General features: G+C 38.4%; 51 protein-coding genes, 1 other RNA gene and 2 pseudogenes (2 of these 54 only partly in view). 34 read left to right on the top strand and 20 right to left on the bottom strand.

All coding sequences use genetic code 11. The features are described 5' to 3' along the window. The 5 genes from pstC to blp2 all read left to right on the top strand — a co-directional run. Positions 1-834, top strand: partial view of a phosphate ABC transporter permease subunit PstC gene (gene pstC / locus O1449_RS04375; RefSeq protein ID WP_269228425.1) — the 3' portion only. The gene continues 546 nt to the left of window position 1, outside the view; the window shows 834 of its 1,380 coding nt (coding positions 547-1,380); its start codon lies beyond the left edge, outside the window; it ends in the stop codon at positions 832-834. Next, positions 831-2,213: a phosphate ABC transporter permease PstA gene (gene pstA / locus O1449_RS04380; RefSeq protein ID WP_269228424.1), complete on the top strand. Its 1,383-nt coding sequence runs from the start codon at positions 831-833 to the stop codon at positions 2,211-2,213. The genes pstC and pstA overlap by 4 nt, the downstream gene beginning before the upstream one ends. Before the next feature lie 14 nt (positions 2,214-2,227). Further along, the gene (pstB, locus tag O1449_RS04385) at positions 2,228-3,142 is read left to right on the top strand and encodes a phosphate ABC transporter ATP-binding protein PstB (protein ID WP_269228423.1); all 915 of its coding nucleotides are present in this window, start codon (positions 2,228-2,230) and stop codon (positions 3,140-3,142) included. A 147-nt stretch (positions 3,143-3,289) separates the two neighbouring features. After that, positions 3,290-4,252, top strand: coding sequence for a protease SohB (sohB, locus tag O1449_RS04390; RefSeq protein WP_269239276.1), 963 nt, complete (start codon positions 3,290-3,292; stop codon positions 4,250-4,252). A gap of 245 nt (positions 4,253-4,497) precedes the next feature. Then, complete coding sequence (gene blp2 / locus O1449_RS04395; RefSeq protein ID WP_269239277.1) at positions 4,498-6,675, top strand: Ig-like repeat protein Blp2; 2,178 nt, start codon at positions 4,498-4,500, stop codon at positions 6,673-6,675. A gap of 23 nt (positions 6,676-6,698) precedes the next feature. Here blp2 and O1449_RS04400 read toward each other — a convergent pair whose 3' ends face one another. Both O1449_RS04400 and O1449_RS04405 read right to left on the bottom strand, forming a co-directional pair. Next, a complete protein-coding gene (locus O1449_RS04400) occupies positions 6,699-7,337 on the bottom strand; it encodes a DUF2238 domain-containing protein (RefSeq protein ID WP_269239278.1) in 639 nt (212 codons plus the stop codon). Between the two features lie 38 nt (positions 7,338-7,375). Then, positions 7,376-7,726: a hypothetical protein gene (locus tag O1449_RS04405; RefSeq protein WP_269228420.1), complete on the bottom strand. Its 351-nt coding sequence runs from the start codon at positions 7,724-7,726 to the stop codon at positions 7,376-7,378. A 145-nt stretch (positions 7,727-7,871) separates the two neighbouring features. Between O1449_RS04405 and O1449_RS04410 the strand changes: the two genes are divergently transcribed. Next, positions 7,872-8,477 (top strand): GNAT family N-acetyltransferase, encoded by a 606-nt coding sequence (locus O1449_RS04410; protein WP_331276185.1) that lies wholly within the window; start codon positions 7,872-7,874, stop codon positions 8,475-8,477. 79 nt (positions 8,478-8,556) lie between these two features. Next, positions 8,557-8,961, top strand: a complete 405-nt coding sequence (locus tag O1449_RS04415) for a hypothetical protein (protein WP_269228418.1) — start codon at positions 8,557-8,559, stop codon at positions 8,959-8,961. Here O1449_RS04415 and rsmD read toward each other — a convergent pair. Together rsmD and mrdA are read right to left on the bottom strand one after the other, a co-directional pair. Further along, positions 8,958-9,506 carry a 16S rRNA (guanine(966)-N(2))-methyltransferase RsmD gene (gene rsmD / locus O1449_RS04420; RefSeq protein ID WP_269239280.1) on the bottom strand — a complete coding sequence of 183 codons (549 nt, stop codon included), beginning with the start codon at positions 9,504-9,506 and terminating at the stop codon, positions 8,958-8,960. The genes O1449_RS04415 and rsmD overlap by 4 nt on opposite strands. Next, entirely contained in the window at positions 9,506-11,506 is a 2,001-nt protein-coding gene (mrdA, locus tag O1449_RS04425; protein WP_269239281.1) for a penicillin-binding protein 2, read from the bottom strand. The genes rsmD and mrdA overlap by 1 nt, the downstream gene beginning before the upstream one ends. A 241-nt stretch (positions 11,507-11,747) precedes the next feature. On the opposite strand from mrdA, the gene O1449_RS04430 reads away from it, so the two are divergent. The 9 genes from O1449_RS04430 to O1449_RS04470 all read left to right on the top strand — a co-directional run bounded on the left by O1449_RS04430 (position 11,748) and on the right by O1449_RS04470 (position 22,511). Further along, on the top strand, positions 11,748-12,269 hold the full coding sequence (locus O1449_RS04430) for a hypothetical protein (protein WP_269228415.1): 522 nt from the start codon (positions 11,748-11,750) through the stop codon (positions 12,267-12,269). 63 nt (positions 12,270-12,332) lie between these two features. After that, positions 12,333-13,646 (top strand): hypothetical protein, encoded by a 1,314-nt coding sequence (locus tag O1449_RS04435; RefSeq protein ID WP_269228414.1) that lies wholly within the window; start codon positions 12,333-12,335, stop codon positions 13,644-13,646. A gap of 83 nt (positions 13,647-13,729) precedes the next feature. Beyond that, positions 13,730-14,383 carry an adenylate kinase gene (gene adk / locus O1449_RS04440; RefSeq protein WP_004663203.1) on the top strand — a complete coding sequence of 218 codons (654 nt, stop codon included), beginning with the start codon at positions 13,730-13,732 and terminating at the stop codon, positions 14,381-14,383. Between the two features lie 184 nt (positions 14,384-14,567). Further along, complete coding sequence (locus tag O1449_RS04445; protein WP_269239282.1) at positions 14,568-15,899, top strand: SWIM zinc finger family protein; 1,332 nt, start codon at positions 14,568-14,570, stop codon at positions 15,897-15,899. Beyond that, the gene (locus O1449_RS04450) at positions 15,890-17,527 is read left to right on the top strand and encodes a hypothetical protein (protein ID WP_269239283.1); all 1,638 of its coding nucleotides are present in this window, start codon (positions 15,890-15,892) and stop codon (positions 17,525-17,527) included. Before O1449_RS04445 ends, O1449_RS04450 begins: the two co-directional genes overlap by 10 nt. A gap of 32 nt (positions 17,528-17,559) precedes the next feature. Continuing rightward, positions 17,560-18,642: an ATP-binding protein gene (locus O1449_RS04455; RefSeq protein WP_269239284.1), complete on the top strand. Its 1,083-nt coding sequence runs from the start codon at positions 17,560-17,562 to the stop codon at positions 18,640-18,642. Positions 18,643-18,718: 76 nt separating this feature from the next. Then, a complete protein-coding gene (locus O1449_RS04460) occupies positions 18,719-21,076 on the top strand; it encodes a DUF5682 family protein (protein ID WP_269239285.1) in 2,358 nt (785 codons plus the stop codon). Between the two features lie 3 nt (positions 21,077-21,079). After that, positions 21,080-22,264, top strand: coding sequence for a VWA domain-containing protein (locus tag O1449_RS04465; RefSeq protein ID WP_269239286.1), 1,185 nt, complete (start codon positions 21,080-21,082; stop codon positions 22,262-22,264). 64 nt (positions 22,265-22,328) lie between these two features. Further along, a complete protein-coding gene (locus tag O1449_RS04470) occupies positions 22,329-22,511 on the top strand; it encodes a hypothetical protein (RefSeq protein WP_026315697.1) in 183 nt (60 codons plus the stop codon). Here the strand turns inward: O1449_RS04470 and nth are convergent. Together nth and O1449_RS04480 are read right to left on the bottom strand one after the other, a co-directional pair. Next, complete coding sequence (nth, locus tag O1449_RS04475; RefSeq protein WP_269239287.1) at positions 22,508-23,194, bottom strand: endonuclease III; 687 nt, start codon at positions 23,192-23,194, stop codon at positions 22,508-22,510. The two genes, O1449_RS04470 and nth, sit on opposite strands and share 4 nt — an antisense overlap. Beyond that, positions 23,195-23,995 (bottom strand): RnfABCDGE type electron transport complex subunit B, encoded by an 801-nt coding sequence (locus O1449_RS04480; RefSeq protein ID WP_269239288.1) that lies wholly within the window; start codon positions 23,993-23,995, stop codon positions 23,195-23,197. 103 nt (positions 23,996-24,098) lie between these two features. Between O1449_RS04480 and O1449_RS04485 the strand changes: the two are divergent. Further along, positions 24,099-24,389: pseudogene (locus O1449_RS04485) on the top strand (NADP-specific glutamate dehydrogenase); the annotation flags it as partial. Between the two features lie 88 nt (positions 24,390-24,477). Here the strand turns inward: O1449_RS04485 and O1449_RS04490 are convergent. The 5 genes from O1449_RS04490 to O1449_RS04510 form a co-directional block, all read right to left on the bottom strand. Then, a complete protein-coding gene (locus O1449_RS04490; protein ID WP_269239289.1) occupies positions 24,478-25,584 on the bottom strand; it encodes an META and DUF4377 domain-containing protein in 1,107 nt (368 codons plus the stop codon). A gap of 181 nt (positions 25,585-25,765) precedes the next feature. Then, on the bottom strand, positions 25,766-26,539 hold the full coding sequence (locus O1449_RS04495; RefSeq protein ID WP_269239290.1) for a DODA-type extradiol aromatic ring-opening family dioxygenase: 774 nt from the start codon (positions 26,537-26,539) through the stop codon (positions 25,766-25,768). 100 nt (positions 26,540-26,639) lie between these two features. Next, the gene (gene rlmH, locus O1449_RS04500; protein WP_004663191.1) at positions 26,640-27,119 is read right to left on the bottom strand and encodes a 23S rRNA (pseudouridine(1915)-N(3))-methyltransferase RlmH; all 480 of its coding nucleotides are present in this window, start codon (positions 27,117-27,119) and stop codon (positions 26,640-26,642) included. A 323-nt stretch (positions 27,120-27,442) separates the two neighbouring features. After that, the gene (gene lon, locus O1449_RS04505; RefSeq protein ID WP_269239291.1) at positions 27,443-29,872 is read right to left on the bottom strand and encodes an endopeptidase La; all 2,430 of its coding nucleotides are present in this window, start codon (positions 29,870-29,872) and stop codon (positions 27,443-27,445) included. A 144-nt stretch (positions 29,873-30,016) separates the two neighbouring features. Continuing rightward, positions 30,017-30,604, bottom strand: a complete 588-nt coding sequence (locus tag O1449_RS04510; RefSeq protein WP_269239292.1) for a 5-formyltetrahydrofolate cyclo-ligase — start codon at positions 30,602-30,604, stop codon at positions 30,017-30,019. A gap of 406 nt (positions 30,605-31,010) precedes the next feature. On the opposite strand from O1449_RS04510, the gene O1449_RS04515 reads away from it, so the two are divergent. Next, the gene (locus O1449_RS04515) at positions 31,011-31,211 is read left to right on the top strand and encodes a hypothetical protein (RefSeq protein ID WP_005217587.1); all 201 of its coding nucleotides are present in this window, start codon (positions 31,011-31,013) and stop codon (positions 31,209-31,211) included. Positions 31,212-31,267: 56 nt separating this feature from the next. Here the strand turns inward: O1449_RS04515 and O1449_RS04520 are convergent, their stop codons facing one another. Next, positions 31,268-31,648, bottom strand: a complete 381-nt coding sequence (locus O1449_RS04520; protein ID WP_269228401.1) for a MerR family transcriptional regulator — start codon at positions 31,646-31,648, stop codon at positions 31,268-31,270. Positions 31,649-31,748: 100 nt separating this feature from the next. Between O1449_RS04520 and O1449_RS04525 the strand changes: the two genes are divergently transcribed. The 3 genes and pseudogenes from O1449_RS04525 to O1449_RS04535 form a co-directional block, all read left to right on the top strand. After that, positions 31,749-34,460, top strand: a complete 2,712-nt coding sequence (locus tag O1449_RS04525) for a heavy metal translocating P-type ATPase (protein ID WP_269239293.1) — start codon at positions 31,749-31,751, stop codon at positions 34,458-34,460. Between the two features lie 162 nt (positions 34,461-34,622). Continuing rightward, entirely contained in the window at positions 34,623-35,861 is a 1,239-nt protein-coding gene (locus tag O1449_RS04530) for a putative solute-binding protein (protein ID WP_269228399.1), read from the top strand. 174 nt (positions 35,862-36,035) lie between these two features. Continuing rightward, a pseudogene (locus O1449_RS04535) lies at positions 36,036-36,326 on the top strand (SMI1/KNR4 family protein); the annotation flags it as partial. Between the two features lie 10 nt (positions 36,327-36,336). Here O1449_RS04535 and ssrS read toward each other — a convergent pair. From ssrS to O1449_RS04550, 3 genes are all read right to left on the bottom strand, one after another. Then, positions 36,337-36,518: non-coding RNA, 6S RNA (gene ssrS / locus O1449_RS04540), on the bottom strand. A gap of 79 nt (positions 36,519-36,597) precedes the next feature. Next, a complete protein-coding gene (locus O1449_RS04545; protein ID WP_269228398.1) occupies positions 36,598-36,885 on the bottom strand; it encodes a cell division protein ZapA in 288 nt (95 codons plus the stop codon). 2 nt (positions 36,886-36,887) lie between these two features. Then, positions 36,888-37,442 (bottom strand): hypothetical protein, encoded by a 555-nt coding sequence (locus O1449_RS04550; RefSeq protein WP_269228397.1) that lies wholly within the window; start codon positions 37,440-37,442, stop codon positions 36,888-36,890. 66 nt (positions 37,443-37,508) lie between these two features. Here O1449_RS04550 and O1449_RS04555 point away from each other — a divergent pair, with 66 nt between their 5' ends. The 6 genes from O1449_RS04555 to O1449_RS04580 all read left to right on the top strand — a co-directional run bounded on the left by O1449_RS04555 (position 37,509) and on the right by O1449_RS04580 (position 43,413). After that, positions 37,509-38,141, top strand: coding sequence for a UPF0149 family protein (locus tag O1449_RS04555; protein WP_269239294.1), 633 nt, complete (start codon positions 37,509-37,511; stop codon positions 38,139-38,141). Positions 38,142-38,204: 63 nt separating this feature from the next. Beyond that, a complete protein-coding gene (pepP, locus tag O1449_RS04560) occupies positions 38,205-39,530 on the top strand; it encodes a Xaa-Pro aminopeptidase (RefSeq protein WP_269239295.1) in 1,326 nt (441 codons plus the stop codon). A gap of 57 nt (positions 39,531-39,587) precedes the next feature. Continuing rightward, positions 39,588-40,094: a hypothetical protein gene (locus O1449_RS04565; RefSeq protein WP_269239296.1), complete on the top strand. Its 507-nt coding sequence runs from the start codon at positions 39,588-39,590 to the stop codon at positions 40,092-40,094. Positions 40,095-40,549: 455 nt separating this feature from the next. Next, a complete protein-coding gene (ubiH, locus tag O1449_RS04570; RefSeq protein WP_269239297.1) occupies positions 40,550-41,761 on the top strand; it encodes a 2-octaprenyl-6-methoxyphenyl hydroxylase in 1,212 nt (403 codons plus the stop codon). Further along, positions 41,758-42,990: an FAD-dependent monooxygenase gene (locus O1449_RS04575; protein ID WP_269239298.1), complete on the top strand. Its 1,233-nt coding sequence runs from the start codon at positions 41,758-41,760 to the stop codon at positions 42,988-42,990. The genes ubiH and O1449_RS04575 overlap by 4 nt, the downstream gene beginning before the upstream one ends. 174 nt (positions 42,991-43,164) lie before the next feature. Continuing rightward, positions 43,165-43,413: a hypothetical protein gene (locus tag O1449_RS04580; protein ID WP_269228391.1), complete on the top strand. Its 249-nt coding sequence runs from the start codon at positions 43,165-43,167 to the stop codon at positions 43,411-43,413. A 62-nt stretch (positions 43,414-43,475) separates the two neighbouring features. On the opposite strand, the gene O1449_RS04585 is transcribed toward O1449_RS04580, so the two are convergent. Beyond that, positions 43,476-44,078, bottom strand: coding sequence for a LysE/ArgO family amino acid transporter (locus tag O1449_RS04585; protein ID WP_269228390.1), 603 nt, complete (start codon positions 44,076-44,078; stop codon positions 43,476-43,478). 103 nt (positions 44,079-44,181) lie between these two features. Here O1449_RS04585 and O1449_RS04590 point away from each other — a divergent pair, with 103 nt between their 5' ends. Further along, positions 44,182-45,072, top strand: a complete 891-nt coding sequence (locus O1449_RS04590; RefSeq protein WP_269239299.1) for a LysR family transcriptional regulator ArgP — start codon at positions 44,182-44,184, stop codon at positions 45,070-45,072. A gap of 122 nt (positions 45,073-45,194) precedes the next feature. Here O1449_RS04590 and rsmI read toward each other — a convergent pair whose 3' ends face one another. Continuing rightward, positions 45,195-46,034 (bottom strand): 16S rRNA (cytidine(1402)-2'-O)-methyltransferase, encoded by an 840-nt coding sequence (rsmI, locus tag O1449_RS04595; protein WP_269239300.1) that lies wholly within the window; start codon positions 46,032-46,034, stop codon positions 45,195-45,197. A 16-nt stretch (positions 46,035-46,050) separates the two neighbouring features. Between rsmI and O1449_RS04600 the strand changes: the two genes are divergently transcribed. From O1449_RS04600 to O1449_RS04615, 4 genes are all read left to right on the top strand, one after another. Next, a complete protein-coding gene (locus O1449_RS04600) occupies positions 46,051-46,983 on the top strand; it encodes a penicillin-binding protein activator (protein WP_269239301.1) in 933 nt (310 codons plus the stop codon). A 13-nt stretch (positions 46,984-46,996) separates the two neighbouring features. Next, positions 46,997-47,404: a YraN family protein gene (locus O1449_RS04605; RefSeq protein ID WP_269228386.1), complete on the top strand. Its 408-nt coding sequence runs from the start codon at positions 46,997-46,999 to the stop codon at positions 47,402-47,404. A gap of 70 nt (positions 47,405-47,474) precedes the next feature. Continuing rightward, positions 47,475-48,185, top strand: coding sequence for a BON domain-containing protein (locus O1449_RS04610; protein WP_269239302.1), 711 nt, complete (start codon positions 47,475-47,477; stop codon positions 48,183-48,185). A gap of 3 nt (positions 48,186-48,188) precedes the next feature. After that, positions 48,189-49,061, top strand: coding sequence for an alpha/beta hydrolase (locus O1449_RS04615; protein ID WP_269228384.1), 873 nt, complete (start codon positions 48,189-48,191; stop codon positions 49,059-49,061). A gap of 17 nt (positions 49,062-49,078) precedes the next feature. On the opposite strand, the gene nudC is transcribed toward O1449_RS04615, so the two are convergent. The 3 genes from nudC to dnaQ all read right to left on the bottom strand — a co-directional run bounded on the left by nudC (position 49,079) and on the right by dnaQ (position 52,965). Beyond that, positions 49,079-49,831, bottom strand: a complete 753-nt coding sequence (gene nudC / locus O1449_RS04620) for an NAD(+) diphosphatase (protein WP_005157794.1) — start codon at positions 49,829-49,831, stop codon at positions 49,079-49,081. Then, positions 49,831-51,477: a chemotaxis protein gene (locus tag O1449_RS04625; RefSeq protein ID WP_269228382.1), complete on the bottom strand. Its 1,647-nt coding sequence runs from the start codon at positions 51,475-51,477 to the stop codon at positions 49,831-49,833. Before O1449_RS04625 ends, nudC begins: the two co-directional genes overlap by 1 nt. Positions 51,478-51,603: 126 nt before the next feature. Then, the gene (gene dnaQ, locus O1449_RS04630; protein WP_269228381.1) at positions 51,604-52,965 is read right to left on the bottom strand and encodes a DNA polymerase III subunit epsilon; all 1,362 of its coding nucleotides are present in this window, start codon (positions 52,963-52,965) and stop codon (positions 51,604-51,606) included. 280 nt (positions 52,966-53,245) lie between these two features. Between dnaQ and O1449_RS04635 the strand changes: the two genes are divergently transcribed. After that, positions 53,246-56,530 (top strand): lytic transglycosylase, encoded by a 3,285-nt coding sequence (locus O1449_RS04635; protein ID WP_269239303.1) that lies wholly within the window; start codon positions 53,246-53,248, stop codon positions 56,528-56,530. Between the two features lie 6 nt (positions 56,531-56,536). Next, on the top strand, positions 56,537-57,671 hold the 5' portion of the coding sequence (locus O1449_RS04640; RefSeq protein ID WP_269228379.1) for an extracellular solute-binding protein. 716 nt of this gene lie beyond the right edge of the window; the window shows 1,135 of its 1,851 coding nt (coding positions 1-1,135); its start codon is at positions 56,537-56,539; its stop codon lies beyond the right edge, outside the window.

Raw genomic sequence — 57,671 nt, forward strand, 5'->3', positions numbered from 1 at the left:
ATCGGTATTGTACTTTCAATGCTGACTGAAGCTTTACACTTCTTTAAGTTTGTTAGCCCAGCGGATTTTTTCTTTGGTACAGAGTGGAATCCAGGTTTTAGCACTTCAGGAAATGCAGAAGGTAGCTACGGTATCTTGCCATTAATTTGGGGTACTTTAATGGTGAGTGGTATTGCATTATCTGTTGCAGTACCTGTTGGTTTAATGATTGCGATTTATCTTGCTGAATATGCATCACCTAACTTACGTTCGTGGGCAAAGCCAACGATTGAAGTGTTAGCAGGTATTCCAACCATTGTTTATGGTGTATTTGCACTTATGGTGATTGGCCCATTCTTCAAAATGATCGGTGAGACAGTTGGTATTGATATCAATGCAACAAGTGCTCTAACCGCTGGTTTTGTGATGGGGATTATGATCATTCCATTCGTCTCATCATTATCAGACGATATTATTACTCAAGTTCCTCGTGCGCTACGTGATGGTTCTCTGGGCTTAGGTGCAACCAAATCAGAAACGATTCGTCAGGTTGTTTTACCGGCAGCATTACCTGGTATCACTGGTGCATTTTTGCTTGCTGTTTCTCGTGCGGTTGGTGAGACCATGATTGTGGTACTTGCAGCAGGGAATAGCCCATTACTGCATGCGAATCCATTCGAAGCTGTTTCAACCGTCACAGTAACTATTGTTAAGCAATTAACAGGTGATACTGACTTTGCGAGTCCACAAGCATTAGTCGCATTTGCACTTGGTCTAACCTTGTTTGTGATCACTTTGGGTTTAAACATTATTGCACTATATATCGTGCGTAAATATCGTGAGCAATACGAATGAGTTTAAATACATCTCCTCTGGATCAGAATGTATTGGATCCGCAAGTGGCTGCTGAACAGCGTAAAAAAAGAATCCAAAACTCTTTAGCTAAACGCCATCGTAAAGAAAAAGCATTCCGTATCGCTGGTTTCTCAGCTGTCATGATTGGTCTCGCTTTTGTTGCCTTATTGTTTGGCAGCATTTTAGCGAAAGGGTTGCCGTCATTTTGGCAAAGTAGCATGACTGTTCCGGTTTATTTTGATCCTACAATTATTAATGTTGGGGCAAAACCAAAACCAATTGCAGGAGAAACACCTGCTCATTTTGAGGAGCGACTTGTTGCTTGGCAAACTGAGATGGGAATGGTGGATTGGGATGCACTTATTGTTAACGGTATGGTTGCAAAAGATCCCGCTTTAGAATCCCAACGTGATTACTTGAACAGTATATATACGAGTTCTGAAGCCTATCGTTTACGTGATATGGTGCTTGAAAATCCATCATTGATCGGTACTAAGGATGAGATTAAATTCTTAGCTGATGCCAATGTCGATGTATGGTTAGCAGGTAATATTGATCGTTCTTTACCAGATGACCAACAGCAGCTTGATTTGGAAGTTCGTCAAATTGCTGACCAATTAAAAGCAAAAGGGATTATTGAAAATACATTCAATACCAATTTATTTGTGAGCCCAGACTCTCGTAGTTCACCTGCAACAAGTGGTTTAGCTGGTGCATTTATGGGTTCTTTATTCATGATGCTTATTGTGATTATCATCTCGATTCCAATTGGTGTTGCGAGTGCGATTTATCTTGAAGAATTTGCACCAAAAAATATCATGACGGACATTATTGAGGTCAATATCAATAATTTGGCTGCTGTACCTTCGATTGTATTTGGTTTATTGGGTGCTGCGATTTTCATTGGTTGGATGCATTTACCACTTTCTGCACCGTTGGTCGGTGGTTTGGTTCTAAGCCTGATGACTTTACCAACTGTGATTATTACAACACGTGCATCTTTAAAAGCTGTGCCACCTTCGATTCGCCAAGCAGCTTTAGGCTTAGGTGCATCAAAAGTACAGACGGTGTTCCATCACGTATTACCATTGGCATTACCGGGTATCATGACAGGTTCGATTATTGGTGTAGCACATGCTTTAGGTGAAACAGCGCCATTACTTTTAATTGGTATGAGTGCTTTTGTTGCAAGTGTTCCAGCAACACCGTTAGATCAAGCAACTGCATTACCTGTACAAGTTTATTTATGGCAAGGCAACGAATTACGTAACTTCTTTGAAGGACGTACAGCTGCTGCGATTATTGTGTTACTTGCATTAATGATTGGTTTAAACAGCCTTGCAATTTGGCTTCGTAAGAAATTTGAAGTGCGTTGGTAATTGAGGAGAGTATAATGAATACGATTGACATTATGAACGCCGTAGAAAAGGATAAGTCAGTGAATCCACAGCAAACAGAATTTACCTCATCTGAAGAGCAAGTTCAGCAATCTAATACTGTGTTTGTCTCTCAGTTTGAAACAGCATCATCGAATAAAAAACCAAAAGTCAGTGATGTGAAAATCAGTACTAAGGATGTCCATGTTTATTATGGTCAAACAGAGGCAATTAAAGGTATTGATATTGATATTTATCAAAATGAAGTGATTGCGTTTATTGGGCCATCTGGTTGTGGTAAGTCGACTTTCTTGCGTACTTTAAACCGTATGAATGACACGATTGATAGCTGTCGCGTGACTGGTAAAGTAACACTTGATAACCAAGATATTTACGATCCAAATCTTGATGTAGTGTTGCTGCGTGCTCAAGTTGGTATGGTATTCCAAAAGCCAAACCCATTTCCAAAATCAATTTTTGATAACGTTGCTTATGGTCCGAAACTACATGGTTTGGCACGTGATAAATATGACTTAGAAGAAATTGTTGAAAACAGCTTACGTAAAGCGGGTTTATGGGATGAAGTCAAAGATCGTCTAAGCCAACCAGGTACTGGTTTATCAGGTGGTCAGCAACAACGTTTATGTATTGCACGTACTATTGCTGTTAGTCCAGAAGTGATCTTAATGGATGAGCCTTGTTCAGCGCTTGATCCGATTGCGACCGCAAAAATTGAAGAGTTGATTTCAGAACTTTCTGAACAATATACCATTGCAATCGTAACGCATTCGATGCAACAAGCTGCACGTGTATCTGATCGTACTGCATACTTCCACTTGGGTGATTTGATCGAAGTCAATTCAACTGAAAAAGTATTTACACAACCAGATCATCAATTGACTGAAGCTTATATTACGGGTCGTTTTGGTTGATTCTTGCTGAATAAATTAAAGAGCCTTCGGGCTCTTTTTTTTATGAGATAGATGAAAATGAATCTATTTTGCAAAATCACTATTGAATTTTTATTCAACAGACCACATCTTAGTCGAATAAAGCCGAACTTATAGAGCACTTACTTTATGTTATTCCATTTACCTAAATTTCCTGCTGAAATTCGTATTAGTCATTTAAATGCGCGTGTGAATGAACAAAGAAAAAGAATTGCACAAACAACAGCATCTCGTTTGGAATTACTACAAATCGTTCAACAACTCGCTAAAGAAGCAAAAGTTCGTAAAAAGAATGATCAAAAAATTTATGTGCTCGACTTTAAAGGCGATGTACAAGCATCTGCTGTCGATACCATTCGTGAAGAAATTACCCTAATCTTGGCAACTGCAAAAGCAGGGCACGATCGTGTGGTTGTACGCTTAGAAAGTCCAGGTGGCATGGTTCATGGTTATGGTCTAGCTGCTGCCCAATTGGTTCGTTTACGTGATGCCGGTTTTAACGTCACGATTTGTGTAGATAAAGTCGCTGCAAGTGGCGGTTATATGATGGCATGTATTGCCAATGAAATTATTTCTGCTCCTTTTGCTGTTGTAGGTTCAATAGGAGTGGTTGCTCAAGTTCCAAACTTCAATCGTTTATTGAAGCAACACAATGTTGATTTCGAGCTGTATACTGCGGGCGAATACAAGCGTACCGTGACGATGTTTGGTGAGAATACACCAGAAGGTAAGGCTAAGTTTGAAGAAGAGTTACAACAAACCCATGCTTTATTTAAGCACTTTGTTGAGAAATATCGTCCACAATTAGATGTTGCTAAAGTTGCAACGGGTGAACATTGGTATGGTGAAGATGCACGTGAATTGAACTTGGTCGATAAATTACAGACCTCTGATGAATATTTGTTAAGTCTATTACCAAAACATGATGTGTATGTGATTAATACGCGTAAACGTCCAACTTTTGGTGAAAAATTAGGTTTACAAGCTGCGCAAATGGCTGAGAGTTTAATCCCAACAGTAATCGGAAAACTTGCTGATAGTTTAGTGAAGGCAAATAGTTCACTTGTGCAAATGCGTGATCCAAAATTTTAATTAGATTTTATGTTGCGTATTTTGATAAACCAGTCTATTTAGGCTGGTTTATTTTATTTAGAGATTGATCATGAAATTCAATCCTAAGAATATATAAATAATCAGCTATATAAAAACCACAAAAGTTGTTTTAGGAAAGATTGTTGTTATCTCGATCATTTGTTATTTTAACCATTAGGTTAATTCTTTAACTAATTAGTATTCAATAAATACATAAAAAATAATTGATAAGAGAGTATAAAAAAATGACACGAGTTGTTGTCTCATCTAAGAAGAATTTGCATGTTTTACAAGATGCACAAATGAAAAGTATTATTTTGGATCAGCCCTCAATTGTACAAATTGGTGTAAATCAGGCGGATATTAAATCAATTATCAAGCAAGGTAATGATCTGGTTATTACATTAAAAAATGGTGAGAAAATCATTATTAGTGACTTTTACAAGGATACCAATCAGACTGAACATACACTTGCAACTCCAAATGAAGATGGCAGTTATGCAATTGCTCAATTTGATGATTCAGGACGATTTATGCGTTATATGCCTGCAACTCAATTGTCTCAATTTATCGATACTGAAATGCCGACTCAAACTATTAAAACAGAGAGCGGGGTAGATGATTTAGGTATTAGTAAGTCACAATTATTGAAAGTCGGTTTAGTTGCTTTAGCAGCAGAAGGCGTGTACTTATGGGCCGTTAAAGATGATGAGGATCAGTCTAATCAGAATCATTCTATTGATATCACTCCGCCAATTGATCCAACCGCAACATTAGCTACTGATACGCAAACTATTACAGGGAAAACGGAAGCGGGTGCAAAAATTGAAATTAAAGATACGACAGGAAAAGTAATCGCAACCTCACACGCCGATCAGCAAGGTAATTATACAATTAAGCTTGATCAACCTTTAGTGAATAATAGCAAAGTAACGGTGATTGCAATTGATGCTGCTGGTAATTCATCTAAAGCAATTGCAGTGATGGGTAATAAAGATACGATTGCGCCAGAAGCGCCAAGTGCTCAATTAAATGTAGATGGGACGATTGTCTCAGGTAAGACAGAAGCGAATGCTAAAGTATCTATTTATGATGCAGATGGAAAATTATTAGGCTCTGTTAATGCAAATAGCTCAGGATTGTATTCCATTAAACTTTCATCACCCTTAACAAGTGATAAAGGGGGAACAGTTATTGCTGAAGATGCCGCAGGAAATAAGTCTACGCCGTCTAAGGTGATTGCGGGAAAAGATACTTTAGCTCCTGATCAACCATTAGTAGAAGTGAATAAAGATGGGGCTTCAATTTTAGGTCGAGCTGAAGCAAATACAAAAGTACAAATTAAAGATTCAGATGGAAAAATTATAGCAAGTGGTATTACAGATTCACAAGGCAAATTCAACATTACACTTTCGCCAGCTTTGACAGCAATGCAAAAAGCAACTGTTGTGCTTGAAGATGCGGCAGGAAATCAGTCTAAGCCATTAGAAATTAGTGCAGGTAAAGACACTATTGCACCTGAAAAAGCAGTAGCACAATTAAATGCTGCAGGTGATTCACTGACGGGCACAGCTGAAGCAAATGCTAAAATTCAAATTAAAGATTCAAGTGGTAAATTAATTGGAAGTGGAGTTGTTGATGCACAGGGTAAATTTACGATTGCTATTTCACCTGAACTAACCGATCAAAAAACAGCAAAAGTATATGTGATTGACTCGGCTGGTAATTTATCGGATGCAACGGGTATCGTTGGGACAAAGGATATTACTCCTCCCACTAAGCCTATAATTCCAAAATTAACTGATGATGTTGGTGATGTTAAAGGTTCTATTAATGCAGGTGGTACAACGGATGATGCTAGACCAACCTTTTCTGGGGCAGCGAATTCAGCAGAATCTAAGGCTTTGTTAACGATTTATGATAATGGGCAAGCAATAGGAGTCGTGACAGTTGCCAGTAACGGAAGTTGGGTTTTTAATCCAAATCATGATCTAGCATTAGGTCTGCATAAAATTACATTGACTCAGACGGATGCCGCTGGGAATACTAGTGAAATGAGTGATGTATTTAGTTTTACGATCGTTTCTCCAACGACGATCTTGGCATTGCTGCAAAGTGAAAATATTGACATTAATTTGAGTCATGCTTCGCTCGTAGATCAAATTGATTTAAGTTCGTTAGAAACGAAACAAATAGCTGTTACGCCATTACCCTCAGTCGAAAAAGTTTCATTAAATGATATATTAGTTTCGTCAAATCAACATGATAACCAACTTGATGAGGTATTAAACCAGTTTGCTTCCACATCATCTACATCTACCAACGATGTCGTGGATAAGAGTTTAATAGGTTCTGATTTTATTCCAATCATTAAACCAGAGATTTTTGATCAATTCGATATATTGCAACACGCGATCATTTAAATTGGAATTTTTAAATAAAACGCTTATTTATCGATAAGCGTTTTATTTTTGTAGAGTTGAATCATCCCCATAACAATCGCACCAAGCGTAGCAAGAAACATATCTTTGTGAGCATCCCATTGATCGCCTTGTTGTCCATTGTAATTCTCAGCATCTTCTGGAGATAAACCCATCGCAATCCACCATTCAATCAATTCATAAAATAAGCTACTTGCCATGACAAATTGAATCACCAATAAAAATAGAGAGAATGGTTTTACCTTGGGTAACCATACTTGAAAACATCGATAAAAAAATGGGTACAGCAACAAGCCATAAGCAAAATGCACAAATCGATCATACATATTACGTGACCAGCCCATACTTTGATTTAGGTCGAAGTGAAAAAGTGTATTGATCCAATCGTTATAAGGAACATAAGAATATAGGTAATGTGCACCAATAATATGAATAAAAAGGAAGGCGAGATAGAGACAGAAACTATAAAAATTGATGCCAATCTTTTTCAGTGTAACTAACAGGGCAATCAGCATCAGAACAGTACCTGCTTGATGCAATAAATAGGATTCAAACTCTAAAGGTTGAATACTTGCGATTATGACACTCAGTACAATGCTAGCTAAAGCGAGGTAGTGTTTTAAATTCAGTTGTTTTTCGATCATGCCATATCCAAAATGAATTAAGGCAAATGAGATTTACCTTACTTGGTCGCGTTTATGTCAATTGGTTCTTCTACTGTAGAGATACCACCAAGTGCCTGACAAGCTTGTTTATATAATTGATATTTTTGTTGTACAACCTCATCTAGTGGGATGTCAAAAAGGTCTTCTCCATTTTTATATTGTTCAATATAAGTTGAAGCTTTTTCCTTGTTTGCTGCAAGCGTTTGTTGATAAAAATTGGACATTGAAGAGGGGGCAAGCTGATTTGCTTCAATGTTTTTGCATTGGAAAGCTTGTAAGATTTTCTCAGCACGTTTGACTTCACTGGATTTGCCAAAAACACATCCAGTTAAACAGATTGCGAGCACAAACGAGAAAAAAAGCTTCATGATAAATAAGGTAAAATTTGAGTTATTGTATTATTGTATATTAAATTAATTTAATAAATTAATTCTTAATGTCCAACACAAAAAAATTAAGTAATTTTTAATAATTTATTTTTGTTTTAAAAAAATAAATAATCTGAGAATCATGATGTACATAAGAAAAGCAGAGAAAAAAGACGTATATGATTGTGTTCCATTGATCTATAGTGCGGGCGTGCCTCTATTTGATTACATTTATCGGCATGAACAAATTACGGCGGAGCATTTTATTCACAAAGAGTTTTTGTCTGAATATGGGTATACCAGCTATAACTTGCATTGGGTTGTTGAGCACCAGGGGAAAGTGATTGCTGTCGTGGCATGCTATGCAACAAAAGATTTGTCTCGTATGGATAATGGAACCATTAAAAATATTTTAAAGATGTATAAATTTCGGTTTCCTCGTGTGTTTATGCGAGCACTAAATTCTAGTTCAGTGGTAACAAAACCCAGTGAGACGAGCTTACATGTGGCAAATTTTGGTGTGCATCCAAATTATCGTAGTAAAGGAATCGGCACTCAATTATTACAACATCTTAAAATGCATGCCATTGAACAAGGATATTCTGGGTTGTCTTTAGATGTTTCTAAAGCAAATCCAAAAGGGCAAAGCTTATATGAGCGAATCGGTTTTAAGGTTGTAGAGGAAACAGCTTTTAAGGATGAAAACACTCAAAGAATGCCAAATGGTAGACGGATGGAATGGTATTTCTAACACGATCTAGAATATGAATATTTATAACAACTACGATTTCACGTTATGCTATGCATGAGCATCATCAATCCAAATTCTTATGCGAGTTTTAAACATTATTTTATATGTCTTGCTAATCTGTTGCTCTTGTTTGGCAAGTGCCAAAGATTATGATTTTTTTGCAGAAGATCATGATGCAATGGAAAGTATGTTTGATGCTGCTTATCCCCAAATTAAAACAGATTATTCAATCTTGCATAATCTGTTTTTCCAAGATGATCGTTGGCGTGTTTATAACTATACCGCTTACCAAACCAATCAATTTAATCAAAAGATGTTAACGGGAGATACAAGCAATCTCTCTTTAGATGATTTTTCGATTTCACTTGGATACGGTATGGTGTATCAATTGAATAAGAATAATCGGATTGGTTACGAATATCTTTCCAGTTTTCCATTTGATCGGGGGCAATTAATTCGATTATTTTGGTTGCGCATTTTTTAAGATTTTTTCTGGTACAAACCCGCTCTGACAATTCCTGCTTTGGTTTCTTTAATTTTTTGCCAACTAGATGGAAGTTTTAATTGAGATAATTCTCGATCTGCTTCTACATAAATAAAGGCATTTTCCGTAATAATTGGATCAGCTAATTCAGCAAGTTCTTCCCATAATGCTAGGTCGTATGGGGGATCTAAAAAAACAACATCAAAATGAGTGTTTAATTTCTTTAATGCTTGTTGTGCAGTGAGTGTCAGGAGCTGACAATTGTCTGCTTTTAGCAACTGAATGTTTTCTTTTAAAAAGCGAGCTTGAATCGGGTTGGGTTCGATCATCACAACTTTGGCAGCACCACGTGATAGTGCTTCAAAAGCCAATGCGCCAGAACCACTACATAAATCTAAAACTTGTGAATTTTGTATATCCCACATGAGCCAATTAAATAAGGTTTCTCTTACGCGATCTGGTGTCGGACGTAAACCCTCAATGCTAGCGAATGGTAGCGTTCTACGTTTCCAATCACCACCGATAATACGTAATTGATTCTTCATTATTCAGTGACTCCATCATTGGAATGAGAAACAGCCGTTGTTGTAACGGAACTTGACGCTGCTGGTGTCGATGCAGGTGAATCAGAACTATTTGGTAGTTCACCAGGTTTAATACCAGCCGTCATTAAACCGCCACTCACTTGATGGTTGGCTGGACGAATAGGATTATTTTTACGAGTGACTAACCAGTAATCAAAGACTGGACGTGCAAGTTGAGCCGCCGATCCGCCATGTTTACCATTTTCCCAAACGACAGCAATTGCGATTTGAGGATTATCCGCTGGTGCAAAGCCAACAAATAAACCGTGGTCCCATTGTCGAGAGGAAAGAGCGGCTTCATTATAACGTTTGCCCTGAGCAATACTTTTGACCTGAGCTGTACCTGTTTTACCCGCAATAGAATATTGTAATCCGCCCTTAATGCCACGCCCTGTTCCAGATTGAATGACATCAATCATGGCTGCATGCATGTTGAGCCAATCTTGCTCTGTACCATTAAATTGAATTTTACCGTCAGGAGCATTGTGCACAGAATATTTTTTTGCGCCCTTATTATCACGTAAAACGTGAGGCGTAACATGAGATCCTTTGTTGGCAGTAATTGCTACAGCCATCGCAAGTTGTAATGGGGTAGCAGTAAATGCACCTTGTCCAATACTCACAGAAATAGTTTCGCCTTTTAACCATTTCGATTTACGTGTACGCATTTTCCAGTCTGGACTTGGATATAGACCTGTGCTTTCACTTGGTAAATCTACACCTGTTTTTGCGCCAAAGCCAAATTGCCGCATCCAGTCATTCATTTTTTCGATACCCATACGATAAGACAGGATATAGAAATAGGTATCACAGGATACAACTTCAGCTTTATGTAAATTTACAGCACCATGACCTGTCTTTTTATGATCACGGAAGCGGTGGCTATCTCCTGGTAAATTAAAATAACCAGGATCAGAAATTGCTGTGCCCCAATCGACAAGTCCGTAATGAATTCCACCAAGTCCGAACATCGGTTTAATCGTCGAACCCGGTGGATAAACGCCTTGTACGGCACGGTTATAAAGTGGTTGGTCTAAGTTATCACGTAGCCCACTATAATCTTTTGAACTAATGCCTGTAACGAATAGATTTGGATTGAAGCTTGGACTAGATACCAGCGCTAGAATTTCTCCAGTCCGTGGATCCATAGCTACAATTGCACCACGACGATCTGCCAACTGTTGAGCTGCAATGGTTTGAAGGCCATAATCTATCGATAAATAAAGATCATTTCCACGGGTTGGGTTTTGACGACCTAAATGACGTAGTACATTACCATGTGCATCGGCTTCAACTGATTCATAGCCTGGTGTTCCATGTAATAACTCTTCATAGCTTTTTTCTGCACCAATTTTTCCAATCAGGTTTGTGCCTGCATATAAATCTTTATCAATAGATTTTAGTTCTTTGTCGTTAATTCGTCCCACATAACCGATCACATGCGCAAATAATTCACCATGAGGATAGTAACGTGTCATTTGTGTTTCAATTTTTACACCCGGGAAGTCGTATTTAACTTCGCTGAATTTCGCAATATCTGCCTCAGTCAGATTTAACTTGATGGCAATTCTTTCCGTTTTGCGTGCAGTTTTTACGCGACTTTTAAAACGATCGACATCTTCTTGGGTTAAGCTCAGTATTGGAATTAAACGTGCAATGGTTCTATCAATATCTGTGACATCTGTACGACTTAGTGTTGCTGTAAAAACAGGATAATTATCCGCTAAGAGTACGCCATTACGATCATAAATATAGCCACGTGCGGGTGGAAGAGGCTGTAAACGAATTCGGTTTTTATCCGAGGCTGTTGTAAAGTCGTCGTAATGAATAATTTGTAAATATGCATAACGGCAAATTAATAAAAGTAGAAAAGTAGCGACGACAAATATAGCAAAGAAGATTCGACCCTTGTAAATGCGCTTTTCTTGCTGCATGTTTTTTAAAGGAAAGTGCTGTTTCATAGGGTGTCGACTTAAATTACAAGGGAGAAAATATAAAAGGCGCGTTATTTTAACGTAAGTTGCATGATCATACTGTAGTATTTTCAATACATCATCTGAATGATGACGCGACAGTTTTTGACTTTGCAGACATTAAAATTGTAGGGACTTGTATATTAGATGCAAAATAATTCTGTTAAAGTCTCAAACTGTTTGAAATAGGATTGTCCAAGATACATTCTTAGGGAAAATGGAGAAAATAATGAAAAAATCTTACCTTTTACTAGCGGTTTTAGCATTCAACGGCGTTGTCCATGCTGAAGAAAATCCATATATGCCTGAAGCAAAATTAAAAGGGGCAAAAGACGTAGCAACTTGGAATATTGGTGCTGGTTTTACTAAAAAATTACTACATGCGAATCTTGAATGGGTAAACCCATACGGCATTGCTTATGCAAAAGTAGGCGCTTTTTTAAATGATGATAATGAACCTGGTGCGCAAATTGGCTTTCGTTATCCATATTATTTAACAGGTACAGATAAAAATGGCTATTACCTTGGTCTGTATGCTGGTCATTTAGATAGTAAAAACTATGGCGGTAAACAAAAAGGGAATTTAGGTGTTGGTACTGATTTAGCATTTGTTTGGTTGAATAGTGATCGAATCAGTACATTTAGTGTGGGAGCGGGAGTGCGTGACAAGATAGAAGATGGAAATGGGAAGACTGTAAAAAAAGCAGAGCCTGTTTTTCAGATTTCTTACACGTTAAGTTTTGGCTTATAGGGGCGTGACTGATTGTTCATTCTTTTATAAGTCTTAATGTATCAATAATTCTGAGAGTCATGCATGTTTGATTACGTCAATGAATTGTGGCAGATTTTTTTAAATCGACCTGACCATCTGGCGGTCCTAAGTATTATTCCAGTGACAGCCCTAGTAACTTGGGCTCATGTATGGATGGCTTTAAAAATGGTGTTTTACCCAATTAATTTTTGGGGATTCCATTTAGGACCTTTACCTGTAGGTTGGCAGGGGATTGTGCCGCGTAAAGCAGGGCGTATTTCAGGCATCATTACTGATAATACATTATCTAAGTTGGGTTCATTGCGTGAGTTTTTAGAGGCAATGGATCCAGAAGATATGGCAATGATCATTGGTGAGCAAGTTGGTTTTGAACTTGAGCACTTGATTGATGAAGTCATGATTGATCGAAATGCGGTGCTGTGGGAAAACTTACCTTATTCGATTAAGCGTCGTATTTATGCGCAAGCGCATAAACAGCTTCCAAATACTTTAAAGGAACTTGTGACTGAGCTGACCATGAACGTGGAGTCACTTGTTGACATGCGGGAAATGGTGGTGAGCCAAATGGAAAATGATCGCCGTTTGATGGTGCGCATGTTCCAAAAAGTCGGCCAAAAAGAAATTAATTTTATTTGGCATATCAGTGCTTTAATTGGAATGTTCTTTGGTGTTTTCCAAATGATCGTTTGGTTCGTTGTACCGTGGCATTGGACAGTTCCTTTTTGGGCTGCGATCTGGGGCTTTTTGACCAACTGGATCGCAATTTGGATGGTATTTAATCCGATTGAACCGCATTATATTCGTTATCCGCAGATTTTTCGTTTGACCAAAGATCGTAAGTTTCCTTGGATTGTTCCTGTGCTAAAGCTTGGTACATATAACGTTCAAGGTGCATTCATGAAACGCCAAGAGGAAGTTTCGGATGTTTTTGCGAGCGTGGTAACGGAGGATTTGATTACTCTAAAATCCATCATGACTGAAATGATGTATGGCAGTAAAAAAGACAAAACTCGTCGTATTGTCAAGCGCCATATCAATGAAATCATGGAAACCCCATTGGTTAGAACATCATTGCAGCTTTCATTAGGTCCAAGAGAATATGCTAGACTCAAGACCGACTTGATTGATCGCTCAATTGAAATTACTATGGGTCCAGTATGTGATCCAGCTCTGAATGCAAGTCGTGCGCAGAAGATCTTTCAAATGTTTAGAGACCGCATCCGTGAACTGACACCGAAAGAGTTTCAGAATCTATTGCGACCTGCGTTCCAAGAAGATGAGTGGATCCTAATTGTATTGGGTGGTGTGACTGGTTTTTTTGCAGGTTTAATCCACTTATTTGTTGCTTTCTTATAATTAATTTGATGTTGGTTGAGCAATAAATCTGTATCATATTGCTCAATTTAAGATTTATTGTTTTTAAATGAGGATGTTCTTTTATGCGCATTATTTTACTCGGACCACCTGGGGCAGGTAAAGGTACTCAAGCTCAGTTGATCTGTAAGCGCTACAATATCCCACAAATTTCAACCGGTGATATGCTCCGTGCTGCAATTCGTGAAGGAACTGAACTAGGTCTTAAAGCGAAAAGTGTTATGGAGTCTGGTGGTCTAGTATCAGACGAACTCATTATTGGTTTGGTTCAAGAGCGTATCGCTCAACCAGATTGCGTGAACGGTTGTATTTTTGACGGTTTCCCTCGTACGATTCCACAAGCCGAAGCTTTGGAAACGGCGGGTATTTCAATTGATCATGTGATCGAAATTGATGTTCCAGATGAAGAGATTGTTCAACGTCTTTCAGGTCGTCGTCAGCACCCAGCTTCTGGTCGTGTTTATCATCTTGTTTATAATCCACCTAAAGTAGAAGGTAAGGATGATGAAACTGGTGAAGACTTGGTACAACGTCCGGATGATCAAGAAGAAACGATTCGCAAGCGTTTAGGTTCATACCATAGTGAAACTGAACAGCTAGTAGGTTTTTATCAAGGTCGTGCTGCTTCAGGTGAAAATGCACCAACTTATGATAAATTGAATGGCTTACGTGCAATCGAAGAAGTTCAAAAAGAATTATTTGCTATTTTAGATAAATAATTTAGTTTTGATAGAACTGTCTTATGTAGCCATAAGACAGTTTTTTTATACCTATAATTATCTACGACATAAAATGTCGCTATGTCAGATTAAATGATATAAAAACTAAACAAAAAACGTTATATTTCATTCAAGCGTACAATTTAAAAATACTGAAACTTAGAATTATTTTAAAGGGTTAACTATGTTGCTGACGATTCAATCTGATCAAGTCGAGCAAATTATTCCAGATGCAAGTTCGGCAAAATCAGCCAAGAAACTCGCAAAATTCGAAGCATGGAACAATATCTCGGGTTCGACTGATCAATGGATTTGGGGAGAAATTCAGGGCAGTGCGATTTATCAAAGCGCAGTTTTTTTACCTGAACTTAAATGCGAATGTAGTTGTCCAAGTTTTAAACGACCTTGTAAACATGCTTTAGCACTATTGTTTGTCTATACCGAGTATCAAGATAAATTTACTGTGCAATCAGATGAAGAAAGCATACCTGATCGAGTACAAAAATGGCGAGATAAAAAAACCAAAACACTTGAGAAAAAAGAAAACAAGATTGATAAACCGATTGATGAAGAAGCACGTGCGAAACGCCAATTGGCACGTGAGAAAAAAATGGATGCAGGCATTGAGGCATTACAAACATGGTTGAATGATGTTGTCACGATGGGGTTTGGGAGATTACGTCAGCAACAACATGAAAAGTTCCGCGATATTCAAAGTCGTTTGGTCGATGCTCAAATTGCAGGCTTAGTCAGCTATTTAGATGAGTTTTCGAGTGCGCTGTATCAAAGCAATTGGCAAATGCAAAGTTCATTTTGGATAGCTAAATTACAAACAGCCGTTCATTTATGGCAAAACCGTCAACAGCTCAAACCAGAACTTTATGAAGAAGTAAAACAGCTTTTTGGTATCAATTTACCAACTGATGTGTGGGGTCAAATTGCAGTACAGTCTTTAAATGTGTATGTATTGGGACAAGTCACACAGGAGTTGGTGAATACTCGTGGACGTTATCGTCGTCAATGGCTATGGGATAGCCAAAATTTACGCGACTATTTGTTGTTAGATTTTGAAATTCCACCTTATTCGAACTTTGGCTTAACGTTGCCTTTCCAAAAACAACTGGTTTTAAATGCCAAACTTTATCCAGTGGTAAGCCAACAACGTCTTCGTTTAGAAGATAATTTAATGTCATTCAATGATTTGAGCCTAACGCTGGTTGCGCCAAAAGGCTTTGAAAATTTTGATCAAGCATTTACTCAATATGCGAATGGATTAAAACAATATCCTTTGCAGTTAGTACGCTTTTTCTGGCTAGAGCAATTGCGTTTAGTCAAGCAGGACAAAGTGATTTATTTGGTCGATCAGGATCAAAAAATGTGTGAAATTGAGATTAAACAATTTGTTGAGTTATGGTTTTTAGTGGGGACTGAGCCATTTAGTGCAGGCGTTGAATGGAATGGATTGCAACTTAAACTGGTGAGTATTTGGCAAGGAGGGCACTTTGAATGTCTTTGAGCATATCATACAGTGAGTTTAATCAGCAGTTATTACTCAAACTGACGCTAGGGCAGCAGTTTAAACAGACTGTAAAAGTACCGAGTGAATTGCAAATCTATGTGCCTCAGCAGATTGATTCAGCTCAAGATTTATTAGTCTTGAATCAATATTGGGTGTTGATGCAACAAGCAGGTTATCAAGCGCAAGGTGTACCTGAAACCTTACAAAAGAATATTGCTGAGATTGATCAGATAGAAAATGAAAAGCAATTGGATAATCAACTTGTGCAAATTTTGAAATGGGTTGTTGCACAAGAGTCGCCATTTTTATATCAAGATTGGGTTATTCAAATTTTCAAACTTGCTCAACTACAGCAGCAAGTGATTCCTCGTTATTTGGTGTTAAAAGTTTTACCACTGTGTCGAAACCCAGTGTTATTGGCATCAGTCTTACCTGAATTTGCATTTCAGGGCGATGTGACAACGCGTTTGGATGATGCAAAAAGGGTGTGGAAATATGTGAAACAACAAGACGCAGCACCATTGATCCGTCAATTACAGAAATCAAAAAGTAGCGAATGGTCTTTGTTGATGAGCCAATTATGCGGTCAATTGCCGAACTTTATTCATCAACATATAGCAGAGTTTTGGTCACAATCGATTCAGAGAAATCATTTGCAAAGTCATGCTGAAAGTCTTGTGACATATAATATGCCAGTGACTCAATTTGAAGCTTTATACCAGCATGTAAAAACATTAGAACCACAGAATGCAGCGACAGTAAGTAGTAATGCTGCATTAGCTTTCTATTTATATTATCAAGATAACGCGCTTTATCATGAAGTTATGGCGTTACTGCGTGTATGTTTGAGCTACGATGCTCAAGCTAAAAAAGTTAAATTCAACATTAACTTAGATCAAGATGATGCATTGAATGATTATGGCTTTTTTGATCGAGAAGCTAATTTGGTCGAAAGCCGTAAAAGTTTAAAAACGGCTTACCAAAGTGCTCAAGTTGAGCAAGCTTATCAGGCATTTTGTGCAAGTCCGCAGGGCGTACTTTATCTCAAAAGAATTTTAATTCAATTGCCGCTTGCGTATTGGTTAGAATTATTTGGTACTTGGGATCATTTACTTTCATTGCATTCACAGCAAAAAGATTCGCTTTGGAATGCGTTTATTGTGTGTTGTTATCGAGAGCAACGACATGATTTAGCTTTATGGTTTTACCAACATCAAGTCAAATGGTGTGAAGCTGTAACGGCATCAAGTGGGAACATGTTTGAACGTGAGTTATTCTTTACTTTACTAGACCAAGAACCAGCAATTGGATTGTTGTTAAAGCAACTCGAGTCCCATTACCAAAATCAAGATGTAGAACATTTTTGGTTTGTTTGGCAACGTGCCAAGTCTTTGTATCAATATCATAACATCACAGAAATGGCGGTCGTGTTATTACAACATGCATATGCGAACTTAGATTTGCAGCAGGATCAGAAGAAATTTGCATTATTAAAAGAGCAGGCCCAATGGCTGATTTTGCAAGCTTATCCAATCGACATCAGTAGTTTACAAGCTCTTTTTTCTATTTCTGAATGGAAACAACTCATTCAATTGAATCAGTACAAACAAAAACTTATTGCTTAATGATCAAGAAATCATAAATTAGGATAATCAACATGTCTCAACAAGTTTTACGTGCGCGTGCAGAACAACAGTTTTCTCATGAATTAGATGCATTAAAAGCACATGACAGTTTAGTAAAACCTCCACAATGGCAACTTTCGCCTAAAGCAGTCGTAGATTACTTATTGGGTACAACACTGCCAGATGGAACAGAAATTTCTCCAAAATATATTGGTAATCGCCGTTTGATGGAAATTGCTGTTGCGACATTGGCGACTGATCGCGCCTTGTTGTTATTAGGCGTACCAGGGACAGCAAAATCATGGGTATCTGAACATTTGGCTGCGGCGATTTCAGGTAATAGTGCTTTATTGATTCAAGGTACGGCAGGTACGAGCGAAGATACCTTACGTTATAGTTGGAATTATGCGGAACTTTTATCCAAAGGCCCAAGCGAAGATGCTTTGGTGAAAAGTCCGATGTTACGTGCGATGCAAGAAGGCAAGATCGCGCGTGTGGAAGAACTGACTCGTATTCCTGCCGATGTCCAAGATACCTTGATTACCTTACTTTCCGAGAAAAATTTGCCTGTTCCTGAGTTGGGAATTGAGTATCAAGCGGTACAAGGTTTTAGTGTGATTGCCACCGCCAATAACCGTGATAAAGGAGTGAATGAACTCTCTTCTGCGTTAAAGCGTCGTTTTAATACGGTGATTTTACCGCCGCCTGCCACCATCGCTGAAGAAGTGGAAATCGTACAAAAACGGGTTCAATCTTTGGGCAAGAGTTTACAATTGCCCGAGATTCAGCCTTTAGATGCTCAAATTCAAAAACTGGTGACGATTTTTAGAGAGTTACGTCATGGGCAAACCTTGGATGGCAAGCAAAAACTCAAAACCACCACAGGAACTTTATCCACGGCTGAAGCCATTTCAGTGATGAGTCATGGTTGGGTGATGGCAGGGCATTTTGGTTCGGGCAATGTTACGGATCATGAACTCGCAGCAGGTCTACAAGGTGCAGTATTAAAAGATCCTGTTCAAGATATTGTGCCTTGGAAGGAATATGTTGAAACTGTAATTAAACAACGTGAGGGTTGGCAAGACCTGTATCGTGCTTGTCGTGACTTAGAATAAAACCAAATAATAAATGACCTCATCCCAATCTTCTCCTTGACAAGGAGAAGATGTGATCGGAATAAAGGATAGAAAAATGCTGCATATTCTCGGTATTCGTCATCATGGGCCTGGTTCGGCACGTAGTGTATGTAATGCTTTGGCTTCGATTCAACCTGACTGTATTTTGATTGAAGGGCCACCTGATGCCAATGCAATCATTGCCCAATTGCAACATGCCGATTTTAAGCCGCCTGTGGCGTTGTTGTTGAATACCCCTGTACAAAAAGAAGTGCGATCACAGGCAGTCTTCTATCCTTTTGCTGAATTTTCGCCTGAGTGGCAAGCTTTGCAATATGCGCTGCGTCAGCAAGTTGCAGTAGAGTTTATGGATCTGCCTTTGCAACATCGTTTTGCACTGGAAAAACAATGGGCAGAGCAACGTTTACAGCAAGCTTCAGCCGACGAACAAGCATTAGCAGACGAACAAGAGATTGAGTCTAATCAGCAAGATGATGTTGAGCCAGAACAGAATCTGGAGCAGCATTATCTTTCGATTCGCCGAGATCCAATTCAACTGTTGGCGGAACAGGCAGGCTATCAAGATAGCGAACGTTTTTGGGAGCATTTGGTTGAACAGCAACCGCATGCTGGACAAATGTTTGCCGCAATTACTGATGCGATGGCAGCTTTACGAGATTATTTACTGAGCCAGCAGCCTGAAAACTATAGCAGCGAAGATCAATTGCTGGAGCAGTATCGCGAAGCCTATATGCGCAAAGTGATCAAGCAGGCAGAAAAGCAGGGCTACCAAAATATTGTAGTGATTTGTGGTGCATGGCATGCACCTGTGTTGGCAGATTTAAAAGCGCAAAATAAAGCAGATACCGCTTTGCTCAAAGGCTTGCCCAAAGTGAAAGTGGATGCTGCATGGATTGCGTGGACACATGGGCGATTGAGCCGAGACAGTGGCTATGGTGCAGGTGTACAAGCGGTGGGATGGTATACCCATCTTTGGAAGCATTATCAACAAGCTTTAGACGAAAATGTTGATGGCGAGAAAATTAGCATTGATTGGTTAAGCAAATTTGCCCAAGCCTTACGCCAAGCAGGTCATGATGCCTCTAGTGCTCAGATTATTGATGCGGTACAACTAATTCAATCTTTATTGCAATTACGTGGACGCCGTATTCCTGATTTGGAAGATTTATTTGAGGTGATTCGCTCGGTCTTGAATCATGGTTTATATATTCCACAACCGATTTTAGCCAAATTGCTTGAAGACGAGCAATTGGGGCAAGTACCCGATGAATTGATTGAGCTACCCATTCAAAAAGATTTCTTGCAGCAAGTGAAGCATTTCCGTTTAAAGCTCGAAGCACCTCATCGTGACATTAGTCTTGATTTGCGTGAAGCATTCGACTTGGCAAAAAGTCAATTTTTACACTGCGTGAAATTACTCGGTCTTGCTTGGGCAGACTTGGCAGGTACAGGCTCGAAGCAAGGCAATTTTAAAGAAGCATGGCAGTTGTCTTGGCAGCCTGAGAGTAGTTTATATCTGAATGAAATGTCGCTGTGGGGCAATAGCATTCAGCTTGCCACACAAAGTTATTTAGAAAATCAGATTCGACAATGTGAAGATGTGGCGCAAATTGCGCAACTGATTGAGAGCATTTTATTGTCTGGTCTAGATCAAAGCTTAAATTTGGCTTTGGATAAATTGAATGAACTCACTACCCAGCATCAAGACCCAAGTATTATTTTGGCAACTTTAAAGCCACTGATTACTGCAATTCGTTATGGCAGTGTGCGCCAATTTTCAATGCAGCATTTGCATCAAGTGGTAGAACATTTAGCGATTCGCTTGATGTTGAGTTTGCCAAGTTATTGTGTACAACTGAATGCCGAAATGGCGCAGCAGTTTGCCCAACAACTACAAAATTTATATGAACTTTTAGAACAATTACAACAAGATGAATTGCTACAGCTCTGGCAAGAGACCTTGGAACAGTTATTGCAATTAGAACAGATGCAAGGTTATTTGCATGGTTGTTGTGTGCGTTCAGCACGAGAACAGCAGTTGATTGATGTAGAGCAAACACAGGAGTTTCTGTCTCGAGCTTTGTCGATCGGGCAGACGGCGGATTACAGTGCAGCTTGGTTTGAAGGTTTCTTGACCCATCAAGCTTTGCTATTGATTCATGAGCAAAGTCTTTGGGATGCGGTGAGCCAATGGGTCAATCAATTACAAGAGCAGCAATTCATTGAATTGTTACCGATTTTGGCGAGAACAGCTTCAAGTTTTAGCCCTGCTGAAGCACAGCAATTAATTCAGAAAGTGACGCAAAAATCGACCGCAGTCAAACAAGAGGTCGGTGCTTTAGACATCGCACGTGCTCAAACGGTATTAGATGAAATTTATGCGTATTTACAGCCTGTTGCTGTCGAGGTTTAAGTGATGAACATGAATGAAGAACTGATCACTTTAAAACAATCTGACCTTGCGGAACAAGAACGACGTTGGCGATTAATTTTAGGGCAAGTCCCAAATTCGACCTCGCATTTACCGAATTGGTCGGTGCAAGATACCAAAATGCAAGAATGCTTGAATGAGCTTTATCAGACGCAACAGTCCAATCGCCGTGGTGGTTTAGGGCATTCTAGTCCTCGAGTGGCGCAATGGTTGGGGGATATTCGCCAGTATTTCCCATCTTCTGTGGTAAAAGTTATTCAAAAAGATGCTTTAGAGCGTTTAAATTTACAACAAATGTTGTTAGAGCCTGAATTGTTGGCGAGTGTAGAGGTCGATATTCATTTGGTTTCTACCTTAATTTCACTCAATCATTTGATGCCTGAAAAAACCAAAGAAACTGCACGCATCGTGGTACGTCAGTTGGTAGAACAGCTTGAAAACCGTTTAAAACAACCATTACAGCAAGCGATTCGAGGCAGTATCAATCGTTCAGCACATACGCGTCGTCCTAAACGCATGCAAGACATTAACTGGAAACGCACCATTCAAGCCAATTTGAAACATTGGCAGGAAGATTTTAAAACCATTATTCCACATGAATTACATGGACATCCACGCCAACAAACGGCTTTAAAAGACATTGTACTGTGTGTCGATCAAAGTGGTTCGATGGCACCTTCGGTGATTTATTCCAGTGTCTTTGCGGCAGTGATGGCAAGTATTCGTGCAGTCAGTACGCAAATGATTGTATTTGATACTGAGTTAGCCGATTTAACCCCTTTGCTCCAAGACCCTGTGGATGTGTTGTTTGGAACGCAGTTGGGTGGGGGAACCGATATTGCCAAAGCGATTAAATATTGTCGTGGTAAAATTACTCGTCCAGAAGATACCATCTTTATTCTCATCAGTGATTTGTGTGAAGGTGGTGATGCCAAGCAAATGCTCAAGCAAGTCGCTGAAATGCTAGATAGTGGTGTGCAAGTGATTGCATTACTGGCATTGTCTGATGATGGTGCGCCTTGGTACGATACCCAACATGCACAGATCTTTGCGGATATGGGCATCCCAACCTTTGCTTGTACACCTGATCAGTTCCCAGAATTGATGGCAACTGCAATTGAAAAACGAGATATTCATGCATGGTATGCAACCCAACAAAATCTGACATAATAGAATATGAAGATGACGTTTCGCTATGCAAGTCGAAACGTGTGAGCTGATTGAGGATAGGTCGTTGCTGAAAATTATTTTGATTGTGGTGGTAATTTTAAGTTTAGCTTTACTGTTGTTTTTATTGTATCAAAGTCAAAAAATGCTGCGCCATGTGCAGAAACAACACGCTTTGGAAAATAAACAAAAGGGCAGAGAGCGTCAGCTGCATCCAAAATTACAACAGCGTAAAAAACCTCAGGATTAACTGAGGTTTTTTGTTGGAATTGTTTTTACGGCTCCAAATTCAAAACGATCAGGCCAGTTGCAGACATCGGATACGATACATTCAGCACATTTAGGTTTACGTGCTATACAACAATAACGCCCATGTAAGATCAGCCAATGATGAGCATCAATAATAAACTCTTTAGGAATAACCTTAATTAATCGATCTTCGACTTCTAAAACATTTTTACCTACTGCCAAACCAGTACGATTGCCAACACGGAAAATATGGGTATCGACTGCCATAGTGGGATGACCAAAGGCGGTATTGAGCACGACGTTTGCCGTTTTACGCCCTACACCTGGTAAAGATTCCAGTTCTTTTCGCGTTTCTGGAATTTGTCCTTGATATTGATCAAGTAAAATCTGACAAGTTTTGATCACATTTTCAGCTTTAGCGTTATATAAACCAATCGTCTTAATATATTCTTTTAAGCCCTCAACCCCAAGATTTAAAATAGCTTGTGCAGTATTAGCAACGGCATAGAGTTTATCAGTCGCTTTGTTGACACTGACATCGGTTGCTTGTGCAGAAAGCAAAACAGCAATCAGTAACTCAAAAGGAGAGCTGTAGTTCAGCTCAGTTTGGGGATGTGGTCTTTGCGTACGTAAACGTTCAAAAAAAGTCTGAATTTGTTTTTTGGTCATATTTTTGACAGGCATTTAGATTCCCTGTAATTCATTTAAACATTGTTGTAAATCGAGTAATTGTGCCTGTTTTTGCTCATCAGCACGTACGCTTAATTGTTTTTCTAACTTTTTGATTTGCGTTCTAATTTTCGCAAGTTCAATTGTCGTTTTTGCATCTAATACAGGATTTTCTTTCGGTTTATCCATGAGTGTGATCACGGGTACATTGTTAAGTGCTTGAGAAAATTGAGCAAAAAATTCGGTATCAATTTCAGCACGAACAATCGGTCCTTTACGACTCAAACGACGTTTTTCTTCTCGTTGGATATGCGCATAGTAACGATGTCTGAGATCATCTTGTTCAAGATTACGTTGTTGAACTGTAGGTAATGGATTGGTATCTGCGACTAGATCAATACAATCTACAGGACAGGGTGGAATACATAACTCACAACCCGTACATAGATCAGTCAAGATACTATGCATTAATTTTCCGCTACCGATAATGGCATCAACAGGGCAGGCACTAATACATTTAGTACACCCGATACATTCATCTTCACGAATTATCGCTTTCATTTGTTGCGGTCGACCATCTGCTTGAATGTCCCAAACACTCGGTTCCGCAATCATTGTTGGTCTTTTTAATAATGTCGCAAGTGCATCGGCAACAGGTTGTCCACCTGGAACGCATTTGTTTGCATCTTCACCTTCCACGATCGACTTTGCATAAGGTAAACAACCATCACGATGTCCACATAAACCACATTGTGTTTGTGGTAAAAGTTGGTCTACCTGAACGATAAGAGAGAGTTGTTGTGCTGAAACTGACATGAAAGAAGATAGGATAAAAACAGTGTCGCTATTATAGCAAAGAATAGTTTAATCGGCGGCAATCGTTGCTTAAATCTATTTTTATAGATTTTTTATTTTTGCAATTGACGCAGTTGAACAATTTATCGCAGCTAAGATTTTGTATGCACCAGGTAAAGCATCAAATGCGGGCGGAGTTGCAACTTCCGCTCTTGAGATGTCTCAAAATGCGTTACGTTTCGGTTGGACACATGGTGAAGTCGATGAACGCTTACATGCCATCATGAAAGATATTCATGTCAATTGTTTAAGATATGGAACTAAAGAAGACGGGACTGTTAACTATGTGGATGGAGCAAATATTGCTGGTTTCGTCAAAGTAGCAGATGCCATTCTCGCGCAGGGTATTTATTAAGGGTCTCCTAAACTCCCGCTTTAATAAAGAGAGACTTTTCATAAAAAAATCCGATGTTGAAACATCGGATTTTTTTAACTGACTAAAATTATGGTTTTTTCACGGTTTCTTGTTCAACCATCATATCTAAGACATCAGCTAAGCTTGATTGATCTGCTGCTGGATTTTTAATTTCATAGCGTTTAACACGAACGATCACACGTTGGTTTGGATTATGTTCAAAGCCTTCGATTTGACCGTAGTAAAGTGACCAATTTTTATCAGCATAGGTTTTGATGCCTTTGTCATCATATTTAATCTCACGAACTTGCATACATGTTTGTGGTGCTACACCCGTACATGATTTAGTTTGTGGTGAAATTTCGAGGAAAACGATTTTACCTTCAGACTGGTATTTTGCTTCAGCTGTCATTTTACCAAGGAACGTATATTTTTGACCGTTTGCATCGCTTAAAGTTAAGCTCGGCTGGTCTAAATTTGTTGCATTAATTTCAAATGAAACCTTACGTTTTTGTAAAAGTGTACCTGCAAATTGCTCTTGTTTCATCAGCGCTGGTTCACATGCCATCATTGTTGAAGCGCCATTACCTGTAACAATTGAACCATTTTCAATTTTCCATGAGGTATTTAAGCGGTTACAACCAGTATCTACAGATAAACGATCATTGGCTAAAAAACTTAATACGATTGGTTTTTTTGTATCAGTTGGTTGATATGACCAAGTATAGTTTGTTAACACACTCGTATTCACGATTTTGCTTCCTGTAAATACATGTTTTTGACCTTTACTATCAGTTACTTTCAAGATCGCTTGATCATTTTGGGTACTGAGTGTGAAAGGAACTTTTTTCTCACTAAAAATATCAGCAGATAAGCGTTCTTGTTGCATTAAATCATCCGCACATGCCATCATTGTTGATGCCAGTGGTGAGGTTACAATGGTATTACCTTCAACTTTCCAAGTCCCACCTTGATTATTACAGCCAGTTTGAATAGATAATCGTTGATTATCATCGAAAGATAAAACTAAAGGTTTTGATGCTTTTGAACCTTGATAAGTCCAATTATATTCAGTTAAATTTTTTGCAGCAGTTGTATTCATTTGAGAAATAACATTATCAGTCACATTTTGTACTGTTTGGCACGCCATCAAAGAAAGTGGCAATAAAGCAAGAACTAAATATTTAATTTTCATAGTCAAACAACAGTAAATAAATAACAGTCATTAGCTTAAAGTATTCTTAAAAAAAGAAAATGTAATCCGTTTATGGATTAAGTTCGTTAAATGTATCCAATTGTAAATTTTAAGAAAATTAATTAGGAAAATGACTTACTCAAATATAAGTAAGCCATTTAAAAAACATGATGCTTGGTTTTTAATCAAAACGATAAATGTCCATACCTAATGACCCCATTGAAAAACTACTATGCACGATACTAAAACGATGTCCTGTTCCCATTGCAAAGAATAATGGTGCAAAATGTTCAAGGGTAGGATGATTTCGTTGCACGTAGGGTAAAGATGGCCAGTTAAGTACAGCGTCATAATCTTGATGGTTCAGTTTACTGACCACACTATTTCGAAATGTGCTTGCCCATATTGGAACTGCAGCATCTGCATGCCATGAAAGTTCAGAGAGATTATGGGTAATGCTACCAGAGCCAATTAATAAAATTTGTTGTTCACGTAAAGGTGCTAAAACTTGCCCAATTTTGTAAATCTGGTCAGCATTCATTTCAATGGGTAAGGAAATTTCAATCACAGGAATATCGGCTTCTGGATACATATGCAATAAAGGCATCCATACACCGTGATCTCGTGGTCGCGTGCTATTGGCATGTGCAGGAATATCTGCTTCTGCAAATAGAGTCAGTATTTCCTCAGCAAGTTTTGGAGCGCCCGCAGCAGGATAACGGATCTCATAAAGTTCAGGGGGGAAACCACGAAAATCATGCCACGTTTGAGCTCGGGTTGAGGTACTTACTTCTAGCGCTTGACTTTCCCAATGAGCAGACATCACAATAATTGCCTGAGGTTTTGGTAAATTATTGCTTAAACGATGCAATGCGGGACCCACTTGTTCAGGATCAAGTGCAAGCATGGGAGAACCATGAGAAATAAATAACCCGGGTAAAGTCTGGAAATTCATAGATAAGCACCTGATTAGAAATACATCATTATCGTGACAAATTCATGGGAACAATGACAGCCCTTAAACATCAACAGATTGTTCTATAATCAGAACAATTTTAAGCGCGATGATAAGGATGATTATGATTGATACTCATCGCTCTATAAAGTTGCTCAATCAGTAAAATACGAACCATTGGATGTGGCATGGTCAATTTAGAAAGAGACCAATGCCAAGCTGCTGCTTTACGAACTGCGTCTGAATGTCCATCAGGACCACCAATCGCAAGAGCAATATCATTGCCTTCAAGCATCCATTGTTTCATGGTATCTGCCAGTTTTTCTGTACTGAGTTCTCGACCACCTACTTCTAAGGCAATTAACGTTTCATTGGGTTTAAGTGCATTTAAAATACTATCACCTTCAATTTGACAATATTTTAAAATATCTGCTTCTGAATCATTTTTGCCTCGTTTTGCCATTGGGAGTTCAATGACTTGAGTTTGTACAAAAGGTTGAATGCGTTTGAAATAGTCTTCAAATCCAGTTAACACCCAAGCAGGCATTTTTTGCCCAATAGTCAGAATACGAATTTTCATAGAATAAATAGATCGAGAAATTACGCCTATTATAAACAGTGTTCTTTATGGATAGTGATGAGCATGAAAGGGAATAGTCGCTGAAAGTGTATTTATTGATTATGTTGCATAAAAAACGCAGCTCAAAATTGCGTTTGAGCTGCGATCAAAGTGTCATCAGTCTGGAGTTCGGATGACACTAAAAAATGGGTTCACTGAGTCAAGCTTCATCTTTATTTTTATCGACTCTATTTTATTATGCAATAATTTGGTTGTTTTTCAACCAAATTATGTAATAAAAAAAGAGAGCCGAAGCTCTCTTTAATTTTCATCTACTTACTTGTTTAATGACGCGCAGCCTTTGCTTCTTCTACTGGTTTAACAATAGGTGTTTTAGGTAAAGGCTTCGGCGTATCCGTCAATGCTAAAGGTAAGATCTCATCAATACTTTTTACAGCTTTGATTTCTAAGCCTTCTTTTACATTGTCAGGAATCTCGGCTAAGTCACGAACGTTATCTTGCGGAATAAAAACTAATTTAATTCCACCACGGTGAGCTGCAAGAAGTTTTTCTTTTAGACCACCAATACGCATCGCACGACCACCTAGACTCGTTTCACCTGTCATCGCAATATCTGGACGAATCGCAATACCTGTAAATGCTGATACAAGTGCAGTTGTGAGTGCTAGACCAGCAGATGGACCATCTTTTGGCGTTGCACCTTCAGGTAAGTGAACATGGACATCAGTTTCATCAAAACGTGATGCTTCAATACCTAATTCATCAGCACGAGTACGTACCACAGTCATTGCTGCGGTAATTGATTCCTTCATTACATCACCGAGCGAACCCGTCGTAATGAATTTACCTTTACCTTTCACGGCTGCAACTTCAATGGTAAGCAACTCACCACCGACTGAAGTCCAAGCTAAACCATTTACACGACCGACTTGTGCTTCATCTTCAGCCATACCAAAGTCAAATTTGTGCGGACCTAGATATTCAGGAAGATTGGCAGAATTGACATCAACTTGTAAGTTTTTAGACTTCTTGCTTACAGCTTCTTTCACCACTTTACGTGCAATTTTAGACACTTCACGCTCTAGGCTACGGACACCCGCTTCACGTGTATAACGTTGTACAATGTCACGGATTGCTTCTTCGTGAACAGTCAATTCTTTTGTACGTAAACCATTGTTCTTAATCGCTTTTGGAACAAGGTAACGTTCAGCAATATTCACTTTCTCATCTTCGGTATAACCCGGTAGACGAATCACTTCCATGCGGTCAAGCAATGCTTCAGGAATATTCATGCTGTTCGCAGTGCAGATGAACATGACTTCTGAAAGATCAAGATCCAGATCTAAATAATGATCGTTGAACTTACTGTTTTGTGATGGATCAAGTACTTCCAATAATGCCGATGCAGGATCGCCACGATAGTCTTGTGCCATCTTGTCAATTTCGTCGAGTAAGAACAGTGGGTTCTTCACGCCAACTTTTGTTAAAGACTGTACAATTTTACCCGGCATCGCACCAATATAAGTACGACGGTGACCACGGATTTCAGCCTCATCGCGTACACCACCAAGCGCCATGCGAACAAACTCACGACCTGTTGCTTTGGCAACAGATTCACCAAGTGATGTTTTACCCACACCTGGAGGACCAACTAGACAAAGAATAGGACCACGGAGTTTTTTCACACGAGATTGCACTGCAAGATATTCAACAATACGATCTTTGACGTCATCTAAGCCGTAATGATCTTCATCAAGAATCTCTTGTGCTTTTGCTAAGTTAATGCTGACTTTGCTCGCTTTGTTCCATGGGGTATCCAGAATGACTTCTAAATAGTTACGCACCACAGCAGCTTCACTTGAAGCAGGTTGCATTGCTTTCAGTTTGCGAAACTCAGCTTCAGCTTTTTTGCGTACATGTTCAGGCAAATCTGCTTCAGCAAGACGTTTTTCAATTTCCGCAACGTCATCTTCAGCACCGCCGTTCATATCAGAAAGTTCACGTTGAATAACTTTCATTTTTTCATTTAGAAAGTATTCTCGTTGATTCTTTTCCATTTGACGTTTAACACTGTCATGCAACGTTTGTTCAATTTGCTGTTCAGCAGATTGATTCATCAAATAGCTCATCAACTCTTTAAAATGCGCTTCAAATTCGTCGTGCTCTAAAAACTTTTGTTTCACTTCGATATTTAAAGGTACACGAGTTGCAACAAAGAACATTAATTGTAATAAGTCTTCGATTTTATTTGCTGCTGCAACAAGCTCACGTGCATTGCGTAATTTCGCTTCAGCATATTGAGCGAATAGGGTACGTAATTCGTTTAAGCGAGTTGCTTGAGCTTCCTGGTCCAATGGTAATGTCATTGGACTGAGACTGTGCTCAGCAGTCAAGTATTCTTCACCATCAATAATCCGCTCTAGTTTAGAACGATGCAGACCTTCAATCAGTACTTTAATGCAGTTTTCATCATTTTCATGATTTACGACTTGTACGATTTTAGCCACAGTTCCGTATTGATAGAGGTTATCGTGATCAATTTCTTCTGTAAGCGAATCTTTTTGCGCAACTACAAATACTAAATTGTCACCGTTACGAGCCACATCCACTGCATTGATCGATTTTTCACGACCCACAAATAGCGCAATTTGCATGTGTGGATAGACCACAACATCACGTAATGCTAATAGTGGTAATACACTTGGAACCTGTGGCTCTAAGCTTGATTCATTATTTAAAATATATTCAGACATGGGCACTCCTAATGAGTGACAACGGTGTTGCCATGTTTTTTATAGTGATGTGCATTTCAAAAATTACAAGGGTTTTTACTTAGAAAATATTAAAAAAAGACTAAATTGGTCGGTTTTTTTCTAAAAAATATTAGAACAATAAGGCTAAGGCTTGAAAATATAGAACTTTTTAGGTGTTAGTAAACCATGCATCGGTTGATCCCATTTTTGTCTAGGTAAGGTTTGATCAATATATTGAAATGTATGGGCGAGACCCAAACGGAAAGGTCGATGCGGCGCACTTGCCAAAGTACGGTCATAAAAACCACCTCCCATGCCGATTCGTGTCCCTAGGTGATCACAGGCAAGTAAAGGCATAATTAAAAGATCCAAAATGGATATATGATGACCGCGACTTGTCATGGGTTCTTTCATCCCGAGAGGATGATGGGAAAAACGTTGATTTGAGTATTGCTTAGAGTTTATTTTTACCCATACAAGTTCTTGATTCATCGTGCAAATCATGGGTAGGTAAACGAGTTTTTTGTGTTTAAAACAAAGCTGAATGAGTTTGTGAGTATGCACTTCGCCAAAAGCATGAAGATATAATCCAACGCTTTTTGCAAACTTGAATTGGGGTATTGATCTGAGGCGATTTACAGCGTCTTGTTCACTTTTTTTATGTTCAAAGCGATTCACTCGTTTTCTTTTTAAACGAATATCTTTTCTCAGTACATGTAAATCACTATTCATCGTATTCAAAATAAAACAAAGCCTCGAGAATCATACTTGATTTAAGTGTGCTTAAGTATCTAAATAAATTGAAGTTCTAATGCTATTAATCAGTTATGGATTCTGACAACTTAAAGTAATCACAAAGCTGTAACACTCGACCTAATCACTATATTGTCAAAAATAAGAATAAAATAACAAATTTTAGTTTCATATGACAAAAAATTCACAAATTGCGTAAAAAGTGATCTATAATCTTACCGTGAAAATCGCAAATACTTTGCTATTTCACATGTTTAAACAATTAAAAGGAATATTTTAACGCTATGAATGAGCGGGGTATTTTATTTCATTCGTTACGATATTCACTGTGTCACTTTATAAAAAAATTTAAAAGACCATAGGGTAAGGTTTAGAGGGAAAAAGTATGTTTGATTCAAAAAATGTAATTGTCTTAGATCAAATGCTTATCTTAACTAAAGAAGGTAAAAATGATTTGATTTATCATAATGATACGCTGTTGAAAGTAATGATGATCTCTAATCAGCATCTCATCGTCGCTGATGATTACCAAACCAGTTTCTTATTGAAACAAAAGGATGAAAATGTGATTTGGTCATTTATTTAATGTTATGTACTTTTTTGATGAGTATTGATTCAACTGCTTAGCTTTATTGATGGAACTTATTGTTTGAGTTCCATCAATATTGGGCAACATTCATTTTCTGTCGTTTTACATTCGTCTAACCATGTGGAAAGTCTTTGCTTAAGACCCACAAGCTCCTGAATTCTTTCATCGATCTTGCTTAATCGTTGTTCAATGACATGTCTGACTTGGACACGATCCTCTAAATTCAGTGTGAGCAATTCTTTAATTTCATTCAGTTGTAATCCAGCATCCTTCGCTTTCTGAATAAAACTCAAGGTTTCCAAATCCTGTTGATTATAATAACGATAACTTTGCGTACTTTCAGGGATACGCATTAAGCCGATACGTTGATAATAACGAATGGTTTCGACATTAACGTGACAGGATTTTGCTAATTTTCCGATTGTTAGGTTCATTTTCTCATACCTGTGTTGGGATAGTGAAAAAGCACTTGACTCTGTACCTAGGTACAGACTTTATCCTAGCCCTATCAAGAAAGAAAAGATAGGTGTCGTCATGACTCAACAACCATCTTCATGCTGTTCTAAAAATGAAGTACCGCTTGTGTACGAATATATTGATCCAGTTTGTGGTATGTCAGTCGCTGAAAACTCGCAGCACTATTTTGATTATCTAGGTATCCGCTATTTATTCTGTTCGGCAGGTTGCCAACAGAAATTTAGTTTACAACCTGAAAGCTTCTTAAAACGAAATAACGTGCCATCAACAGTATCGTCTTGCTGCGCTAAAGAAAAAAAACAATCTTCATGTGGTGATGGTGAATTAGAGCAGCCTATTGAATTAGCTCAACCATCTTCTTGTTGTAAACCTAAGCCAACGAAGCAAAAACTAAGTTCATGTTGTGGCCCTAAACCAGAAGTACCATCTATTCAAGATGAAGCTAAAAAATCTTCCTTTTGTTGTGGTGGAAAGCATGATCATTCAAGTGAAAGCATTTTAGTGGATACAGAGATTGATCCTGTTTGTGGTATGTCAGTCAAAACCACGACAGATTTAAAAACAGATTATCAAAGCAAAACCTATTATTTCTGTAATCCATCTTGTTTAGATAAATTTAAAAATGATCCTGAATTTTATCTAATTCCAGTTGATCAGCGTCCTGTACCTGAGGGGGCAATGGATATGGATTATACCTGTCCAATGGATCCTGAAATTGTACAAAAAGGGCCAGGAACTTGCCCAATTTGTGGGATGGCACTTGAGCCGATGCAACCCACTTTGGATGATGGACCAAATCCTGAGCTAGTAGATTTTAGTCGACGTTTTTGGACTACATTACCTTTGAGTTTGTTGGTGATGATCTTGGCCATGGGTTCACATATTCATGCCTTTATTTCGCCACATGTTCAGCCGTGGATTGAACTTCTTTTAAGTTTGCCTGTGGTGTTATGGGCGGGTTATCCTATTTTACAACGTTGTTGGGTGTCCTATAAAACAGGACATCTGAATATGTGGAGTTTGATTGGTGTTGGGCTAATTGCAGCATTTATTTATAGTGTTGTTGCTACGATTTTTCCATCATTCATCCCTATTGAAGCGAAAACAGGGCATGGTGTTGCTGTCTATTTTGAAGCAGCATGTATGATTGTTTCATTAAGCTTGTTGGGACAAATTTTAGAACTAAAAGCACGTTCACAAACAGCAAATTCATTAAAAGCTTTACTCCGTTTACAACCTGCTAAAGCGAAATTTGTGCAGCATGGTCAAGTTGTTGAAGTGGATATTGTGATGGTCAAACAAGGTGATATTTTGCAAATATCATCGGGTGAACAAATTCCACTTGATGGTGTCGTGATTGATGGAAAGACCTATGTTGATGAATCCATGATGACAGGTGAGCCTGTTGCTGTGAAAAAGCAAAAAGATGATCTAGTCATTGGCGGGACAATTAATCAACAAGGTGCTATTCGAATCCAAACCACTGCAGTCGGGGCGAATACCACATTAGCCAAAATGATTCAGACCGTTGCCGATGCTCAACGCTCCAAAGCACCATTGCAACGAATTGCAGATGTGGTGGCGAAATACTTCGTGATCGCCGTACTCAGTATGAGTGTTTTGACTTTTATTGCATGGATGGTATTTGGGAAAGCACAGTTTGATTTGGCTTTAATGTGTGCAGTCGCTGTTTTGATTATTGCTTGTCCATGTGCTCTTGGCTTGGCAACACCGATGTCCGTGATGGCAACCACAGGTCGAGCCGCTCAAAAAGGCGTGTTATTTAAAGATGCCGAGGCGATTGAAGCTTTAAGTAAGGTCAATACTTTGATTATTGATAAAACAGGAACATTAACTGAAGGTAAACCAAGTTTAAAAGAGATTCAGCTTTTATCTCAAACTTATAACCAAGCACAAATTGAATTATGGATTGCATCGATTGAACAATATTCGACGCATCCAATTGCCCAGACCTTAACTCAATTAGTTGATGCAAATCAATTACTCAATGTTTCTGATTTTGAAGATGTCGCAGGCTTTGGCGTGAAAGGAAGTATTGATCACCAGACCTTGTATATTGGCAGTCAGAAGCTTATTGAGCAGTTAGCTTTAACCTTAGATGCTGATTTAATCCACGAGTTGGATCAAAAACGTGCACAAGGCGATGTGATTAGTTTTCTGATGTCAGAACAAGAGCTAATCGCTTATATCTCAATTCATGATGCAATCAAACAAAATGCTAAAACTGTGATTGAGCAACTGCATGCTGATGGCATTGAAGTGATTATGGCAACGGGTGATCATCAAAAGAATGCAGACATGGTTGCAGGTCTTTTGGGTATTCAAACCGTTTATGGCAATCTTGATCCTCAGCAAAAACTTGAAATTGTGAAACAGGCGCAAGCTCAGGGAAAAATTGTGGCAATGGCTGGGGACGGTATCAATGATGCACCAGCACTGGCACAGGCGAATATTGGTATTGCGATGGGAACAGGAACAGATATTGCCAAGCAAACAGCGCAAGTGACTTTAGTTAAGGGGGACATTCAAGGGGTTGCACAAGCAGTTCATATAGCAAAATTAGGTGTGAGAAATATGAAGCAAAATCTAGCATTCTCTTTTGTTTATAATGGATTAGGTGTTCCTGTTGCAGCAGGTTTATTTTATCCACTAACAGGATTATTGCTCACACCAATGTTTGCTGCAGTGGCAATGTCATTAAGCTCGCTCTCTGTTGTGGTGAATGCTTTACGTTTAAATAAATCATAATTCACTTTGTAAGAATAAAGCCCCTATTCTCATAAATTGAGAGTAGGGTCTTTATTTTGACCCAATTGACATCATCAAAATGAATGCAGTCAATTCTATTTCTCTGTTTTATCCTTAACTTGAATCAAAACTATTGGGAAATAGCTAAGGATGGATCTAAAGATGCAAAACAATAAATTTAGTCGTGTTGTAAAATCACTTTTTACTTCAAGTATTATCGTATCATCATTATTATTGACGAATGCGACTCATGCAGCACCTGAAGGTAAACTGGATTTAACACTTTCTGCACATTCACAAAATAAGATTAAACAGCTACTTAACGATCCTAAAACGTGGCAACAAATTCCAAATCAAGTCACTTTATGTGTGTTCTCTCCAAATGGGGAGCATAGTGAGGCTTTTGAACAGGCTACAAGTTACATCACTGAAATTCCACGTATGGTACGTGTAGCCAAGCAGTTTGGTGTCAATATGAATGTGACACGACCATCTCATTTACAGTTCAAATTAGATTTTGATTATCCAAAACTTAAAAAATCAGCGTCTACTTTGGTTAATTTAAAAGTTTATACCAATGAAGCGGTATTAACAGAAGATTTCCGTAGTAAACGTTGTGATGGTGCAGGGATTAGTAATCTGCGTGCAAAACAATTTAATAAATTTGTAGGAAGTATTGATGCGATTGGCGCATTACAAACCTATAAGCAATTGAGTTCGGTGATTCAGGTTTTGGCAAATCCAAAATTTGATGAAAAAATGGTAAATAAAGATTATGAAGTCGTTGGTATTGTGCCACTTGGTGCCGCTTATATTATGGTGACTGATCGTAATATTAATACTTTAGCCAAAGCAGCAGGTAAAAAAGTTGCGGTTTTCCAATTTGATGAAACTCAAAAGAAATTGGTACAGAGTGTAGGTGCTCAACCTGTTTCAGTGGATTTAGTCACTGTTGGAGGTAAGTTTAATAATAAAGAAGTTGATATTATGGCGGGGCCAGCTATTTTATTTGAACCGCTTGAGCTACAAAAAGGGATGACAGATAAATCGGGCAAAGCTGTTGGAGGAATTATCAAGTTTCCTGTGATTCAAGTGACAGGAACTTTGATTATGCATCGTAATAAATTCCCCGCAGGAATGGGTTCTATTGCGCGTGAAGTTATCTCAAAACAGTTAAATCCTGCATTTGAATTTGTCGATAAGATTGAAGCGAAAGTTCCAGATAAATTTTGGTTGAACTTACATGAAAGTGATAAACCTGGTTATGTCAGATTGATGCGTGAAGCACGTATTCAAATGACTAAAGAAGGTTTTTACGATAAAGATATGATGAAGTTGCTGAAACAGGTTCGTTGTTCACAAGATCCTAGTAATTATGAATGTGCTTTGAAAGATGAGTAATTTTTAAGTCATTTGACATTATAGAAAAAGAGAATCATGGAAATAGCAGGATTAAGTTATAAACTTGGTATTTCCAACTTTGATCAATCAAGTGATAAGTCATATCCAGAGAATTGATCATTTGATTCATAGAAATGATTTATTTTATAGAAATGAAGAGCTATAGGATCAATCATGAATATAATTTTTCAACTCAAAAATAAATTGATCAAACAAGGTATTCAGTTAAATAAACCAGCAACATGGCAACAGATTTTAGCTTTTGAATATAAGCATCAAGTTAAATTATCACCCATTTTAACAGCTTACTTTTTGGAATTTAATGGTATAGCTGACCGCGATATGGATGATAATTATTTTACGTTCGTATCGCTGGACGCATTCCAATCGGTTGAAACTATTTTAAGCTATGATGATAAAGACAAGTTTTTATATCCAAATTGTTTTGTAATTTCAGAATTTTTATAATTAAAAAAATTGCTCCAGAGATGCCGCTGCATGGTCGTTACCCTGAACCCGATGAGTTCAAGGTGGAGGTGACGCATACTTACTGGGTTTCCTACTCGGGGTAGGCATACACTCAAAATATACAGGACACATCCATAAATTTAAGTATCGGCAGGGGACTAGACGTACTGGCGAACACCCTAGAGACAGTTTTAGTATAACCGATCTTTACGCGATGACAATCGCTACTTGTAAAGATAATTATTAATTGTTGAGGCTTTGTGCAATTTTACTCAACACTTTGTTCTATATCTTCCAAAATCGTTTGGATTAAATGCTCACAATGTGCATATTCCTGTAATGATTTGTTTAAGCTAAACACTTCTTGCGCCATTTGTAGTGCAACCATAATAACAAGTTTATTATGTTCAACACGTGGTGCGTTGCGGCGCATATCATGAAACTTTTGATTTAAAAATTCAGCGGCACGCTCAAGTTCTTCTCGCTTATCTTCAGTCGTGTTAAGACGGAAAGTCTGTTCAATTAAGCGAAGCTCAACAACAATGGGTTCACTCATGATCAGGTTTCCTCTTGAGTTTCAGCATTTGGATGCGCGAGTTGCTGAATTTCTTGTGCATGTTGATCCTGTGCAGTACCTAAAATTGCAAGCCGTTGAATAATGGCTTCAACTTTAGATTTTGCCAACTCATTTTTCTGTAGCAAGCGATCACGATCTTGTTGTAAATCTTGAATTTCTTGCTGACTATGACGTTGCTGTGCTTGTAACTTCTCTTTATTTACACGTAAGTCATTACGCTCAGCCAAAATCTCTTGAAAGCGGTTTTTTAAATCAGTGGTGCTTTTCTCTAAGCGGCTATAACGTTCCGCTAAAGTTGTTGCATCTTGATTCAGTTGTTTAAATTGATCTTGTAACTGAGACAATTGTTCAGTTAAGTTATCAACTTCTTCCTGCTTTTGCGTGATGATGCTATTTTTCTGCACAACTTGTGCATGGTGGTCAGTTTCAGCTAATTGTTTAGCCTCAGTAAGCGAAGTATTCTCTCGCTCTAAATGATGTAAGCGTGTTTTTAAAACACCAATATGCGCTTGTAGACGCTGTAATTGTTCTAACATAACGAAGGTCGCACAGAGTTGCAATCAAAGGTAATATATACAGCAGTATAGAGATTGGATAAACGAATGCAAGACGATATTTCAGGTTGGACGGAATGGAATGCTCATTTTGATGGCATTGAAGAAATTTCAAGTCCAAGTGAGTTACATGGTTTACTCACAGGTATAGTGTGTGTCACACAAGCGCCAACCACCGATGAATGGTCACAGATTTTAAACACCCTCAATGTGCCTTCTTTACAGCCAGAGGCACTGGAAGGTCTAACCGATGAAGCAGAAGATGTTGCTCATGCTTTGTCAGATGATGAATTAGATTATTTACCTATGCTTCCAGATGATAGCCATTTGCTTGTAGATCGTGTGCAGGCGTTGGCAGATTGGTGCGCAGGCGTAGTCCTCGGTTTTGGTTTGGCTTCAGGTCATATTCGTGGTGAAGAACAAGAGCTGATTGAACATTTACAAGATGTTGCAGCAGTTGAGTTTGAAGACTCCGATAATGATGAAGAGGGTGAAGAAAGCTATCAGGAATTGTATGAGTTTGTACGTTTGATTCCTGTGAGCTTATCGATTGGCCGTACCAAGATTCCTGTCGCTGAAAGTTCATTATTGAAAAACTTTCATGCTAAAAGCAGAAATCAAGATACAGCAGTTGATCCACAAACTGTTGTCGAAATGTTTACTCCACATCGTCCGAGTTAAGGCGATTTAAAATCTCCCTAAATCCCTCTTTATAAAAGAGGGACTTTCTAGCTGTAGGATAATATGAAATTAACTCAAGCTGATTTTAAACAACGCCGTGATCTTCTTGCTAATCAAATAGGCAGCAATAGCATTGCAATTATTGCGACTCGAGCAGAAATGTATCGTAATCGTGATGCTGACTATAAATATCGTGCAGACAGTAGTTTTTATTATCTGACTGGATTCGCCGAGCCAGAAGCCGTTGCAATCATTGAAACCTTTGAAGAAGGTGAGGAATATAGCTATAGCTTGTTCTGCCGTGAACGTAATCGTGAAATGGAAATCTGGAATGGCTATCGTGCTGGAATTGATGGTGCGATTGAAATTTATGATGCAGATGAAGCGTATGCAATTGATTTACTCGATGACGAAATTATCGACAAGCTATTAAATAAACAACGCCTGTACTATCGTATTGGTCAGAATGCTGAATTTGATGCGCGCGTGAGTCAATGGATTCAAAAAGCAGATGCTCAACAGCGTCGTGGTGGTGCTGCACCTGCGGAGGTGATTCAGCTTGATCGTATCGTTGATGAAATGCGTTTGAAAAAATCAGCACAAGAAATTGAGTTGATGCAGATTGCATCGAATATCAGTGCCGAAGCACATACTCGTGCCATGCAAACCGTTAAACCACAGATGATGGAGTATGCGCTTGAAGCAGAACTCAATTATGTCTTTGGAAAAAATGGTTGTGTACCTGCTTACAATAGTATTGTAGGTGGTGGTGAAAATGCTTGTATTCTGCATTATGTTGAAAATAACAAGCCTTTAAAAGATGGTGATTTGGTCTTGATTGATGCAGCGTGTGAATATGAGTTCTATGCATCGGATATTACCCGTACTTTCCCTGTAAATGGCAAGTTTAGTCCTGAGCAGAAAGCACTTTATAATATTGTTTTAGATGCTCAATTGGCTGCCATTGATGCAACTCGTATTGGCAATCACTATAAATATCCACATGAAGTGGCTGTAAAGATTTTAACCCAAGGTTTGGTTGATCTTGGCTTAATGAGTGGCAATGTAGATGAGTTGGTTGAGAGCGAAGCATTCCGTCAATTCTTTATGCATGGTACAGGACATTGGCTCGGTATGGATGTACATGATGTGGGTGCTTATAAAAATGGCGAAGACTGGCGTGCTTATGAGGCGGGTATGGTGGTGACCGTTGAACCCGGTCTATATGTTGCACCAGATGATGAAACGGTTGATGCAAAATGGCGCGGTATCGGGATTCGTATCGAGGACGATATTGTCGTGACTGAAAATGGACCATTGGTTTTGACTAAGAATGTAGTGAAAACCGTTGAAGAGATTGAAAGTTTGATGGCTCAAAAGAAAACATAAATACCTGATATGGGCTAATAGATTTAGCCCATTTTTCTATAAAAAAAGAGAATAATAATGAGTGAATATGCGCCACAATATACTTTTAAAGAAGGAATAAGGTTGCGGTTATTGTATGTATTATATTCAATGCCAGTGATTTTATTTTTATGGGGTATTTTTGGAATAACTAAAATATCATATTGGTTGGAGTGTTCTCCTTATGGGCGGCAAGTGTTTTTCTATGGTGAATTTGTAGGAATGTATATTTTTTTTGGATGTGTTTCCTTATTTTTTTGGATTAAAAATGATTATCCGGTGATTAAGTTAAAACAATATCCATTACCTCATAAAAAAGTCTTAAGAAAAATAAAATATAAATATGGTTGGCGAGCGGTAATGCCTGTGGTCATTAAATTGATAATTTGTATTTCATTTTTTATTATTTCGATATGGGGGTATTTTCAGGCAACGATTATAATTAACAATAATATTAATGTAATAGAGCAGCAGAGTTGGACTGTATTGTGTGAAAATATGAGTAAACGATCAAAAGAAATTAAAATGCTATCAAATATGCAATAACACCAAAAAACACTAATGAAATTGGAAATCGCGACGGTTTTGTCTTTAATTAAGATGCCATACTTATACCCAAAGTGTGTAATTAATTGCGATAGAAGAGGGTTAAAACGAATTAACGTTATCATCTGCTGAATATAAAAAACATATATTGTAAGTAATTACAGTTGCAACGATTGCGAGCGATTTGAGATAAGGGTTTTCTCTTAATGTCTAATTTCTTTTTTATATGATAGAAGATTTTTAAGTAGGGGCACATTATTGCTGAATGTTTTTAATAAATTAGCTACAAAGATCATAAGTTCGGAAAAATGGAAAAAGTATTTAATTTTTAAGTCTAATTTGAATGTAATTTGAAAAAAATAGACCAAACAAAGTACAAATTCCATTCCTGATTTGAGTTAGAGTAAGATAGTCCCGAAACATCAAGTCATGAAAAACTGATAAGGAATAATATTATGCAGCAACAAGTCATCATTGTCGGTGGAGGTATGGTTGGACTCAGCCTTGCTCTAATGTTGGCAAAATCTAATATCGCAGTAAAGTTATTAGAAGCTGTGAAATATCCGAATTACGATGACGAAAACGTTGCGCCTTATCATTCTAGCTTTGATGCGCGGAATACCGCATTGTCACGTCGTAGTGTACAGATTTACCAAAAGTTAGGCTTATGGGAAGCACTTCAACAACATGCTACACCAATTCTACAAGTGCATATCACCGAGCAAGGCAGCTTTGGAAAGGCTCGCTTAGTGGCAGAACAAGAAAAAGTAGAAAGCTTTGGACAAGTGATTGAGAACGCATGGCTGGGTCGTGTACTACTGACTCAAGTACGTCTACAGCCTTTGATTGAATTGATTGATGGTGTACAAGTAACTTCACTCACACAAAATGATGATGAGGTACACATCGAAGCGATGCGCAATGGTGAATATATCCATTCCTTAAAATCCAAGTTGGTGATTGCGGCTGATGGTCGTGATTCTTTCTGTCGCCAAGCGATTGGTGTGGGTGTAGATGAACATGATTATGACCAAGTAGCCATCGTCACTACTGTACAAACCTCGAAACCACATCAACAGGTTGGCTTTGAACGTTTTAGTGCTTTAGGGCCATTGGCTCTCTTACCTTTACCGGGTGAATACCGGCGTTCCGTGGTGTGGCCTGTGAAAAAGGGCACTGAGGCAGAATGGTTAGGTGAAGAAAACGATCAGCATTTTTTGGATGCTTTACAGGAAACCTATGGCGATCGTGCAGGTAAGTTTGAAAAAACAGGCAAGCGCTTTAGCTATCCACTGGCACAGGTCTTGGCACATAAGCAAGCCGTTGGGCGTGTGGTGTTGATGGGGAATGCCGCACATACCATCCATCCAGTTGCAGGGCAAGGTTTTAACCTATGTCTACGTGATGCAGATGTGTTGGTTCGTTTCTTGATGGAGCAATTGGCGAAGTCCGATGATATTGGCAGTCCTGATAATTTATTGGCTTATGAGCAAGCACGTTTAACTGATCAGCAACGGGTGATTAAATTCTGTGATTCAGTGGTACGTGGCTTTAGCAATCAAAATCCAATACTCAAATTATTACGCAATACTGGACTGATTGCATTTGATGTGATTCCGGGTGTTAAGCCTTTGGTTGCCAATTATGCAATGGGGCTAAAAGCATGAGTGAGTTATTAGATGTTGTGATTGTTGGCGGTGGTTTAGTCGGTGGATTAACCGCTTTATTGTTGGCTCAAGGTGGCGTACAAGCGACGGTATTGGATGCTGCACCTGTGCTAAATCAAGAAAAAACGTTGGCAGTGATGAACCCACGTGTATTGGCTCTGAGTCAAGCCACCATTCATTTACTTAAAACAGTGGATGTCTGGAATGATTTAGCACGTCAAATGCCTTATTCAGGTATGCAGGTCTGGAATAAAAATGGCTATGGCGAAATTAATTTTGGACATGCTTCAGAACAGCAACCTCAATCAGATCAGGCTTTGGGTTCGATGGTTGAGCCAAGTGTTTTGAATGTTGCGATTCAACAAAAAATGCTACAGCAGCTTAAAGACTATCGTACTCAAGTGAAAGTGATACGTATCGAGCAGATTTCACAAGGCTGGTCGATTCAACTGGCTGATGGGACAACATTAAAAACCAAGTTATTGATCGGCGCAGATGGCGCAAATTCATTTGTACGTGAGCAAGCTTATATTGATTTAGATGTACTGGATTACAAGCAAGCTGCGATCAGCTGTGCGATTAAGACCACTCAGCCAAATCAATATGTCGCTCGACAAATTTTCTTGCCTACAGGGCCATTGGCTTACTTACCAATGGCGAGTCTTGATTCGCAAGAGAATGGCTATTGGCAGTCGATTGTGTGGACTTTACCAGATGACTATGCGGATGAGTATTCAGCGTTAAATGATCAAGACTTTATGCGACTACTCACACAAGAGAGTCTGCATATGTTGGGTGAGGTTGTTGAGGTGCGTTCAAGAGCGCAATTCCCATTGAAAGCTCGTGCAGCGCAGCGTTACGTTAAATCAGGCTTGGCATTAATCGGCGATGCAGCACATGTCATTCATCCTTTGGCTGGACAAGGTGTGAATATTGGTTGCTTAGATGCCGCAGTTCTATGTGATGTATTACTCCATGATTTAAAACGTGGTGTATGGGCAAATGAACAAACCTTATTACGCTATGAACATCAGCGTAAGGGACAAAATGATGCGATGATGCATAGTATGTCAGCGATTGGCTGGTTAGAAAGTGCAGAATTATTTCCCTTTGTTTGGGCACGGAACTTTGGTCTAAAACAAGTTGAACAATTCGATTGGTTTAAAGATCGCTTTATGCGACAAGCCAATGGATTAGATGCCTTAGAACATACAAGCTATGCTTGCTAAAAAAACAGTAGATATTTTTTAAACAATCATTTATAAATCAGAGTGAATTTGGTCATAAAAAGCACAATTTGATGAATATTTTGCTTTGATAAATGAGAAGAGCTTGTTAAATTTCATCAAGTTCTGATGACCAAATAACGATGATGAGAGTTTAGTCATTGTGGGGAGAGTAATATGACGGAAATGAATGATTACGACGAAAACACTGAAGATTCTGCGGTAGACGATGAAGAGGCGAAAGCCGCGGAAACTGGTGCGGATAGCGAAGAGTCAAGTGCCAATGATGCAGATTTGGCTGAAGCAGAAACATTAACAGTTACTGCAAAGTTAAAACAGCGTCAAGCTTTGGAAGATGAAGTGGCTGCGTTTCTAGCACGTGGTGGGCGCATTACTGAAGTTCCGCCAGGCGAAAGCCAAGAATAAGCTTAAATAGATTCAAAAAGCATCACAATCGTGGTGCTTTCTCTGTTGCTCGAAGACTTAGATTAGAGAAGTAACGATGTACCAATACCCCACATGATACAACCAATAATAAAGTCTAATACTTTCCATGCTTTTGGGTTAGTGAATAGCGGTTTTAAGAATTTAGATCCATAACCTAAACTAAAAAAGAACATCCATGAGGCAACAATACTGCCTAAAGCAAAACTCATTTTATCCTCAAACTGTGTAGCTAGTGAGCCAATAAGTACAATGGTATCTAAGTAAACGTGAGGATTTAACCATGTAAATGCAAGCCCAGTTAAAAGTACTTTGGTTAATGTTTGATGGTGATTTTGGTCGAGTTGTATACTATGAGTTGTTTTAAATGCAGCATAGAATGATCTAGCACCATAAACAAACAAGAAAATTGCACCAAAATATTGAGCAAGTGTCATTAAAATTGAAGATGCGGTCATGCTTTCAGCAAAGCCCAATACACCTAATCCGATTAAAATAGAGTCAGAAAGCGCGCAGATAAAACATAGCCAAAATACATATTGCTGTTTGAGCCCTTGTTTTAGGACTAAAGCATTTTGAGCACCAATAGCGACAATCAGACCGCTACCGATTCCAAAACCTTTGAGAAATACACCCAGAGAGATCATAAAAAAAGAAGAGAAAATAAGATGAGAGAATTATCTGATTTTTAAACTTAAAATAAGTAGAATTAAGAATATTTAGGTTTGGCTAAAAATAATTTAGGTTAATATGCTCGATAGTAAGCAATGTGAAGCTTTTCTTGCGGTGGCTGAATTGGGAAGTTTTGATGCTGCTGGTGAATTTTTATTTATTACACCTTCGGCTGTGTCAATACGAGTACAGGCTTTAGAAAAATATCTTGGGCAAGTTCTAATCCTTCGTGGTCGTCCATCTACGCTTACATATGCAGGAGTAACCTTACTCGACCATTTGCGGCATACCCGATTAATGGAGCAAAATTTATTACAAGGTTTAATGGGTAAAACTTCTGATTCTGAATTTTATAAAATTGCCTTGGCCTCAAATGCTGATTCATTGGCAACATGGCTTTTACCTTCAATTCAATCAACACTCATTGAAGAAAAGATCGTACTTGAATTGAAAATTGATGATCAATCGCATACACATTCTTTGTTAGAAACAGGTCAAGTCAATGCGTGTATTTCTGCTGAGGCTCAAGTGATGTCGGGTTGTTTAGCACAACCACTTGGCAAAATGCGTTATAAAATGTTGGCTTCGACGGACTTTGTTAAATATTGGTTTAGACAAGGGATTAATAGGGAAAGTTTGAGATCTGCGCCCGCCGTTATTTTTAATCATAAAGACTTAATGCATTCAGACATATTATTAAAGTATTTTGGATTATCGATGCAAAGTTATCCGTTTCATTTTATTCCAGCAACAGATGCTTTCGTCAAAACAATTCAATTAGGTTTGGGCTATGGCATGGTGCCCGAGTTGCAGGTTCAACCACTACTCGAAAATGGAACACTTGTTGATATTATGCCTGATGCCCAACTTGATATTCCTCTGTATTGGCATCATTGGAAACGACAGTCTCAACAATTAGAAATATTGACTGAAACAATTATCCAAGCAGCTCAGAAAATATTGAGATAGTTGTGTTTTTTAATTGTGATGAATGTTGTTTAAAGTTAATTATATGATAGGTTGCAAGTATTCACGTTGTTAATTATTTGCAAGGTAATCTATCCAAAATTAATTACCTTGCATCACGCTTACTATTCGGCTTGGGTTAATTCCAAAGCACGTTGATAAGCAACTTTCTTTTTGATACCTGTCAAATCAGCAGCCAATTGAGATGCGGCCTTGACTGATAAATCTTGTAATAAGCGTTTTAGCAACTCATCCAATTTATCTTGTTCCATGTCTTTTTCAGCAGTGGAACCACCCACCACGACTACAATTTCACCTTTCTCTTGGTTGTGATCATTTTCAATAAATATGACTAACTCTTTTAAAGTCATTTTTTTAATAGTTTCAAAGGTCTTTGTGATTTCACGAGCAAAACCTACAGGGCGATCTTCACCAAATACCTCAGCCATATTTTTAATACTGTCTAAAATACGATGTGGTGCTTCATAGAAAATGAGTGTTTGTGTCTCATCTTTTAGTTTTTCGAGTTGGCTAATTCGTTGCGAAGCCTTTGACGGTAAGAAACCTTCAAAACTAAAGCGATCACTTGGTAAACCTACAGCACTCAAAGCTGCAATTGCAGCACAGGCACCTGGTACTGGAATGACGCGGATATTATGTTCTTGTGCTGCGCGTACTAATTTAAATCCAGGGTCACTAATTAATGGTGTTCCCGCATCACTAATCAGAGCAATACTTTCACCATTTAACATTCTTTGTATAAGTTGATCAATTTTGTTACTTTCATTGTGATCATGGCACGCTGTTAACGGTGTTGAGATATTATAGTGTTTAAATAATTGAGCAGATTGACGAGTGTCTTCTGCCGCAACCACCGATACAGACTTTAAAATATCAATCGCACGAAAGGTCATGTCATCCAAGTGCCCAATCGGGGTTGCTACAACAAATAATTGAGCACTCATAAAAGGTAACTCCCTCATGTATTACAAAAAATATTGTTTGCTGCTAGGTTTGGCAGCGCTTGTAAGTCCTGTATATGCGGACATAATCGTGATTCTACCTGAATCGGGTACGATGGCGCGAGCGAGTCAAAGCATCAAACGCGGTTTTCTGAGTGCTTATACAGCATCTGGCAGTAAAGAAAAAATTATTTTTGTAGATTCAACTAAAAATAGTATCGATACGATTTTTAAGAAAAAAATAGATCACAACGTCCATTTGATTGTTGGGCCCTTACTACGAACTGAAATTGAAGAGGTGATTCAAATGAATCCTCAAATTCCTGTGCTTGCTTTAAATGATGTTAATACTCAAATTGATAAAGTATGGCAATTTAGCTTAGCAAAGCAACAAGATGCTGCAGCATTAAATCATCGTTTTCAAAAAGATCGCATCAAAAAACTTTTTATCGTTCGAGAAACAGGAACTGAGTCAGCAACAGAACTTTTGCTCTCTGCACTAAAGGATCAATTTGCATCAGAAATAGAATTTGTTGATGAAGTACCACAAAAACGATCAAGTAAAGAAGGGGTATTATTGTTAGGGAGTCACCATTGGGTGGAACAATTAGGTACATTACCCGAAAAGAATATTTACGTCACACCGATGAGTATTGAGCAGGGACAATCTATTCCAATCGGTTTAAGTTTTTGTGATACACCCGCGCTATATAATGGACAATGGGCAGATTTAATCGAAGCCTATAAGAAACAACCAGAAACGATGGCATTTCAACGTTTATTAGCTTTTGGAGGAGATGCTTGGACGATAAGTCAACAATTATTAGAAAACCCTGCGCATAAATTCTCTTTTGAAGGACGTACAGGTACGATTAGCGTTAAAGATGGAAAAATTGATAGGCAACCCTATTGTTATCAACAACAAAAAAATGAAATTCAAATTTTAAAATAAAAATGGTCGTAGTATGGCAGAAGACATTGTTGAGGATTTGGGGCGTTGGGCAGAACAAAAAGCAAGGGAATTATTGGAATTAGAAAATTACCAATATGTAAATCAAAATTATCATTCTAGATATGGTGAAATTGATCTGATTGTAAAATCAGGTAAAGAGCTTGTTTTTGTTGAAGTAAAGGCTAGATCTTTAGGGAGTTATGCGACAGCTTGTGAAGTTATTACTCGTGCGCAACAACGTAAAATCATTAAAACAGCACAATTTTTTTTACAAAAACATCCTAATTATGATGATTTTGATTGTCGTTTTGATGTGATTTGTTTTGATTTTCCAAAGAAATTTGCAAAAACAGTACAACCAGATTTTTCCAAATTGCAGTATGATCAGCAATGGATTCAACATGCGTTTACTTTAGATTGAGTAATAATTTATTATTTTTTAAGATAAATGCCAAAGATTTAACAAGTTTGAAGATAGGGAGTCTTGCCAAGTGTTAAAACGTTTAACGATTACGTTACTTTGCGCTGCAAGTTTATCAGGATGTGCGAGTTTTATTTCAGGTGGTACAGGAACTTCGCCGATTGGTACTGAAAGTGGTGAACGTAGTTTAGGGCAGGTTTTTATTGATTCCTCAATTAAACGCACTGCAAATATTAATTTGTATAAATTGGATCATCGCTTTAAGCAGTCACGAATCAATATTGAAAGTTTTCATAGTAATGTTTTATTAACAGGGCAAGTTCCTGATCCTTATTTGAAACAATTAGCAGAAGACAATTTAAGAGCGATGAGTGATGTAAAAGCTGTGCATAATTACATTACTGTTGGTGATAAAGTAAATTACAACACGATTATGCAGGACTCTACTGTGACTGCAAATACTCGTGGGTTGCTAATAAGAGCGCCTGTTGTATCTGACAGTAAAGTATTAATTCATACTGAAAATGGCATCCTTTATGTGATGGGCCGTTTAAATACCGCTGAGATAAGAGATTTAGATGATGTCTTACAAAAAGTTGGTAATGTGAGTAAAATCGTGACACTGATTGATAATATTGATCAACCATCTGGAACGGTAGCAAGTGCTACAGCAGCAACACCGATGATTGGTGGTGCTTCAACACAACCTTTAGTTGAAACTCCAGTTGCAATTGATCCCGATCAGACTGAACCAGCGACTATTACTCCGACTAAACCCTAATCTATGAAGCAACTTATTCAACAAGTACAAGAAAATGTCATACGGGCGAAAAACTTTTATCAGGAATTTCGCCTATATGATTTAGCAAGCTATTCGATGAATTATCTGACGCCAAAGGATACTTTTGAAAAAGAAGAACATCTTGCTTATGGATTAAAAGCCAGAAATCGATTGGATCTTTATCGAACAAAAAATCCCAAAAAACAAAGACCATTAATTGTTTTTGTACATGGTGGATCATGGCAACATGGTAATAAGAGAGATTATTTATTCATTGGTGAAACCTTTGCTCGAGAAGGTTTTGATGTTGCTGTGATTAATTATCAACTTGCTCCAGAGAATATCTTTCCAGCATTTGTCGATGATCTAGCGCAAGCGATTCATTATTTGAATCAAAATAAAGCGAAGCTGAATATTTCAACTGATAACATCATTTTGATGGGACATTCTGCGGGTGCTTTTAATGTGATGTCTGTGGTGTATTCTGCTCAGCCTCAGCAATTTAAATATATCGATAATATTAAGGCAATTGTTGGCTTGGCTGGCCCGTATCATTTTGATTATAAAAATGATCCTTTATCTGAACATGCTTTTGATCAAAAAACATCGTATCAACAAGTGATGCCGTATTATTTTATCAATCCGAATAAGATTAAACATTATCTATTGATGGCTGAGAATGATCAGTTGGTTGGTAATCATAATAGTTTCGATCTTGATAAGGCATTGAGAGAAAAGGGTAATCATAGCCATGTGATGATTATTCCTAAGACTGGACACATTACCATTGTGGCGACTTTGGCCAGTTTTGTAAGCCATTACTTCAAAACCAAGCGAACGATTTTACATTTCTTAGATGAAGCTTTAGAAGAGTAAATAAAAAAGCATCTTGATTAAGATGCTTTTTTATTCTCTACGATTTGCATAATCATTGCATGTGCAATACTACCTTTAAATGGAATTTCAGGTAGTTGATCAAACTTAAAGAATTGAGCTTCGCTAATTTCTTCCACTTGTAATTGAATATCACCTGAATCATATTCAGCATGAAAAGCAATCATTAAATTACTTGGAAATGGCCACGGTTGGCTCGACATATAACGAATATTTTTCAGTTTTAAACCGACTTCTTCAAAAGCTTCTCGTTGTACAGCTTCTTCTAATGTTTCACCGACTTCAACAAATCCAGCGATTAGACCGTACATATTACTTTTATTATGCGCCGATTTCGCAAGTAAAATTTCATCATCACCTTTGGTAATGATTGTAATAATACAAGGTTGAACGCGAGGATATTGATGATAGCCACAAGCAGGGCAAACCATTGCATATTCTTTGGCGTGAATTTCAGTCATATGACCGCAATGGCTACAGAATTTATGGTTACGTCGCCATTCTAATAGTTGAACTGCTCGACTGGCTTGAAGGAATTCTGTAGTTGACCATGACTGAATCAATTCACGGATTGGAACGAGCTGATAGCCATCGGGAATGGCTTCATTTTCAAGTAGATCCCGCGCGATAACGTGATCATTATGATTCAAGGGTAAATCACTTGCTAACTTTTCAACTTCTGGCAATTGAAGATTTTGGTCGACTAGCAGTTTTTGGTGTTGAAAAATATAAGCAAGTGATAGTTGAGTCATTATGCGGCTATGTTCTGTAATTGCTGACTGCTTGATAATGCCACATCAAACATAGATTGCAATACAGGCTGCTTATTGTTCAGGTTATCAACGAGTAAATCTAAACTAGCAACAACATTTAGAATGCAGTTAATTTGCTCAGCATCAATCGCTTCATTTTGATTCAAACGATGCTGTGCAAAATGTGCTGCACCTAACAGTGCAGTTTGTTGAGCAGAGCTACCTAAGAATAACGCAGCGCCTGATAACTCATTCAGATATACAGGAAGGGCTTCTAATGTATTAGCTGTTGGATCTTGTACATACAAACTTAAGGTTTGAGTCAATGTTTCAATCAAAATCTTAGTTTCAGTCAACAATGCTCGATGAGCTTCATCTAAACGATCTAAAGAAATTTGCATATTATTGACGCGTAATTGTAAACGACTTGAAGTGTAATTACGCTCTAAGATACCGATTGAATTCATTGATGCCAAAATACTATTCATTAACTGTTGAATAGAAGTTGCATCAGTTAATGTATTCGGTTGACTCAATTTTTCAGCTTGCTGAGTTAATTCTTTCGCTGCTTCATTTAAGTTAAGTACCTTAAATACATTAGAAAGTTGAGTTAACTTTTGCTGTAGTTCTTGGGTTTTTTCAGCTGACATATTTTGATGGTTATACTCAATTTCATTACGAATTTGAGCCATTTCATTTGTTATTAATTGACTGATTGTATGTACCGTTTCATAGTCAGGACCGTATAAATGACGACTCAAAACTTGAAGTTGAGTATCACTGAGTAATTCATCACCAATGTTCAATTGTTGACGAATATGTTGTGATAAATCATCTTCTTGACTGATGCAGATCGTCAAAATATCTGCCAAATCAGCAATACTGTTTTGATAAGTTGTTGGTTGAGCCAAGAATTTTGCAATATTCGTTTCGATTTGAATAAGGGTGCGTAAACGTGCTTCTGTAATCAAAAGCTCATCAATATGTCCTAAGCCTACATTGACCAATTGCCAATATTGTTGGCTCGGTAGATTGTTGGCTAAACCTGCAAGGTAAACACCAACGAGTTTAATTCCTTGTAAATCGAGAGGAGATTCACTTTGTTTAATCAGCTTGTTTAAGCATAATTTATAAAGTTGGTGGATATACTTCGATTGTTCCAAGCTTGGTGCTTGTGGCAAATTGAAATTCGGTGTCATGAAGTCCAAGAAAGGTTGCAGAGCTTGTCCTTCTTTGGTGATCGGTTTCCCCAGTGCTTTTTCTAAACGATTGAGTGTATCTGTTAAGAACTGAGGCACTCTTACTTCACGTAAACAAATAAATTCCATATAGCGTTTTAACATCGTTGTACCTTCACTGAGAGCAACGACATCGCTAGTTTTAATTTGTTGAGGTTGAGCCATGATTTGGCGCATAAGCTCAGCTGAATATTGAGTGATTTGTGCTACATGAGGTATATCAATTAATGCAAGTACTTGTGTGCATTGTTCGAACTGATTAAGTGCGTCATCAATACCAAAAGGCAATGCTTGTTCTTCGGCAAGCGTATTGACTGCTGTCTCCACCAATTTAATCGAATTATCGATCTCATTTTTTATTATTAATAATGCAGTTGGGTCGAAATGAATCGAGGTTTGGTAAGACATATGACCTACACCTTTCCTAAGTTGTTATATCCATGAACCTCCTAGAATAGGAGGTAAAATCATTAACAGTTAATATAACTTAAGTTTTAAAACTTGAAATACAAAAAATTACACTCAACAGCAAATTTATTTTGCAAAAAGGCAAGCGTTTCCATGTTTTTGCTCAAATTGTTTGACCCAAGTCTCATGTTCATTTAGTTCATGTTCTGATGGATAGATAATTGGTAAATCTACTTCGATACGAGAACGAGTGGTTTTATTTTGGTTTTGTTCATTTTGTGAAAGGGCATCCATATCAAAAGAAACTTGTCCACCCGTCATTGCGAGATAAACATCAGCCAAAATTTCAGCATCGAGTAACGCACCATGGAAGGTACGATCACGTGCAGGAATTTCATAACGGCGAACTAAAGCGTCTAAAGAGTTCTTTTGCCCAGGATGTTTATTTTTAGCTAAAGCCAGTGTATCTGTAACTTCGCAAACATCTGATAATAATGGCAGCCCAGCACGTTTGAACTCCATATTTAGGAAGTTCATATCGAATGTCGCGTTATGCGCAATAATTTCAGCGCCCTGTAAAAAATTAAACAGTGTGTCAGCAATTTCTGCATATTTAGGTTTATCTTGCAAAAACTCGTCGCTGATACCGTGAATATCCTCAGAGTCACCTACAGGTTTTTCTGGATTGATATAAATATGAATTGAGCTTCCCGTAAGTTTACGATTGATCATTTCAATCGCACCAACCTCAATAATACGGTCACCATCTTGGAAATAGAAACCTGTAGTTTCGGTATCCAGAATAAGTTGGCGAGGGCCTTGCAACTGAACTTTTGCCTCAGTAATAACAATCTGAGGGTGAGCTGTCGTTGTTGATGTATTTGGGCTTGCTGAGTGACTTAGTACAGCTACATCAGGATTACTTTCTTCGATACTGAACTCTTCGACTTCTTCAACCAAGTTATCGATATCTTCATCAAGGTCGAGACCAAATGGATCATCTAATAACCAGTCGGATTCAGGCTTTTTTGTATCAGCGTTAGCCTGCACGAGAGATTTCATTTGTTTGGCCGTTTGTTCGGCACCGAGATTGGCCAATTGATCAGCCATTTCATTACCAGCATGTCCCGCATGCCCTTTGATCCAATTCCATTCAATTTCTCGGTTAGCGCAGACAGCATCTAACTTTTTCCATAAATCAGGATTTTTAACATCTTTCCAATTTTTCTTTTTCCAACCATGAATCCATTCAGTAATACCTTGTTTAACGTAATTGGAATCTGTCCAAATAATCAAATGTGCATCTGTAGGGCAGAAACTTACGCCTTCAATCGCAGCTTGCAGTTCCATTCTGTTATTGGTTGTTTCAGGTTCTCCGCCACAAAGTTTATGTTCACCCTGTTCGGTAATGATATATGCACCCCAACCACCTAAACCTGGATTGCCTTTACATGCGCCATCAACATAAAGTGTGATTGTTTGAGACATAGTTGAACCTAAAGTTAAAAGTTTGTGTTGTATTGCGAGATTGCATTCATAAAAAACGATGTTTTATTTGAATGTACATGGCTAGAGTTTAGCACTCTAGCTAGATAAGTTATATTTTAAAGCTTAATTCGGGTGTTGAACGGTTACAAAACTCATATTTTTTAATTTCTTGTAACATTTCCATGCAAATCACGTTAAATTATTGCCTTGTCTAAGTGACATGCTTTACTACAATGGCAAATCAAAGAAATAAACTAGCGTGAGTTGACTGGAAGTTTTTATGTATAAATCGAACACATTGGTGCTGCGAACATCTGCAACATCATTATTCAAAATCACTGTACTCACTTCTGCTCTAACTGCGTTGGGAATCACGACAGGTTGTTCCTCAACTCCACAGTCAAATAAAGTATCCTCATCTAAGCAAGTTGGTTCAGGTTATTTGGATGCAAGTAGTTTAGATTCTTTAGAAGATTTATTATCAGCTACCGATATGCGCGCTGTTGAAGGTGATCGTTTATTGGTACTGAAGCACGGTGATGTGTGGAAGCGAATGACGGTTGGATTCAAAATGGATTTAAACCATTGGGATTCTCGTATTGAAGCACAACGTAGTTGGTTTATTTCTCGTCAACCATATTTAGATCGCTTAAGCGCGCGTGCCAGTCGTTATTTGTATCACACGGTTAAAGAAGCTGAACGTCGTGGTATGCCAACCGAATTGGCTTTACTTCCTGTTATTGAAAGTTCTTATGACCCGGCTGCAACCAGTAGTGCAGCAGCAGCAGGTCTATGGCAATTTATCCCAAGTACGGGACGTATTTATGGTTTGCAGCAAACCAGTTTATATGATGGTCGCCGTGATGTGGTTGAGTCGACGCGTGCTGCTTATGAATTTTTAGGGAGTTTATATAATCAATTTGGTTCATGGGAATTGGCTTTGGCTGCTTATAATGCAGGGCCGGGTCGCATTCAACAAGCCATTAACCGTAATCGTGCGGCAGGCTTGCCAACAGATTATTGGTCATTAAAGCTCCCACAAGAAACCATGAACTATGTACCGCGCTTTTTAGCGGTAGCGCAGATTATTAAAAATCCAAGTGCATATGGTGTTGCGTTACCTCCAATTGCGAACCGACCTCACTTTCGTGAAGTAGGTCTGGCTGGGCCTTTAGAATTGAATCAAATTGCTTCGATTACAGGTTTAAGTCGTGCTGAACTCTATGCATTAAACCCTGCACATCGTGGAGAAATGGTTGACTCAACCAGTCCAATGCGCATTTTAATTCCCGCAGATTTAAGTCCGTCAGTTGATACGAAATTGCGTTCTGGAAAAGTAAGTTCAGGTGGTTTCTGGGCAAGCAATAGCCAACCACCTGCGATGAATAACCCATCGAATGTGGTTACGACAACAGTTCGTACAACAACCAACTCTGGTCAGACGATTACACCGTCAACTAAGACACCACCGCCTTTAACAGCAAGTAATACAGTAGCAACGCGCCCAACAACATCAACGCTGACTAAAACTAATACACCAAAAGGTTCTGATGCATTAGCTTCATTTGCTGCTGCTGCCGATGTGCCTAGTGCCCCGCGTATTCCTGTTGCGATTACACCCGCAGAAAATGTAAAGCCAGTTAAGATTGAGCCACCGATTTCGGTTAAAGAGCGTGAACAAATTATTGCCGCTGTAAAAGAAACGGGCGAGAAGAAAACAGTTACTCAAGTATTAGAACCACAAGCGACACAAGCAGAAAAAGATCAAGTCGTTGCTGAAATCAAAGCGATTGCGCCACAAGGTACAGAAATTGTCGACCCATTTGATGGCAAGATTAAATTAACAGCAATTCAAACCAGCCAATCTGTTGCTGATCAGAAAGGAGTTGAGGTCAGCAAGGGCTTTGCGTATCCGAAAAACTTAGTTGAAGATGCGACAACTGCAAATAGTGAAGATGCGAAGCGCAATCAAGGAAAGCCGTATATTAAAACCGATACCGATGTGGTTGTGGTTGCACCGAAAGGCAAGCGTAGCACCTACGTTGTACTACCTGGCGATACCCTCGCATTCATTGCACAAAAGAACGGGGTGAATTGGCGTGATATCGCAACGTGGAACCAGATTGATCCAACAGGTACGTTATTTGTAGGTGCAAGCTTGTATTTGTATGATGCAAAACCGCAAGTGATTGAGCCACCGAAAGTGGTTGAGCGCAAACCTGAGAGTTATGTCGTACAATCAGGAGATAACCTCACCAATTTAGCAGCACGTTTTGATTTAAGCCTGAAACAGTTAGCTGACTATAATAATTTGTCAGTCACTGATAATTTATTTGTTGGGCAAAAATTATCGTTAAAAGAACCAAAAAATAATACACGTAATACTCCAACGACTCCACCACAATCAACGCGTAGCACAGAAACGAAAGCATCTATTGCCCCGAAGGTTGCTACGAAGTCTTATACGGTGAAACGTGGTGAATATTTAAAGTTGATTGCTGATCGTTATGCTTTATCTAATCAAGAGCTGGCTGATTTAACCTCAGGTTTGACTGCGAATAGCAATTTGTCTGTGGGGCAAAAAATTAATGTACCACAGCATGAGGTCTCAAAAACTGAAGAAGTGGCTGAGCCTAAAAATACGGTTAAATATGAAAATGTAACTGCATCGAGTCATTATAAAACAGAGTCCTATATTGTACAGCGTGGTGATACTTTATCGAGTATCGCAACAAAATCTAAAATTACATTGAGTGAATTGGCTGAACTGAATAACCTGAAAACCAATAAAAGTGTGCGTTTAGGTCAGGTTTTAAAGATTCCAGCAGGTTCAACGATTCCTGAGCAGTATGTGGTGCAATCTGGTGATAGCTTAAATGCAATCGCCAGTAAATATGAGCTTACCGTGAATTATATTGCTGATCTAAATGGTTTGGAACGCACAGCAGGCGTTCGCGTTGGACAAAAGCTAAAACTCACAGGTGACGTGTCAAGCAAAAATAATGTGAGCAGTAATAGCAAGTCAAAAGATAAGGATAAGCAAGAAACTGCGCCAGATATTTATACAGTTAAATCTGGAGACACTTTAGGCAATATTGCGAGTCGCTATTATTTACAACTGGATTATGTGACCGCTTTAAATGGCTTATCTCGTGGTAGTAGCGTTCGTGTGGGTCAAAAACTGAAACTCACAGGTGATGTACCAAAAGCAGAAACAGCAAAAGCGGAAAATAGTAAGAATAGTTCAAAGTCAGTGCCAAGCAAGAATACTGAAAAATATACGGTTAAAGCAGGCGAGTCTTTGAATAGTATTGCAAGCCGTTTTGGTTTGTCAGGTCGTGAATTAGCAGAGTTAAATGATCTGAAAGCCAATGCAAGTTTACAACGTGGTCAAAGTATTTCTGTCCCTAAAACAGTGACTGAATATAAAGTAAAACGTGGTGATACTTTGATTGGTTTAGCAAGTAAATATGGGATGGATACCAGTGCGCTTGCTGAAATGAATGATCTCACTCCAAGTACTCAATTGCGGATTGGTGATGTGATTAAAGTACCAAATCTGTAATTGTTAATGAATTCATTTGTTTTATTTAAAAGGCTTAGTCTATTTTATGGATTAAGCCTTTTTGTTCAGCTTTCATTTGCGACGATGCAGACCACACCTTATTTAGCCATTCATGTTCAACCCAAATATGCAAAGTTGAGTTCGATGCCTTATGCCAATCCGAATGCGCCAAAAGGTGGAATCCTTAGCCAATCTAGCTTGGGGACATTCGATAATTTAAATAGCATGAATGGCAAAGGGAGTTCTACTGAAGGGGTGAATTATCTTTTTGATAGTTTAATGGATCGTGCTTTAGATGAGCCACGCGTCATGTACCCGTTACTCGCAGAGAAGGTGAGTTATGATCCTGATCATCTTAAAGATGTGACCTTTCATTTAAATCCTCAAGCCCGTTTTAACAATGGTCAGCCTTTGACCGCAGAAGATGTTAAATTCACCTTTGATACCTACCAAACGAAAGCCAATTTAGGTTTTCAAATGTATTTGTCTGATTTAGCAAAAACAGAAGTGATTTCTAAGTATCAGGTCAAATTTATTTTTAAGTCCAAGAACAATGTGGAAATGCCACTGATTCTGGCGAGTCTACCGATCTATTCAAAATTGGATTGGAAAAATAAAGATTTTACGCGTGTGACACTACAACCGATTGTCGGTTCAGGGCCTTATATTGTTGATCGAATTGATGCAGGGCGGAGTATCACCTATAAACGCAGTCCGAACTATTGGGCAAAAGATTTGCCTGTCAATAAAGGACGTTATAATTTTGATCGACTCAAATATGTGTATTATCGGAATTTAGACGTCAGTTTTGAGGGTTTTAAATCTCGACAATTCAATTTGTATGAAGAAAAAAATATCCGAAATTGGGTTACAGCTTATCATTTTCCCGCCGTGCAAGCAGGTCAGATCAAAAAATACAAAGCACGTTTGGGGACACCACTCGATATTCAAAGCTTGGTATTTAATATTCGTCGTTCACCACTGAATGATATTCATCTTCGTAAAGCACTTACGTATGCTTATGATTTTGAATGGCAAAATAAGGCTTTATTCTTTAATCAAAATTGGCGTTTGCAAAGCTATTTTGATAATACAGATTTGGCTGCAACAGGTCGACCCAGTGCTAAAGAGTTAAAAGTAC

Source organism: Acinetobacter sp. TR3 (assembly GCF_027105055.1).
Lineage (GTDB): Bacteria > Pseudomonadota > Gammaproteobacteria > Pseudomonadales > Moraxellaceae > Acinetobacter.

Excerpts from the sequence above, each read along its gene's own strand:
- pstA (WP_269228424.1), top strand. The coding sequence starts at position 831 with ATGAGTTTAAATACATCTCCTCTGGATCAGAATGTATTGGATCCGCAA.
- pstB (WP_269228423.1), top strand. The coding sequence starts at position 2,228 with ATGAATACGATTGACATTATGAACGCCGTAGAAAAGGATAAGTCAGTG.
- sohB (WP_269239276.1), top strand. The coding sequence starts at position 3,290 with ATGTTATTCCATTTACCTAAATTTCCTGCTGAAATTCGTATTAGTCAT.
- blp2 (WP_269239277.1), top strand. The coding sequence starts at position 4,498 with ATGACACGAGTTGTTGTCTCATCTAAGAAGAATTTGCATGTTTTACAA.
- O1449_RS04400 (WP_269239278.1), bottom strand. The coding sequence starts at position 7,337 with ATGATCGAAAAACAACTGAATTTAAAACACTACCTCGCTTTAGCTAGC.
- O1449_RS04405 (WP_269228420.1), bottom strand. The coding sequence starts at position 7,726 with ATGAAGCTTTTTTTCTCGTTTGTGCTCGCAATCTGTTTAACTGGATGT.
- O1449_RS04410 (WP_331276185.1), top strand. The coding sequence starts at position 7,872 with ATGTACATAAGAAAAGCAGAGAAAAAAGACGTATATGATTGTGTTCCA.
- O1449_RS04415 (WP_269228418.1), top strand. The coding sequence starts at position 8,557 with ATGCGAGTTTTAAACATTATTTTATATGTCTTGCTAATCTGTTGCTCT.
- rsmD (WP_269239280.1), bottom strand. The coding sequence starts at position 9,506 with ATGAAGAATCAATTACGTATTATCGGTGGTGATTGGAAACGTAGAACG.
- mrdA (WP_269239281.1), bottom strand. The coding sequence starts at position 11,506 with ATGAAACAGCACTTTCCTTTAAAAAACATGCAGCAAGAAAAGCGCATT.
- O1449_RS04430 (WP_269228415.1), top strand. The coding sequence starts at position 11,748 with ATGAAAAAATCTTACCTTTTACTAGCGGTTTTAGCATTCAACGGCGTT.
- O1449_RS04435 (WP_269228414.1), top strand. The coding sequence starts at position 12,333 with ATGTTTGATTACGTCAATGAATTGTGGCAGATTTTTTTAAATCGACCT.
- adk (WP_004663203.1), top strand. The coding sequence starts at position 13,730 with ATGCGCATTATTTTACTCGGACCACCTGGGGCAGGTAAAGGTACTCAA.
- O1449_RS04445 (WP_269239282.1), top strand. The coding sequence starts at position 14,568 with ATGTTGCTGACGATTCAATCTGATCAAGTCGAGCAAATTATTCCAGAT.
- O1449_RS04450 (WP_269239283.1), top strand. The coding sequence starts at position 15,890 with ATGTCTTTGAGCATATCATACAGTGAGTTTAATCAGCAGTTATTACTC.
- O1449_RS04455 (WP_269239284.1), top strand. The coding sequence starts at position 17,560 with ATGTCTCAACAAGTTTTACGTGCGCGTGCAGAACAACAGTTTTCTCAT.
- O1449_RS04460 (WP_269239285.1), top strand. The coding sequence starts at position 18,719 with ATGCTGCATATTCTCGGTATTCGTCATCATGGGCCTGGTTCGGCACGT.
- O1449_RS04465 (WP_269239286.1), top strand. The coding sequence starts at position 21,080 with ATGAACATGAATGAAGAACTGATCACTTTAAAACAATCTGACCTTGCG.
- nth (WP_269239287.1), bottom strand. The coding sequence starts at position 23,194 with ATGCCTGTCAAAAATATGACCAAAAAACAAATTCAGACTTTTTTTGAA.
- O1449_RS04480 (WP_269239288.1), bottom strand. The coding sequence starts at position 23,995 with ATGTCAGTTTCAGCACAACAACTCTCTCTTATCGTTCAGGTAGACCAA.
- O1449_RS04490 (WP_269239289.1), bottom strand. The coding sequence starts at position 25,584 with ATGAAAATTAAATATTTAGTTCTTGCTTTATTGCCACTTTCTTTGATG.
- O1449_RS04495 (WP_269239290.1), bottom strand. The coding sequence starts at position 26,539 with ATGAATTTCCAGACTTTACCCGGGTTATTTATTTCTCATGGTTCTCCC.
- rlmH (WP_004663191.1), bottom strand. The coding sequence starts at position 27,119 with ATGAAAATTCGTATTCTGACTATTGGGCAAAAAATGCCTGCTTGGGTG.
- lon (WP_269239291.1), bottom strand. The coding sequence starts at position 29,872 with ATGTCTGAATATATTTTAAATAATGAATCAAGCTTAGAGCCACAGGTT.
- O1449_RS04510 (WP_269239292.1), bottom strand. The coding sequence starts at position 30,604 with ATGAATAGTGATTTACATGTACTGAGAAAAGATATTCGTTTAAAAAGA.
- O1449_RS04515 (WP_005217587.1), top strand. The coding sequence starts at position 31,011 with ATGTTTGATTCAAAAAATGTAATTGTCTTAGATCAAATGCTTATCTTA.
- O1449_RS04520 (WP_269228401.1), bottom strand. The coding sequence starts at position 31,648 with ATGAACCTAACAATCGGAAAATTAGCAAAATCCTGTCACGTTAATGTC.
- O1449_RS04525 (WP_269239293.1), top strand. The coding sequence starts at position 31,749 with ATGACTCAACAACCATCTTCATGCTGTTCTAAAAATGAAGTACCGCTT.
- O1449_RS04530 (WP_269228399.1), top strand. The coding sequence starts at position 34,623 with ATGCAAAACAATAAATTTAGTCGTGTTGTAAAATCACTTTTTACTTCA.
- O1449_RS04545 (WP_269228398.1), bottom strand. The coding sequence starts at position 36,885 with ATGAGTGAACCCATTGTTGTTGAGCTTCGCTTAATTGAACAGACTTTC.
- O1449_RS04550 (WP_269228397.1), bottom strand. The coding sequence starts at position 37,442 with ATGTTAGAACAATTACAGCGTCTACAAGCGCATATTGGTGTTTTAAAA.
- O1449_RS04555 (WP_269239294.1), top strand. The coding sequence starts at position 37,509 with ATGCAAGACGATATTTCAGGTTGGACGGAATGGAATGCTCATTTTGAT.
- pepP (WP_269239295.1), top strand. The coding sequence starts at position 38,205 with ATGAAATTAACTCAAGCTGATTTTAAACAACGCCGTGATCTTCTTGCT.
- O1449_RS04565 (WP_269239296.1), top strand. The coding sequence starts at position 39,588 with ATGAGTGAATATGCGCCACAATATACTTTTAAAGAAGGAATAAGGTTG.
- ubiH (WP_269239297.1), top strand. The coding sequence starts at position 40,550 with ATGCAGCAACAAGTCATCATTGTCGGTGGAGGTATGGTTGGACTCAGC.
- O1449_RS04575 (WP_269239298.1), top strand. The coding sequence starts at position 41,758 with ATGAGTGAGTTATTAGATGTTGTGATTGTTGGCGGTGGTTTAGTCGGT.
- O1449_RS04580 (WP_269228391.1), top strand. The coding sequence starts at position 43,165 with ATGACGGAAATGAATGATTACGACGAAAACACTGAAGATTCTGCGGTA.
- O1449_RS04585 (WP_269228390.1), bottom strand. The coding sequence starts at position 44,078 with ATGATCTCTCTGGGTGTATTTCTCAAAGGTTTTGGAATCGGTAGCGGT.
- O1449_RS04590 (WP_269239299.1), top strand. The coding sequence starts at position 44,182 with ATGCTCGATAGTAAGCAATGTGAAGCTTTTCTTGCGGTGGCTGAATTG.
- rsmI (WP_269239300.1), bottom strand. The coding sequence starts at position 46,034 with ATGAGTGCTCAATTATTTGTTGTAGCAACCCCGATTGGGCACTTGGAT.
- O1449_RS04600 (WP_269239301.1), top strand. The coding sequence starts at position 46,051 with ATGTATTACAAAAAATATTGTTTGCTGCTAGGTTTGGCAGCGCTTGTA.
- O1449_RS04605 (WP_269228386.1), top strand. The coding sequence starts at position 46,997 with ATGGCAGAAGACATTGTTGAGGATTTGGGGCGTTGGGCAGAACAAAAA.
- O1449_RS04615 (WP_269228384.1), top strand. The coding sequence starts at position 48,189 with ATGAAGCAACTTATTCAACAAGTACAAGAAAATGTCATACGGGCGAAA.
- nudC (WP_005157794.1), bottom strand. The coding sequence starts at position 49,831 with ATGACTCAACTATCACTTGCTTATATTTTTCAACACCAAAAACTGCTA.
- O1449_RS04625 (WP_269228382.1), bottom strand. The coding sequence starts at position 51,477 with ATGTCTTACCAAACCTCGATTCATTTCGACCCAACTGCATTATTAATA.
- dnaQ (WP_269228381.1), bottom strand. The coding sequence starts at position 52,965 with ATGTCTCAAACAATCACACTTTATGTTGATGGCGCATGTAAAGGCAAT.
- O1449_RS04635 (WP_269239303.1), top strand. The coding sequence starts at position 53,246 with ATGTATAAATCGAACACATTGGTGCTGCGAACATCTGCAACATCATTA.